Annotated in this window: 47 protein-coding genes and 2 pseudogenes (1 of these 49 running past the window's edge); 27 read left to right on the forward strand and 22 right to left on the reverse strand. The window is 60.7% G+C overall.

All coding sequences use genetic code 11. The features are described 5' to 3' along the window. Positions 1-128 precede the first annotated feature (128 nt). From P0D80_RS29745 to P0D80_RS29755, 3 genes are all read right to left on the reverse strand, one after another. Complete coding sequence (locus P0D80_RS29745) at positions 129-1388, reverse strand: MFS transporter (RefSeq protein ID WP_408179661.1); 1260 nt, start codon at positions 1386-1388, stop codon at positions 129-131. Positions 1389-1501: 113 nt separating this feature from the next. Continuing rightward, complete coding sequence (locus tag P0D80_RS29750; RefSeq protein ID WP_408289092.1) at positions 1502-2656, reverse strand: acyl-CoA dehydrogenase family protein; 1155 nt, start codon at positions 2654-2656, stop codon at positions 1502-1504. A gap of 51 nt (positions 2657-2707) precedes the next feature. Beyond that, on the reverse strand, positions 2708-3550 hold the full coding sequence (locus P0D80_RS29755) for an IclR family transcriptional regulator (RefSeq protein ID WP_408289095.1): 843 nt from the start codon (positions 3548-3550) through the stop codon (positions 2708-2710). Between the two features lie 339 nt (positions 3551-3889). Here P0D80_RS29755 and P0D80_RS29760 point away from each other — a divergent pair, with 339 nt between their 5' ends. Next, complete coding sequence (locus P0D80_RS29760; RefSeq protein WP_408179659.1) at positions 3890-5113, forward strand: CaiB/BaiF CoA transferase family protein; 1224 nt, start codon at positions 3890-3892, stop codon at positions 5111-5113. A 128-nt stretch (positions 5114-5241) separates the two neighbouring features. Here P0D80_RS29760 and P0D80_RS29765 read toward each other — a convergent pair whose 3' ends face one another. After that, positions 5242-6594, reverse strand: a complete 1353-nt coding sequence (locus P0D80_RS29765; RefSeq protein ID WP_408289292.1) for an MFS transporter — start codon at positions 6592-6594, stop codon at positions 5242-5244. A 355-nt stretch (positions 6595-6949) separates the two neighbouring features. Between P0D80_RS29765 and P0D80_RS29770 the strand changes: the two genes are divergently transcribed. Beyond that, positions 6950-7843: a LysR family transcriptional regulator gene (locus tag P0D80_RS29770; RefSeq protein ID WP_408289099.1), complete on the forward strand. Its 894-nt coding sequence runs from the start codon at positions 6950-6952 to the stop codon at positions 7841-7843. A 195-nt stretch (positions 7844-8038) separates the two neighbouring features. Here the strand turns inward: P0D80_RS29770 and P0D80_RS29775 are convergent, their stop codons facing one another. Continuing rightward, positions 8039-9196, reverse strand: a complete 1158-nt coding sequence (locus P0D80_RS29775) for a methionine aminotransferase (RefSeq protein WP_408289295.1) — start codon at positions 9194-9196, stop codon at positions 8039-8041. A gap of 156 nt (positions 9197-9352) precedes the next feature. Beyond that, positions 9353-9631 carry a DUF2934 domain-containing protein gene (locus P0D80_RS29780; RefSeq protein ID WP_408179657.1) on the reverse strand — a complete coding sequence of 93 codons (279 nt, stop codon included), beginning with the start codon at positions 9629-9631 and terminating at the stop codon, positions 9353-9355. Between the two features lie 683 nt (positions 9632-10314). On the opposite strand from P0D80_RS29780, the gene P0D80_RS29785 reads away from it, so the two are divergent. From P0D80_RS29785 to P0D80_RS29815, 7 genes and pseudogenes are all read left to right on the forward strand, one after another. Beyond that, a complete protein-coding gene (locus tag P0D80_RS29785) occupies positions 10315-10815 on the forward strand; it encodes a (2Fe-2S)-binding protein (RefSeq protein ID WP_408179656.1) in 501 nt (166 codons plus the stop codon). After that, a complete protein-coding gene (locus tag P0D80_RS29790; protein WP_408179654.1) occupies positions 10812-11870 on the forward strand; it encodes an FAD binding domain-containing protein in 1059 nt (352 codons plus the stop codon). Before P0D80_RS29785 ends, P0D80_RS29790 begins: the two co-directional genes overlap by 4 nt. Continuing rightward, positions 11863-14109 (forward strand): xanthine dehydrogenase family protein molybdopterin-binding subunit, encoded by a 2247-nt coding sequence (locus P0D80_RS29795; protein ID WP_408289105.1) that lies wholly within the window; start codon positions 11863-11865, stop codon positions 14107-14109. Before P0D80_RS29790 ends, P0D80_RS29795 begins: the two co-directional genes overlap by 8 nt. Before the next feature lie 97 nt (positions 14110-14206). Next, a complete protein-coding gene (locus P0D80_RS29800; RefSeq protein ID WP_408289108.1) occupies positions 14207-15412 on the forward strand; it encodes a phthiocerol/phthiodiolone dimycocerosyl transferase family protein in 1206 nt (401 codons plus the stop codon). 407 nt (positions 15413-15819) lie between these two features. Continuing rightward, positions 15820-16104 (forward strand): annotated as a pseudogene (locus P0D80_RS29805) (SDR family oxidoreductase); the annotation flags it as partial. A 207-nt stretch (positions 16105-16311) separates the two neighbouring features. Next, positions 16312-17127 carry an alpha/beta fold hydrolase gene (locus P0D80_RS29810; protein ID WP_408289111.1) on the forward strand — a complete coding sequence of 272 codons (816 nt, stop codon included), beginning with the start codon at positions 16312-16314 and terminating at the stop codon, positions 17125-17127. A 278-nt stretch (positions 17128-17405) separates the two neighbouring features. Then, positions 17406-17531: a hypothetical protein gene (locus P0D80_RS29815; protein ID WP_408289114.1), complete on the forward strand. Its 126-nt coding sequence runs from the start codon at positions 17406-17408 to the stop codon at positions 17529-17531. A gap of 150 nt (positions 17532-17681) precedes the next feature. Here P0D80_RS29815 and P0D80_RS29820 read toward each other — a convergent pair whose 3' ends face one another. The 3 genes and pseudogenes from P0D80_RS29820 to P0D80_RS51905 form a co-directional block, all read right to left on the reverse strand. Then, the gene (locus P0D80_RS29820; RefSeq protein ID WP_408179649.1) at positions 17682-19004 is read right to left on the reverse strand and encodes a TIGR00366 family protein; all 1323 of its coding nucleotides are present in this window, start codon (positions 19002-19004) and stop codon (positions 17682-17684) included. An 835-nt stretch (positions 19005-19839) separates the two neighbouring features. After that, positions 19840-20160 (reverse strand): alginate export family protein, encoded by a 321-nt coding sequence (locus tag P0D80_RS51900; protein WP_459252765.1) that lies wholly within the window; start codon positions 20158-20160, stop codon positions 19840-19842. Continuing rightward, positions 20090-20485, reverse strand: a pseudogene (locus P0D80_RS51905) (alginate export family protein); the annotation flags it as partial. The gene P0D80_RS51900 and the pseudogene P0D80_RS51905, both read right to left, overlap by 71 nt. 186 nt (positions 20486-20671) lie before the next feature. Here P0D80_RS51905 and P0D80_RS29830 point away from each other — a divergent pair. The 3 genes from P0D80_RS29830 (at position 20672) to P0D80_RS29840 (ending at position 23893) form a co-directional block, all read left to right on the forward strand. Next, positions 20672-21388 carry a transposase gene (locus P0D80_RS29830; protein ID WP_408179648.1) on the forward strand — a complete coding sequence of 239 codons (717 nt, stop codon included), beginning with the start codon at positions 20672-20674 and terminating at the stop codon, positions 21386-21388. A 524-nt stretch (positions 21389-21912) separates the two neighbouring features. Then, positions 21913-23481 (forward strand): flavin monoamine oxidase family protein, encoded by a 1569-nt coding sequence (locus tag P0D80_RS29835; protein WP_408289119.1) that lies wholly within the window; start codon positions 21913-21915, stop codon positions 23479-23481. Beyond that, positions 23474-23893: a c-type cytochrome gene (locus P0D80_RS29840; RefSeq protein ID WP_408289122.1), complete on the forward strand. Its 420-nt coding sequence runs from the start codon at positions 23474-23476 to the stop codon at positions 23891-23893. The genes P0D80_RS29835 and P0D80_RS29840 overlap by 8 nt, the downstream gene beginning before the upstream one ends. Before the next feature lie 134 nt (positions 23894-24027). Here the strand turns inward: P0D80_RS29840 and P0D80_RS29845 are convergent, their stop codons facing one another. From P0D80_RS29845 to P0D80_RS29860, 4 genes are all read right to left on the reverse strand, one after another. After that, positions 24028-25233, reverse strand: coding sequence for a hypothetical protein (locus tag P0D80_RS29845; RefSeq protein WP_408289125.1), 1206 nt, complete (start codon positions 25231-25233; stop codon positions 24028-24030). Between the two features lie 23 nt (positions 25234-25256). Beyond that, complete coding sequence (locus P0D80_RS29850; RefSeq protein ID WP_408289128.1) at positions 25257-27386, reverse strand: alpha-galactosidase D; 2130 nt, start codon at positions 27384-27386, stop codon at positions 25257-25259. Positions 27387-27475: 89 nt separating this feature from the next. Beyond that, the gene (locus P0D80_RS29855; protein ID WP_408289132.1) at positions 27476-29896 is read right to left on the reverse strand and encodes a glycoside hydrolase family 95 protein; all 2421 of its coding nucleotides are present in this window, start codon (positions 29894-29896) and stop codon (positions 27476-27478) included. Between the two features lie 936 nt (positions 29897-30832). Continuing rightward, positions 30833-31585, reverse strand: a complete 753-nt coding sequence (locus tag P0D80_RS29860) for a tetratricopeptide repeat protein (RefSeq protein ID WP_408289136.1) — start codon at positions 31583-31585, stop codon at positions 30833-30835. Between the two features lie 145 nt (positions 31586-31730). Here P0D80_RS29860 and P0D80_RS29865 point away from each other — a divergent pair, with 145 nt between their 5' ends. From P0D80_RS29865 to P0D80_RS29880, 4 genes are all read left to right on the forward strand, one after another. Further along, entirely contained in the window at positions 31731-31985 is a 255-nt protein-coding gene (locus P0D80_RS29865; protein WP_408289139.1) for a hypothetical protein, read from the forward strand. A gap of 373 nt (positions 31986-32358) precedes the next feature. Further along, complete coding sequence (locus P0D80_RS29870; protein WP_408289142.1) at positions 32359-33138, forward strand: alpha/beta hydrolase; 780 nt, start codon at positions 32359-32361, stop codon at positions 33136-33138. Between the two features lie 371 nt (positions 33139-33509). Beyond that, positions 33510-34133, forward strand: coding sequence for an FMN-dependent NADH-azoreductase (locus tag P0D80_RS29875; protein WP_408289146.1), 624 nt, complete (start codon positions 33510-33512; stop codon positions 34131-34133). Between the two features lie 409 nt (positions 34134-34542). After that, positions 34543-35583, forward strand: coding sequence for a LysR family transcriptional regulator (locus P0D80_RS29880; RefSeq protein WP_408289150.1), 1041 nt, complete (start codon positions 34543-34545; stop codon positions 35581-35583). Between the two features lie 219 nt (positions 35584-35802). Here P0D80_RS29880 and P0D80_RS29885 read toward each other — a convergent pair whose 3' ends face one another. Further along, positions 35803-36330: a MarR family winged helix-turn-helix transcriptional regulator gene (locus tag P0D80_RS29885; RefSeq protein ID WP_408289153.1), complete on the reverse strand. Its 528-nt coding sequence runs from the start codon at positions 36328-36330 to the stop codon at positions 35803-35805. 342 nt (positions 36331-36672) lie between these two features. Here P0D80_RS29885 and P0D80_RS29890 point away from each other — a divergent pair, with 342 nt between their 5' ends. The 6 genes from P0D80_RS29890 to P0D80_RS29915 are packed head-to-tail and all read left to right on the forward strand — an operon-like array spanning position 36673 to position 43617. Next, positions 36673-37935, forward strand: coding sequence for an amidohydrolase/deacetylase family metallohydrolase (locus P0D80_RS29890; protein WP_408289156.1), 1263 nt, complete (start codon positions 36673-36675; stop codon positions 37933-37935). A 31-nt stretch (positions 37936-37966) separates the two neighbouring features. Continuing rightward, positions 37967-40366, forward strand: a complete 2400-nt coding sequence (locus tag P0D80_RS29895; RefSeq protein WP_408179635.1) for a xanthine dehydrogenase family protein molybdopterin-binding subunit — start codon at positions 37967-37969, stop codon at positions 40364-40366. Further along, on the forward strand, positions 40363-41190 hold the full coding sequence (locus P0D80_RS29900) for an FAD binding domain-containing protein (protein ID WP_408289164.1): 828 nt from the start codon (positions 40363-40365) through the stop codon (positions 41188-41190). The genes P0D80_RS29895 and P0D80_RS29900 overlap by 4 nt, the downstream gene beginning before the upstream one ends. Further along, on the forward strand, positions 41187-41705 hold the full coding sequence (locus P0D80_RS29905; protein WP_408179632.1) for a (2Fe-2S)-binding protein: 519 nt from the start codon (positions 41187-41189) through the stop codon (positions 41703-41705). Before P0D80_RS29900 ends, P0D80_RS29905 begins: the two co-directional genes overlap by 4 nt. A 29-nt stretch (positions 41706-41734) precedes the next feature. Next, entirely contained in the window at positions 41735-42439 is a 705-nt protein-coding gene (locus tag P0D80_RS29910) for an SRPBCC family protein (RefSeq protein ID WP_408289168.1), read from the forward strand. Continuing rightward, the gene (locus tag P0D80_RS29915) at positions 42436-43617 is read left to right on the forward strand and encodes an oxamate carbamoyltransferase subunit AllG family protein (protein ID WP_408289171.1); all 1182 of its coding nucleotides are present in this window, start codon (positions 42436-42438) and stop codon (positions 43615-43617) included. The genes P0D80_RS29910 and P0D80_RS29915 overlap by 4 nt, the downstream gene beginning before the upstream one ends. Positions 43618-43763: 146 nt before the next feature. Here P0D80_RS29915 and P0D80_RS29920 read toward each other — a convergent pair whose 3' ends face one another. Continuing rightward, positions 43764-44309, reverse strand: coding sequence for a MarR family winged helix-turn-helix transcriptional regulator (locus P0D80_RS29920; protein ID WP_408289174.1), 546 nt, complete (start codon positions 44307-44309; stop codon positions 43764-43766). 8 nt (positions 44310-44317) lie between these two features. Further along, positions 44318-44971 carry a DUF1989 domain-containing protein gene (locus tag P0D80_RS29925; RefSeq protein WP_408289177.1) on the reverse strand — a complete coding sequence of 218 codons (654 nt, stop codon included), beginning with the start codon at positions 44969-44971 and terminating at the stop codon, positions 44318-44320. A gap of 442 nt (positions 44972-45413) precedes the next feature. Here P0D80_RS29925 and P0D80_RS29930 point away from each other — a divergent pair, with 442 nt between their 5' ends. From P0D80_RS29930 to P0D80_RS29945, 4 genes are read left to right on the forward strand one after another with little or no spacing between them, the layout of a single operon-like run. Next, positions 45414-46295 (forward strand): transporter substrate-binding domain-containing protein, encoded by an 882-nt coding sequence (locus P0D80_RS29930; protein WP_132379955.1) that lies wholly within the window; start codon positions 45414-45416, stop codon positions 46293-46295. A gap of 21 nt (positions 46296-46316) precedes the next feature. Further along, positions 46317-46961: an amino acid ABC transporter permease gene (locus tag P0D80_RS29935; RefSeq protein WP_408179627.1), complete on the forward strand. Its 645-nt coding sequence runs from the start codon at positions 46317-46319 to the stop codon at positions 46959-46961. Continuing rightward, the gene (locus tag P0D80_RS29940) at positions 46958-47617 is read left to right on the forward strand and encodes an amino acid ABC transporter permease (RefSeq protein WP_132379951.1); all 660 of its coding nucleotides are present in this window, start codon (positions 46958-46960) and stop codon (positions 47615-47617) included. Before P0D80_RS29935 ends, P0D80_RS29940 begins: the two co-directional genes overlap by 4 nt. 20 nt (positions 47618-47637) lie before the next feature. Next, positions 47638-48459 carry an amino acid ABC transporter ATP-binding protein gene (locus P0D80_RS29945; RefSeq protein ID WP_408289298.1) on the forward strand — a complete coding sequence of 274 codons (822 nt, stop codon included), beginning with the start codon at positions 47638-47640 and terminating at the stop codon, positions 48457-48459. Between the two features lie 1624 nt (positions 48460-50083). Here P0D80_RS29945 and P0D80_RS29950 read toward each other — a convergent pair. Beyond that, on the reverse strand, positions 50084-51049 hold the full coding sequence (locus P0D80_RS29950; RefSeq protein ID WP_408289182.1) for a homocysteine S-methyltransferase family protein: 966 nt from the start codon (positions 51047-51049) through the stop codon (positions 50084-50086). Positions 51050-51282: 233 nt separating this feature from the next. Here P0D80_RS29950 and P0D80_RS29955 point away from each other — a divergent pair, with 233 nt between their 5' ends. Next, positions 51283-52323: a GlxA family transcriptional regulator gene (locus P0D80_RS29955; protein ID WP_408179624.1), complete on the forward strand. Its 1041-nt coding sequence runs from the start codon at positions 51283-51285 to the stop codon at positions 52321-52323. A 103-nt stretch (positions 52324-52426) separates the two neighbouring features. Here P0D80_RS29955 and P0D80_RS29960 read toward each other — a convergent pair whose 3' ends face one another. The 5 genes from P0D80_RS29960 to P0D80_RS29980 all read right to left on the reverse strand — a co-directional run. Beyond that, positions 52427-53908 (reverse strand): NAD-dependent succinate-semialdehyde dehydrogenase, encoded by a 1482-nt coding sequence (locus P0D80_RS29960; RefSeq protein WP_408179623.1) that lies wholly within the window; start codon positions 53906-53908, stop codon positions 52427-52429. 90 nt (positions 53909-53998) lie between these two features. Next, on the reverse strand, positions 53999-55051 hold the full coding sequence (locus tag P0D80_RS29965; RefSeq protein ID WP_408179621.1) for an ABC transporter substrate-binding protein: 1053 nt from the start codon (positions 55049-55051) through the stop codon (positions 53999-54001). Beyond that, positions 55048-56130 (reverse strand): amidohydrolase family protein, encoded by a 1083-nt coding sequence (locus P0D80_RS29970; protein WP_408289188.1) that lies wholly within the window; start codon positions 56128-56130, stop codon positions 55048-55050. The genes P0D80_RS29965 and P0D80_RS29970 overlap by 4 nt, the downstream gene beginning before the upstream one ends. A gap of 14 nt (positions 56131-56144) precedes the next feature. Next, the gene (locus P0D80_RS29975) at positions 56145-56918 is read right to left on the reverse strand and encodes an aldolase/citrate lyase family protein (protein WP_408179619.1); all 774 of its coding nucleotides are present in this window, start codon (positions 56916-56918) and stop codon (positions 56145-56147) included. Between the two features lie 20 nt (positions 56919-56938). Continuing rightward, positions 56939-57671, reverse strand: partial view of an ABC transporter substrate-binding protein gene (locus P0D80_RS29980; protein ID WP_408179618.1) — the 3' portion only. Its footprint extends 299 nt past the window's final position; 733 of the gene's 1032 nt are visible here — the last part of the coding sequence; the start codon falls outside the window, past its right edge; it ends in the stop codon at positions 56939-56941.

Consider the following 57671-nt stretch of genomic DNA (forward strand, 5'->3'; position numbering starts at 1 on the left):
GACTCGGACTTTCACGTTGTAGTCGACTACGCGCTTTACTGGCACCAGAATCTTCATAAATACCTCAATCAACAAGTATGCCGCCGCCCCGCAACCTGAGCAGGTACGGCCCCGGTCAGTCGTTACGGTCACGCATTCTGCGGATCGTAGAGTTTCTCTCTGATGAAGAGCGCGGGCACAAGACCGCAAAGAAAGTAGGCTCCGCCCATGACCAGAAAACCAAGCCCGATCGTTCCGTTCGTTGCAAGGAATCCAATCGCGGCAGGCGCAATCGCCGCACCGGCACGTCCCAGGTTGTATGCGCCGCCGACGGCCGAGCCGCGAATGCGGGCCTCGAAACTCTCGGTCATGTAAGTCGCGTTCACGCCATAAGGCATCCCGTAAAGGAGGCCAAAAAAGGTCATCAGATAGACAATGTTCCCGGGCGTGTGCCATAGCACGATCGCCGGCAAGAACACCGCCGCGCCGAATGCACCGAATGCGAACACCGCTCGCCGGCCAAACTTGTCCGCGAGCCAGCCTGCCATGATCTTTCCGAGGATCATGGCGACATAGGTGCCGACCATATAGCTCGTCATCGACGAGAAGTTCAGATGCAGTTCCTTCTCCAGATAGGTCGGCATCCAGTTGCTGACACCGTAGTAGCCGAACTGCAACAGACCTGCCGTCAGCGACCACAGCATGAACATGCGACGGTGAGCCTGATCGCCAAAGACGAGCTTCATCGTACCCGCGCCGCTTTCTTTTCCGACGGCCTCGCCGCGACGACGCGCATCCCGCGATGCAACGTAACTCTCCGGCTCGGGAACAATACGCTGCATGATCAACGCAAGCACGACAGGAACAATCGAGATGAAGAAGAGATAGCGCCAGCCGAACTCGGGCAGAATCCAGGCGGCCAGAACGGTTGCCACGACATAGCCCACCGACCAGCCTGCCTGTAGCGTGCCGAGGATCGTCGAACGAAATCGGGTAGGCGAATATTCGGACATCAACGTATTGCACGCCACGTACTGTGCGCCGAGCCCAAGCGCTGCAATGAAGCGAAAAACCGCGAACTGTGAGAAGGTGTGCGTGAAGCCGAGTGCTGCCGTACCAATCGAAAACACCGCGATAGTCCAGACCACCGTGCGCACGCGGCCGAAGCGATCACAGGCCCATCCGCCGTAGATGCCGCCGATCGCCATGCCCGCGAGCGTGATGCTGCCGAGCGCCCCTGCTTCTACATTCGAGAGCCCGAATTCGCGCTTGAGACTCGACAGGCTATAGGACAGGAACATCAGGTCGGCTCCGTCGACCATCAGACCCAGAAAAGCAAAGACAAATGCCGCGATCCATACACGATCGTGGGCGATCAAGCCTTGCCGGCTAAACGAATTGATTTCCATCTACACTCCTCCATGCGACAAACATGCCGCAAGCGCTCTCTGGTGCTTTTACGGCAAACGATTTGCGGTGATCAGTCACCGCACGCTTCACTTTTTCAACACTGCGGCAGCGATCAGATACTCGCGTTGCGTATCATGTTTCGCGCGATGACAAGTTGCTGAATCTGGCTCGTGCCTTCGTAGATGCGGAACAGGCGCACATCGCGGTAAAAGCGTTCGATCGCATACTCGGAGACATATCCCGCGCCGCCGTGGATCTGCACAGCGCGATCGGCTACACGGCCACACATCTCCGAAGCAAACAGCTTGCAGCACGATGCCTGCGTGGATACGTCCTCCTTGTTGTCCCGCCGACGTGCCGCATCAAGCACCATCGAACGAGCGCCGTAGATCTCCGCCTTGCTATCGGCCAGCATGGCCTGGACAAGCTGAAATTCGCCGATCGGCTTGCCGAACTGCTGCCGCTCCATCGCGTAGTGAAGGGCATCGTCGAGCATGCGTTCAGCCGCGCCAACACAAATCGCAGCAATGTGCAGACGCCCTTTGTCCAGCACCCTCATCGCGGTTTTGAAGCCGATTCCTTCGATACCACCAATGAGGTTTTGCGCAGGCACACGGCAGTTTTCGAAGATGACGTCACATGTATGCGCGCCTTTCTGCCCCATCTTTTTGTCGATTTTCCCTAGCGATACACCGGGAATGCCTCTTTCAACGATGAATGCGGAGATGCCGCCCGCACCTCTGACATCGGGATTGGTGCGAGCCATGACGGTAAAGATGCCGGCTTCGGGTGCGTTCGTGATGAAGCGCTTGGTGCCGTCGATGACATAGTGGTCACCGTCGCGCACGGCCCGCGTATTCAGTGAAGCGGCATCCGAACCGGAACCCGGCTCGGTCAGCGCGAACGAGGCGATGAGTTCGCCCGACGCGAGCCGAGGCAGATAGTGTTGCTTCTGTTCTGCCGTTCCGTCGATGATGATTCCCTGCGACCCGATACCGACATTGGTGCCGAACAACGAGCGAAAGCATGGCGACGTTTTCCCGATTTCAAACGCCACAAGCACTTCCTCTTCCATCGTGAGCCCGAGACCACCGTATTCCTCGGGGATGGAAAGGCCAAAGAGCCCGAGCTCGCGCATCTCGGCAACGATGTCAGCGGGAATCTGGTCTGTTTCCGCTACTTGATCCTCGGCGGGGACGAGCCGCTCGCGCACGAAGCGCGAAACTGCGCCGAGAAGGAGGATTAGCGTTTCATGGTCACGGATCATCTGTATTCCTGATTCCAGCGAGGCGCTTCGTTCAAGCGTCCCACGTGTCGTTCATCGCCGCCCTATGGCGGCACCTAAGCGTTGCACCAGGTCCACGAGGCGTGGACCAATGTCGTTTTCCAGCGTGTCCCGGCTCATCACGAATGCCGGGCCGCCGCAGTTGAAAGCCATGCGCGTGCCATCGGGTGCCGTGAACGGCGCGCCGACGCTCGCAATATCTTTGTCCCATTCACCGACCGAGAGGCAGAAGCCGCGTTCCTCATAGTCCTTCACTGCCTGATCGATACCGCGCTTGATGCGCGGCCAGTCCGATTCATCCTGAAGACGCACTTGCTCGAGCACCTCGTTGCGCTCATCCTCCGGCGCCGCTGCAAGGTACGCCCGTCCAATCGACGTCGTCGCGAGCGGCAAGCGGACGCCGACGGCACGCATTACCGTAATCGGCGCGCTGCTGCGCACCCACTCGATGTAGACGATCGAGAGACGGTCACGAACCCCGACGGCCACCGACGCGCGCGCATACTCGGCAAGCTCCTGCATGAACGGGCGCGCGACATCGCGGATGTCCAGATTCGACAGCATCGAATAGCCAAGCGAGAGAACACCGGTGCCAAGGCTGTATTTCCCGAGCGACTCCGAATAGCGCAGATAGCCAAGCTTCGCGAGCGTGCCCGCCAATCGCGCCACGGTTGCTTTCGGCAGGCTCGTGCGACGAGCCAACTCCGACAACCCCAGATAGCGCTCCCCGGGGCCGAAGCACCGCAGCACCTCGAGTCCCCTCGCTAGCGCGGTCACGAACTGCCGATCCGTGGCCGCCTCTTCGTCGAAACGCGCCATGTCACGTTGCTCGTACGGAGGGACCGATGATCCCGCCGCGCTCTTCGTCTTCGACATGGCTGCACTCTGCTCCTGCTCTCCCGAACCCTTCCTTTTGCCGAATCCTGTCATGGCGAAAATCTCCGTGTCAAACGTTTTCGAATTTCGGTCCGTACAGCGGACCATTTTGGAACGATCGTGCAATTTTGCGTAACAAACCGGATCGCGCGATCCAAATCTCAGCAATATTGCATGCTTGTGGCCAATTCGACTGCTAGCGCATCTACCGCAGTAACGGTGTTTACATTCCGCACCGGGTCCGTTAATGTGCGTATCAGTTCAGATTCTATCTCATTGGTCCGCACAGCGGACCTGACAGAAGCACCCCGGATTACCTTCGACTTCAGGATGACGTTCATGTCCAGCGCACTTTCACACCTTCGCATTCTCGATCTGTCCCGCGTCCTTGCCGGCCCCTGGGCGAGCCAAACGCTGGCGGACCTGGGCGCTGAAGTGATCAAGATCGAACGTCCCGGCACAGGCGACGACACGCGCGGCTGGGGCCCGCCCTACCTGCACGACCATGACGGCAATGCCACTGGCGAGTCCGCCTATTTCCTGTCGGCAAATCGAGGCAAAAAATCGGTGACGCTGGACATTGCGACGCATGAAGGACAAGCCATCATCCGCAAGCTGGCGCAACAGTGCGACGTGTTCATCGAGAACTACAAGGTCGGCGACATGGCACGCTACGGGCTTGCGTACAGCGATCTGCGCGCCATCAATCCACAACTCATTTACTGCTCGATAACGGGCTTCGGGCAAGACGGTCCGCTCTCGAAGATGGCCGGTTACGACTTCATCGTTCAGGCCATGGGCGGATTGATGAGCATCACCGGTGAGCGGGACGAACTGCCGGGTGGTGGTCCGCAAAAGGTCGGCGTAGCGTTTGCCGACCTGATGACGGGCATGTATGCAACCGTCGGCATCCTGGCCGCACTGGCGCATCGTACCGAGACGGGCGAAGGCCAATACATCGACATGGCCTTGCTCGATGTGCAAGTCGCGGCAATGGCGAACATGAACCTCAACTACCTGGTATCGGGCAAGACGCCGAAGCGAGAGGGCAATGCGCACGCGAACATCGTGCCTTACCAGGTGTTCAAGGCCAAAGATGGGCAAATCGTGCTGGCAGTCGGTAACGATGGACAGTTTCGCAAGTTCTGCGAGATTGCGGATTGCGCACACTTGGCAACGGATCCGGGATTTGCGACGAATGCGGCACGCGTGATGAACCGTGAAATGCTCGTTCCAATGATTCAGGAAATCCTGGTCACGCGTACGATCGAGCAGTGGGTGACGCCGCTCGCGGCCGCGGGCATACCTTGCGGACCGATCAACGACATCGCGCAGACGTTCGCACACCCACAGGTCCAATACCGCGGTATGCGGGTGGATTTGCCCCATCCGCTCTCGGGCAGCGCGCCTGGCGTGGCGAATCCGATCCGGATGTCAGCGTCGCCGATCCAATATCGAAGTGCGCCGCCGACGCTCGGGCAACATACCGATGATGTGCTGGTATCGCTGTGTGGGATCGATGCGGATGAACTCGGTGAGCTGCGGAGAAAAGGCATCGTTTGACACGCGCCCGATGCAGGAAGCTCCCCTACTAAAAAAAGTCGTCGACCGGGTCCCTGGTGGGTCCCGCTCCATATGAAACTCCAGACTTTCAAACTACGGATCCGAGAGGGCTAAGTTAACCGATCGCGTCATTCCGTCCTCTGGTCGATCATCCTCCCGTGTTCCGCCGACCGATGCGAGCGCGCAAACAGGCGCAATCCACTTGCAATGCTGGCCGCGGCCGCGAACATCGCGCCGCCTGTCAGCGCGAGCGTCGGGCCGTGATGGCCGGCAATGCTGAAACTCAAGGCTACAAGTGCAGCGCCGGTGGCCTGCCCGAGCAACCGCGAAGTCGCGATGATGCCGCTTGCTCCACCGCTGCGCGCGGGCGGTGCGCTTGCCATGAGTGCCTTCAGATTGGGCGATTGGAAAAAGCCGAACCCTACCCCGCAGATCGCCATCCTCAGGGTAATGACATGGTCGGGCGGATGATCGGGCAACAGCGCAAGCGACACTAAGCCTGCGCTTAAGCAAGCCAGACCGATCGCGCCCAGCAGGCCAGGCGGGTAGCGGTCGGACAGTCGTCCGGCAACCGGCGCGACGAGCGCGACGACAACTGGCCATGGCGTGATCATGAAACCCGTCTCGATCTGGCTGCGATGGAGCACCTCTTGGAAATAGAACGGAAGCGAGACGAATGCGAGGCCCTGCGCGGCGAAAGCGCAGACGGCCGTTATCGCCGACAACGAAAACTCCGGCCGCTTGAGCAAGTCGACGGGCAGCATGGGCGCGGTACGCCCGGCTTCTCGCCGAGCGAGTAGTCCACCGAAGACCAGCGTGATTGCCACGGCGCTGAACACGCGCGTAGCAGGCGCACGTTGTGCCGCTTCGCCAAGCGCATAAATCAGCGACGCGAAAGTGACGACGTTCAGCAATGCGGCCAAGGGATCGAACGGATGCGTGCCCCGGGTCGTCTGCGGTAACGAGGGCAGCGCAAACGCAAGTGCAACGAGGCCTAGCGGCACGTTCACCATGAAGAGCCATGGCCATGCAGCCGCGGAAAGGATCAGCGAGGCGACAGTCGGCCCTACCGCGACCGACACCCCGACGACGAGGGCGTTCGTCCCGACACCGCGTCCAAGCAGATGAGGCGGGTAAAGTGAGCGGACCAGCGCGATGCTGACGCTCGTAATCGCGCTCGCGCCAAGCCCTTGCAGAATGCGGGCGGTGACGAGCGACGGCAGAGTCGAGGCGACCGAGCAGGCAAGCGACGCAACGGTGAACACAACCAGGCCACCGATGTATATGCGCCGGTGCCCGAGGACATCCCCTAGCGCGGCGAATGGCAAAATTGTCGCCACCATGGCGAGTTGATAGGCATTGATGATCCACACGGATGCTGCCGGTGTGGAATGGAGTTCGGCGGCTATCGTGGGAAGCGCCGTGTTCGCGATCGCGGTATCGAGTGTCGCCAGCGCGACCGCTAACATGACCGCTACCATCGCACGGCGGTTCTGTGCGGGTATCGGGGCGTCGACGGCGCGTATGCCAGCGTTCGAAGTGTCGGACAAGATCGGCTCCTTTAGTTCAAAGTACATTCCTGTCTATCGTTCCGCCCTGAATGCAGGCGTCGATTGACGCGAGCAATGAAAAAAGGGTTGATTGCGCTGGCCATTGCGGTTCCTGACTCTCGGTGTTTGCGACGGAAGACGACATCGAGATTGTTGGCCGTAACGCGAGGAAAGCGCGGCACCGTTTGATTCCCGGCGGGAATACCGCGCGGCGTACCGTGGCAGCCGCCCCCGCGGTACGAATTTCCGCTAGAGTTGGGTTACGAAATGGAACAGCAGAGGAAGAATGAGAATCGAGGACCTACGCGTATTCTCGGTGCTGGCGGAGACGCGCAATCTGCATCGGGTCGCACAAAAGACCGGACTGACGCAGTCAGCGGTCTCGAAGATCGTGCAGCGGCTGGAAGCCGAATTCGAAATCCAACTCGTGGACCGCAGGGGGCGAGGCGTTGATCTCACTGGAGCAGGGCGCGTTCTAGTCGAGCGGGCTGCCGACATAAGAGCGTCGGTCGCGCAAACCTATGCCGAAATGGCAGCCGCAAAGTCCGCCTCTACCGGCAAGATCCGCATCGGTGTCGTCCCGGCTCTGCTGGAGTCCGCCCTCCTGCCAATCGTGGCGCGCTATACAATGCGCGAGGACGCGATCTCCTTCCAGCTTTCCGTGCAGGTCTCGGCCTTGCTGTTCGACGAACTGAAGGATGGGCAACTGGATCTGGCACTTTGCTTCATGCCTGATACGGAACCGGACGAACTCCAATCGGACGACATCGGCCGGCAGCGCTACCAGATCGTCGCGCGACGAGGCCATCCGCTGACAGTTGCGCATGGCGACCCGAGCATGCTCCAATCGGCGAAATGGCTGCTGCCACTGCCAGGTCATGGCCTGCGCCAGATCGTCGACCGATACTTTGAGGAGCATGGCCTTGTGTCCCCTCAGGTTGTCGTCGAAACCGACGCGTCGATCACGCTCCTGACGTCCTTGCTGCGCAATAGCGATTTGATCACGATGTTGTCCGATCAAATGCTCCAGTCCTACCCGGGTCGGGATCTTGTTGCCCTTCCCTACGAGACTGTGCTATTCGAAAGCAGGCTCAGACTTTTCCATCGCAGGAAAACATACATGTCGCCCGCAGTGCAAAAATTTCGCGCGACGTTACACGATGCATTGGCTGCCTCATGAAAGCGACGTGGAAACGAGAACAACAACTTATCGCACAAGTGGCGGCTGAGACCGGAAAGCCGTGGCCTCGATTCGGATGAACGCGACGGCAGCCATCCGCTCACCGTATCTGACAGATGACCGCTTGACGGAATGGCAAGTGCTCGGCAACATGACTCGCGCAACGCTGCAGAGCGCCGAATTCGGCGTGGGGTCTTATGGCCGCCAATTCGCTAGCGCCCTCCCGCCTTCGCGCAAAGTATCATTGTCCTTGCAGAAGCTGATACGGATCATGCCAGTATCGGATCCATCGCCGTAGAAGCTGGACAACGGAATAGTGCCGACCCGCATCCTGCGCAGTAAATCGAATACGAAATCCCTATCGCTGGAATTGGAGAAATCGTTGAAGCGGGCCAGCATAAAAAAACCGCTACTGCATGGTTTGATGTCAAGCCGCGATTCAGCCATGCCACTTAGCAGGATATCGCGCTTGCGCTGATAGAACTCTGCCAGGGCAAAGTAACTTTCTGAATTCTCCAGAGCCGCCGCCAGAGCAACCTGCATCGGTGCAGGTGCGGAGAAGACCAGGTATTGGTGAACCTTGCGTATCTGCTCCATGATCCCGGCCGGTGCAACACAGTAGCCAACTCTCCAGCCTGTCACGTGGTAGGTCTTGCCTAGCGAATGAACGACGACGCTGCGCTCTGCCAGCTCCGGGTAACGTGACATGCTATGGTGCGTCATTCCGTCGTAGACCATATGCTCGTACACTTCGTCGGAGAGAACAACGATATTGGTGTTTCGGGTGACGGCAATCAGACGATCGATGTCACACTTTTCTAATATCGCACCGGTCGGGTTGTGGGGCGTATTGATGATCAGCATGAGTGTTCTAGGTGTGATGGCCGCTGCCACCTCGTCCCAGTCAATCTTCAATGTATCGAGAGGAATTTTGATTGGAACGGGCGTCGCGCCTTGCAGTCGAACTATAGGCTCGTAGCACTCGAAGGCTGGTTCGAAAAAGACGACCTCGTCGCCAGGATGCACGAGTGCAGTGATCGATGCGTAGACCGCCTCAACACCGCCGGCGGTGACAGTAACTTCCTGGTCAGGATCGTATCGTGCGCCATAAAGCTTCGCTATCTTTTCTGCCAGTAGCTGACGCAGGGCCGGTATGCCGGCCATGGGCGCATACTGATTAAAGCCCTCTTTCATTGCCCGCGTCGCCGAATCAATCAATGACTGATCTGGCAGAAAATTGGGCGCACCCTGCCAAAGATTGATTGCCTTATGTTCTGCGGCAAGCTGGCCGATAACGGCATAAATGGAAATCCCGCTAGTCAATTTCGATCGGATCGAAAAGGCACTTTGCATCATATGTATCCCAGTTTGAATCAGATTCAACTAAACAATCAACGGCTAAAGCTGATGAGTTTGCTTGACGGACCGAAAGTCCGGACATCTATCGCTCAGACAGTATCGAGCGAAATATCGATGTATTGGAAAGATGAACTTATGTGGCATGGAACATCAACTCTTCTTTCCAGACGCATCGGACCGCATATGTGAATCGCCTGTTTCCGGTGCGGTTCCGTGTTTTAAGCGGGGATCGTGAGGGCGTTTGGTTAATAGGGTGCCCGCTGCAGTCGCTTCGTCCACCGGCGCCCAGATTGTCGCTTCGTCGTCCAGCATTGACTGGGCCTTTTTCCAATATTCACTCAACCGACCTTCGGGACAACCGTCTGCTTCCCATAGGTAGTAAGCGCGAAGACGGAGCTTTACTTCCATAGATGCGTTGTCTGCTGTCATAGCGGTGTCCGTGTAATTTCGTGACTAGTTGTCGGGGCGTGCTCGGTCGTGAGCAATGTGCGTCGAGTAATTGGCCGCAGCATCTCGGATAGAAAGACCCAACACCTGATTTCACTATCAGGGTGCACGAGCACGTTCTCGTTCACTGGTATCCCTTTCGCTTCGTAAGGGGTATTGCTGATAACGCAGGGCGACGCCGATCCGCTGAATGGCCCACACCTACATGCAAGAACACTTCATCCGGGAATTTATTCCAGGCGTGACGCGGTGCCTTTGCTTGCTGGCGAGCAAGGACGAAAGCACCGTCTTGCGCGTGCCGCATTAATATCGAAAGCGAAATGTACGAGAACCTGTGCCGCAAGGGTCCTCGGTCGTTGACCGCATGTTGAGTACGGCGACAATTGCAGGCAAGAAACGAATTGCCCAGCGAGGGGCGAGTTTTTTTGCCTCACATCTTGCGGTATCCCGACACTCTTCTTTCAATTCGTTCCCGGTAAAGATCTGGCGACGAACAGACTTCCCTGTCATCCGACGAATCGCGTGGAATAAAAACGCGCTTTGCCCTGTTCTAGAAAAATCAGCGTAAGCCGCCTGATGCGACATCCTGGCCTCTCGATACGCCGTTTAGCACATCCCCGCAATTGCGCGGCCCCACAGTAGGCAGTTTTTATAGGGCAAATTGAATGAGCTTTCCCATCACTCTGACTGTGAATGGCACGCGCCATGACATCACACTTGAAGACGAGCGCGTCACTCTGCTAGACCTCTTACGTGAGCACCTGGATCTCACAGGAACCAAGAAAGGCTGTGACCGCGGTCAATGCGGCGCCTGCACGGTGCTCGTCGACCAACGCCGGGTGAACTCCTGCCTCGCTCTCGCGATCTCCGTCGACGGAGCAGACATCATGACGATCGAAGGGCTCTCGCGGGGCGAAGAACTTCATCCGGTGCAGGCCGCTTTCATCGAACACGACGGGTTTCAGTGCGGCTTCTGCACGCCAGGACAGATCATGAGTGCGGTGGGGCTGATCAATGAAGGGTGCACCGGGCACGATCCGGAGCGCGTCCGTGAAGGCATGAGCGGCAACCTGTGCCGCTGCGGCGCGTATGCTGGCATCACAGAGGCGGTGCTCGACTCGTTGGGCCGGATGCGCGAAAAGACCCGCAACGGGGAAGCGGCATGAACCGGTTCGAATATGTCCGCCCTAACACCATCCCCGAAGCGGTCGCGGCAGCGAGCGCACCTGGAGCCGTTTTTCTCGCAGGAGGAACCAATCTTCTTGACCTGATGAAGGGCGGTGTCACGCGCCCCGCTCGCGTGGTCGACCTGACGCGCATACCGGACCTCGGAAGAATCGAGCCGTTACCAGACGGCGGGACGCGAATCGGCGCGCTCGTTCGAAACAGCGACCTCGCCTATGACGCATTCTTTGCAAAAACCTATCCTGCCGTATCCGAAGCGCTGCTCTCCGGGGCTTCGGCTCAACTGCGCAACGTGGCCACGACCGCCGGCAACCTGTTGCAGCGCACTCGATGCCCCTACTTCTACGATATCGCAAGCGCCTGCAATAAACGCGAGCCCGGCAGCGGATGCGACGCCATGGGCGGGGAAACGCGGACCCATGCGGTGCTCGGCTGGAGCGAACACTGCATAGCGACTCATCCTTCGGATCTCTCTGTCGCACTGGTGGCGCTCGATGCTGTCGTGGAAATCCACGGTCGCTCGGGCCGGCGCGAGGTACCGCTAGAGACCTTCTATCGTGCACCGGGCGACTCTCCGGATCGCGAGACGGTGCTCGAACCCGGCGAACTGGTCGTTGCTGTTCGCCTACCGTCCGCAGCGGCGGGTTTCGCAGACCACTCGCGCTACCTGAAGGTACGTGACCGAACGTCCTATGCGTTCGCGGTGGTCTCGGCGGTCGCGAGCCTTCGCATCGAAGGGAACAGGATTGCTGAAGGACGGCTGGCGTTGGGTGGAGTCGCCTCGAAACCCTGGCGGGCGCGTGCGGCTGAAGAACTGCTGCACAGCCAGGAGCCCGGTGAGGCGCTATTTCAGCGGGTAGCCAACGCCGCGCTCGCCGAAGCGAAGCCAACCGACGGGGCCGCTTTCAAAATCGAACTGGCGCGTCGCGTGATTAAGCGCGTCTTGCGCACCGCGATGGCCGGTACGCCTGGACAGTCGCCGGCGTTGCCCGCGTCTGTGTTTACCGTGGTTCAAGGAAGCCTTTCCCATGCTTAAGACCCTTTCCCAGCATGACGCTCACCGCTCGAGTGCCGGCCAGCCCGTCACTCGCAGGGAAGCGGTACTCAAAGTGACCGGCGAGGCGTGCTTTGCCGCCGATCACCACCCGGAAGGCATGCTTTACGCCGTCATTGCCGCGAGCAGCATCGCAAAAGGACGCGTCACGCATCTGGATGTGGCCGGCGCCTGTGCCCACCCCGGTGTTATCGGCGTGATGACGCCCGCCAATGCGCCGAAGCTCGCCCGGCATCCCGACCTGAAGGACACCCCGTTCACCTTCAGACTCGATCTCCTGCAGGACGATAATGTCAGGTATGCGAATCAACCTGTTGCGGTAGTGATAGCAGAAACGCTCGAGGCGGCGACCGAGGGCGCGCACCTGCTTTCGCCCAGGTATGAATCCGGGGCCGCCTGCGTGCAACTCGATGCCGCCGAGCCGTTCTCGCCACAGGTGGTCGGCGCGGGGGACGCCGCGAACGAGTCCGAGGGCGACGTCGAGGCGGCGCTGCTGTCGGCGACCGTGCGCATCGACGCCACCTATGAAACGCCCGCGCAGTATCACAACGCGATGGAACCGCATGCCATCGTTGCGCAGTGGAATGGCGACGAGCTCACGATCGACACCCCCAACCAGGCCATGGGCCTGGCGCGGACGCGCCTCGCCGGGCTCTTCGGCATCGACATGAAGTCCGTACTGATCCGCAGCCCCTACCTCGGCGGCGGCTTTGGCGCCAAGGCGTTGATCTCCGGACCGCAGGTATTGGGAATCATGGCGGCGCGCTTCGTCGGCCGACCCGTCAAACTCGTGCTGCGTCGCGAACAGCTATTCGGCCCGGTTGGGCATCGCGCGCCAACACGTCAGACGCTGCGCCTTGGTGCGCATGCAGACGGCGCGCTCACGGCGCTCGCGCACCATACGCGAACCGCATCAAGCACTTTCGACGACTTCCTTGAATCGAGCGGCACCGTGTCCCGCACGCTCTACTCGAGCGAAGCCATCTCATCGACCCACGATGCAGTTCGCCTCGATATCGGCACTCCCTTGTTCATGCGGGCACCGGGTGAGGCCTCAGGCAGCTTCGCGCTGGAGTGTGCGATCGACGAAATGGCGCATGCGTGCGGCATGGATCCACTCGCGTTCCGCCTCAAGAACTACGCCGAGGTCGAGCCGATTTCCGGCAAGCCATTCACGTCGAAAGCACTGCGGGAATGCTATGCGCAAGGTGCGACGCGATTCGGGTGGACCAGCCGGCCGCGGGCGCCACGGCAGATGACCGATTCATCCGGGCTGTTGATTGGCTGGGGTATGGGCACCGCGACGTTTCCGGCCAAGATGTTCCCGGCCGAGGCCCACGTGCAACTCCGCAAGGACGGCAATGCCATGGTAGCGTGCGGCGCGCACGACATGGGGCAAGGTGCCTGGACCGCGCTGGCCCAGATCGCCGCCGACAGTCTCGGCCTCGATCTCTCGCAGATCCAGCTCCGGATCGGCACGTCCGACCTGCCGGATGGCGGAATTGCCGGTGGATCGGCGGGGACGGCCACTGCGGGCACGGCCGTTCACAATGCAGGGCAAGCCATCGTCGCGCAACTGATCGAGATGGCGACGAACGACGACCGGTCGCCGCTATTCGGGGCGGGCGACACGGGCGTGATCGCGCGCAACGGACGTCTTTCGTGCTGCGACGATCAAAGCCGGGGGGAAACCTACACGGCCATCCTCGCTCGAGCCGGGCGTGCATCCATCGAGGGCAAGGGCAACGCCGCGCCCGACGCTCTCGCGCAAGGCGACTATGCAGCACACGCTCACGGCGCTGTGTTCGCGGAAGTGAAGGTCGATCCCGAGCTCGGGCAGATCCGCGTCACGCGACTCGTTGGCGCGTTCGCGGCGGGGCGCATCATCAACCCGCGACTGGCGCGCAGCCAGTACTTCGGCGGAATGATCTGGGGCGTGTCCTTCGCGCTTCAGGAGCATGCGGTGATGGACACTCGCTCGGGGCGGCCCATGAACTCTAATCTGGCCGAGTACCACGTGCCCGTCAACGCAGACATACCTTCGATCGAGGCAATCCTGGTCGACGAAGTCGATCCACGTGTCAATACACTCGGCATCAAGGGCGTGGGCGAGATCGGTATTACCGGAACAGCGGGCGCCATAGCGAATGCCATCTGGCATGCGACCGGGGTTCGTGTGCGCGAAGCGCCGATCACGTTGGACAAGCTGCTCGTGCGGTAGGCATCAGGAACACTTTGATCGCCGACGTCAAAGCATCTACCAGGCTTCTACTACTGCTACGACTATGGAATCTTCGATGCTAAGACCGCTAGGTTCAATGGAACATATCTTTTGGTTACTGAATCGAAGTGCCGGTAATCAAATTGTCCTGGCTGCTGAAATCGAGGGCGAGACGACGTTGCGCGCGTGGCGCCAAGCACTTGACGCATTGCAACGCCGACATCCGCTGTTATCTACTGCGATTACGCTGAGTTCGAATGGTTTGCCCTATTTCGAGGTTCCCAGCGTTCAGGAAATCCCACTGCGTTTTGCCGCCGACGCGATGTGGGGGGAAAGAGCAATCGCAACAGAGTGGTTGGATAGCCAAATGGCAGACGAGTTGGCTGAGCCGTTCGACACTGAGTCAGCTCCGCTGATACGTGCGGTTCTTGCCCACTGCGAGCAGCGCTCTGTCGTACTGCTTGTCGGCAATCACGCAATATGCGATGGTCTTTCCCTGTCTCTGTGCTTCCGCGATCTGCTAAGAAGCCTCAACGGTGAACACCTTGAGCCGTTGCCGATTCCCAAATCGCTCGATCGGCTTTGTGGCATCTCGACCGAAACATCGCAGCCGGTACCACCTGGCGAGGGAATTCAATATCCTCGGGACACTCCACGCGTACATCGTGTGAAGCTCTCGGCCGACCTTACCGAGCGGATCCTACTGCGGGCCCGAGCTGAACATACGACCATGCACGGCGCACTGTGTAGTGCGATGGTACATGCTGGGTGGAACGCCTCAGCAGAGTGGCGGGAGAAGAGTTTGCGTATTTTCTCACCGGTGGACGTTCGCTCCGTTTTTGGCATTGGCGATGATCAATGCGGCCTCTTTCTCGCCAGTAGTTCAGTTGTGATCGAGCGAAACGCTTCCGAATCTTTCTGGGCAGTCGCCCGCCAAGCAACGCAGGGCTTGAACGTACCGGGTGCACGGGGTTCCATCTGCGCGCAAACTCAAGGCCAGCGCAAGTTGCTGAACAGCGGACTCGACGCCGTTGGAGCGGTAAAGATTCGACAAAATGCGCTTGCACGCGACATCATGCTGACCAACATGGGGCGCCTCCGTTTTCAAACGCAGATTGGCCGGTTCAAATTAACATCGATGTGGGGCCCCTTGGCGCTTTCCGGTTATCCCGGCGATCATACGGTGGGAGTGGCTACGGTGGAGGGCAGTGCTCACCTCACCCTCGCTAGCAGGAGCCCTTTGCCGTCAATGCTTGAGTTGGCCGAAGTTATATTGATTGCAGCTTCCAAAGATGCTGGCTAACGATCGTCGATCATTAGAGTGTGTGTAGCCGGCAAGATGGGCTTCGCCGATACTATCCGGTTGGCTGTCGTTTCCATCAGCGCGGCCGTCGCCGCTTTGAAAGGCCGCTACAGATCGAGGCTCCCCGATGATTGTCCACGATCCGGGCGGCAGCGGCGAACGTTTGGAAATGGCCCGGTTATTGCCTCTCGATACGTCGGGCGTAATTTCCCCGAGTGGGGAGTATCTACCTGTACTACTTGACGCACGTTCCCCGCGCGTTGCTTTGCATAGAGCTGGTTCCGAGCAACCCACTATCTGCTCAGCCAGCTCGGCCGGCTAGCCCTGCTCGCGATTCCTGGGAAGATCGATCCTGAGCAAACGGTCGGCCATAAACGCTCCGACATACAGCGTGTCGCCGGTCTGAACGCTACTCCGCGACGAAAGGTGCGGTAACTGGCATGACGCGTGCACTGGCAACGGATCTTGGCAGCCGGGAATTTACGATCAGTAACGTCCGGCCCGGACGAATCGATACCGTGATGAACCCGGCCAACGGTCCGATGGCCGACCAGATCCGGGGCTCAATTGCACTGGGCCGTTACGGATCAGGCGATGATATTGCGGGACTTGTCGCCTGGCTGGCAATCCCCGATGCGGCGTTCATAACGGGCACAAGTCTGAAGGTCGATGGGGCACAAGTGCTTGACTGATGGCTTCGGGCCGACTTGCAGCGGGGCCTATACGCGGAACTTTCCTCCCGTGCCTGCGGTCCAGTAGGACCGTGCCTCAGCAAGGTTGCGCCCCAGGAACATAACGAACCGATGGAATGCTTTGATCGGTTCAAGCGTTATTACGCTGCACTCGTTGCGACGGAGCGAGTCTGCCGCACGGAACTCGAAACCTCTACCTGATCAAACATGCCATTCATCGAAATTGAAGGAAAGCCGCTGCACTATCAGACTCACGGCACGGGATTCCCGGTGCTGCTGGGGCACAGCTACTTGTGGGATTCGTCAATGTGGGCGCCGCAAATCGACGCGTTGTCTCGCCACTATCAGGTCATTGTTCCGGACCTTTGGGGCCACGGGCAATCCGGGCGGCTCCCGGAGAATACGCGTTCGCTTGGCGATTTGGCCACACATGCGGGCCGCCTTCTGGATGCCCTGGGTATCGGACAATGCGCGATAGTCGGCTTGTCGGTGGGCGGGATGTGGGGGTCCGAACTCGCGTTGCGAGAACCGGGCCGTGTCAAGTGCCTCGTCCTGATGGATACCGACAGGAGCGCCGAACCCGATGCGACGCTCAAGCAATATTCCCAGATGTTCAACGCGATCGAATCGCTCGGCAGCATTCCCGCTCCAATGATCGAGGTCATCGTGCCTTTGTTTTTCCGCCGGGGCGCGACGCTAGACGGTGAAGTGCACGCAAAGTTTCGAAAAGCACTGGCGGGGTTCTCTGCGGACCAGTTGCGACAGTCGGTTGTACCGCTGGGCCGGTTAATTTTCGGGCGGTCCGACGCGCTTGCCAGTCTTGCCGGTCTTGATGCCGCCAGTACGCTGCTCATGTGCGGCGAACTCGACATTCCGCGGCCGCCAACCGAAATGGCACGAATGGCTGCGGTGATTGGCTGCCGGCAATTGCTAATACCCGAGGCAGGCCACATCTCGAACCTTGAAAATCAGTCCTTCGTCACTGACACATTGCTTGCGTGGCTTGGCCAGCATGTGGCGTAGCGGGCAGAGCGGCTGCCGATAAGAACGACGATATTCGGCCCGACAACGAACGTGGCGCTGTCGACCACATTGCACTGCTTGCCCAAGATTTCACACAGTTCCGCGCAAACTTCGAAAAGCTCGGCATGAGTGCGCGATAACAGAACCAGAACGGCAGTTCGAACTGGCAGACGCTCGTCCACGACCAGAATGGCAGCCTGGTCAGTATACATTCGGCCAGGGCTGCCGAGCCGGAATTACCAGTGCCAATCGAAGCAAAACGCCGTTACAGGACAAGCATGCAGTTCTTCAATCCAGCGGAATATTTGGCGTTGCAGGCGAGGGTTGCGCAACTGACCCGCAGCCCCGAACAGATCACAACAGATGGTGTTACGAAGCAAAAATCGCTGCGTAGGAAAATTTGACCCAATCGTTACGAAATCAATTCGGTCAAGGAATCTAGTGCCCAGCCGGCGAGCAGCAACGGCCCGATGTAGTTCATACGGAAGGACACGAAGCTTCGCAACATGCCTTCCTGGGCGCCCCACCTCGCTTGAGGCGGAGCGCCGACCTTCTCAGAACAGGTACATACCAGCCACAAAAATCACGCCTGAAAACAGAAGTGCCGTCACGCAGTAGCCCATGATGTCTCGAACGCCCAAACCGGCGATCGCAAGTGCAGGCAGTGCCCAGAACGGCTGCGCCATATTCGTCCACGCTTCGCCGTAGGCAATTGCCATCGCTGACTTGCCGAGGTCGGCGCCAAGTGCTTGCGCTGCCGGCATAACAAAGGGACCTTGCACCACCCAATGACCGCCGCCAGACGGCACCGCGAAATTGATAAGCGCCGAACTCAGGAACGCCAGAAGCGGGAATGTGTGAACGTTCGCGATGTCGACGAACCACTTCGTAATTACACCAGCCAGACCCGAATGGTCCATAAGGGCCTGAATGCCCGCGTAGAACGGGAACTGAATCATGATGGCGGACGCACCCCTGGCTGCACCGGCTACAGCGCGCGCATATGCCATCGGCGTCTTGTGAAGCACGATACCTGCTGCGAGGAACACGAGGTTCACGGTATCGATGTCAAGAACGAAGCCGTTCTTGACGAATCGGATTACCAGAAACACGGCGCACAGTGCCGCCACCAGGAGCGCCAGGATACGGCTTTCCTCCATCCTCTCCGCGAACGTCGCGTTAGGAGGAAGTTTGCGCTCGACACTCGGCGGGTCCTGCAAAAGCGCCGGGTCCACTGTGACGACGTCCTCCGGCTTCGGCATCATGAGTCTCGCCAGAATTGGCAAAAGAATAATGAGGCCGACGGTGATAAACGCGTTGTAGCCGGTGAATATGGTGTGCGATACCGGAATCAGACCTACTGTCTTCTCCATCGGATTGCCTTTGGTCGCGGCCACTAGCGGCACAGAGCCAGACAGGCCACCATGCCACGTCAGGAAACCCATGTAGGCGCTTGCAACGAGGAGACGGTAGTCCGTTCCGGGGACACGTCTCGCGACCTCGCGCGCAAGCATCGCACCAAGGACCAGACCGAAGCCCCAGTTAATGGCGCAGGCCACTCCGCCCACAAACGCCACCAGCATCACGCCTTGGCCGGGTGTACGCGCGGAGCTTGCGAGGGCGACCAACATCCGTTTGACCGGGCCTGAGCTCGCCAATGCGTGGCCGGTCACAAGAATCATCGCCATCTGCATCGAGAATGCGAGCAGATTCCAGAAGCCAGAACCCCATAGCATCACGAGGTCCGCGGGTGCTTTCGGCGTCAAACCAAGCGCGAGCGCGAAGGTCACGATGGTTAGGAGGATGGCAAAAATCAGGGGGTCCGGCAAAAACCTGTGCACCACCTGAGTAAAGAAGGCGGAAATTCGCTGAATCAAGTGTCTACTCCTCGTCACCAATATGAAGTCGGCCTACTGTCGTTGTTATGGCCGGTAAGCCGCGCGCGGCGATTCTTGCACACAACGAAAAATCCTGCAGCGACGAATGCCACGACTGTTACAGTGGGTAAAGACGGCATTGATTGATAGAGCCGTCCTCGGCAAACTTCGCGCCTTGGACAGACAGACGGGCTATCGTGAACCGTAGAAGCAGCGACGAAGACAAGCCGAGTTCGCACACGCGAGTACGCCACGAGAACGCGACGGCGCCGTCCCAATCGCCACTATCAGCGGCGATTCAGACCAAACTCATTGACTCACTACTGACAAGAGTGCTGTGGATTGCAGGCTTTTGGTTCGTCGAAGGTCGGGCGCATCGGGATGACGTCGTACACGAGCACGGACGTGAATTTCCGTTCTCGGCTATCGACATCCAAAGCAACTGTATGAGCGCTGGCCACTCTCGCCGGATCACGTCAGTGATACCGGCATCTTCGTAGTCGCGCGCGATGCGGATGTGATGGCGTCCCGCACAGTCTGCAACAGACTGTCTTTTGAAACCCGGAGACTATTGTCGACTTTGTATTCAAGTCAGCCACATTGATGCCGACACCTGGTGCCCCCGTCAGCAATCAGGCTGACATCATGGCGAACAGCTCGTTGTGGGGGCAATGCTCGAAGCTGAGCATCACGAGTGCATGAAAATCGCTTATTGAAACTGAGCCGCCGCGATGGCGAGTAGCCACCTTACGCTGTACCGAGGTCTGCGGCCGTCACGAGAATGCGAGCACTCCGCAATGCCCGACTTTTTCTGTCGGCCACCTCCAGTATTCGCCTAAGTCCGGGTTCGCACCGCTTCCAGCGCGAGCGCAACGTTCGAACTGACAAGCCAGTCGGCGCGAACCTGCCCATACATCCCGGTCCAGCGCGTTCGCTCCCCTTCCGTGCCGGGCACCACAGCCATGCCCTGACTGTAGATTGCATCGGCTGCGATCGCATGCCACTGGAAACCGCGCGCGGTAATTAACGTGACCTTCGGCGACACCTTGAACGTAATCGACGGCTTCACGTGCATCAGGTTGTAGCCGGCCGAAGGGCCGCGCATCCTGGAGTTGAAAGAGCGCCTGCACATGCTGACCGATGCGCGCGTCGGCATGCACTTCGGCGCGCTTGATCACGTAGCTGTCGGGCCTCGCGCTGCCGAGCCCGAAGAGCGGCGTATTGTTCAGTTCGAAGGCCTCGCGCAGGTTCGCGCCGAGCGACAGATACGTCGACGGATCGCTGCCGAGCGGGATGTACTTGGGCGCATCGGATGGCTTGCGCGGCACGCACGGATTCGCCAGCGCCGACCAGTCTTCCTGCCAGCGGTTCAACGACAGCGCCGACGGCTGCTCCGCAATGCATTGAGGCGCGGCGGCCGCGCCCGCATCCGCCGTGTTATTGGCGGCGAACGCGTTCGCGCCCTCCGTCAATCCGCCCACGGCGAACGCAGCGCACACATAAAAAAGACGCTGGCTACGATGGGCAAATCAACGAAAAGAGGCCAGAAAAAAGGCCTGTTCGTGATGTAAACGCACGCACGTGACCGATAGAATTTCGTTACGCACCGTCCCGCGTCCGATACCTGTCGGATCGCTTTCTCACATCGGATTTCCGGTTACTTCAGCATGACACGGCTTGCACGGCACTACGTCCCAGAACAACCTCAGCACGTTATCCTGCAGGGGCTCACGGGGCCCGCATTCCTGGACGAAGGAGACTACCTGTACTTCCTCGCCTGCCTGGCAGACGCAGCGCGCGTCGCCGATCTGGCAGTTCACGCGTGGGTCCTTATGCCTGACGCGGTACAGTTGCTCGTCACGCCTTCATACGAATCGAGCGTGGCCATGGCGATGCAGGCGGTCGGCCGTCGCTATGTCGAGACCTTCAACCGCCGCCATGGACGCCGCGGTACGGTGTGGCGTGGCGCGTATTGGGCAACAGTGATTGAGCCCGACCGGTATTTCCTGCTCGCGAGCCAGATCATCGATCAAGCGCCGGTGCGCAACCGCCTTGTGGCAGAGCCTGGGAACTACCAGTGGTCGAGCTACACACATCACATCGGAATGCGTGTCGATAGCTTCATCAAGGACCATCCACTCTACCGGGCGCTCGGCAATACGCCGTCCGAGCGCCATCAGACTTACCGCGATTTGGGCGCACGGCCCCTTGACGAACACGAGGTCGATAACCTGATGCAGTCGACGCTTAAGGGCTGGGTGCTCGGCAGCGCCGCGTATTGCGAGTGGGCGGCGCAGACCGCTAACCGGCGTTTGATGCCCCTGCTGCTGCGAGACCGGCCGTCCAAGGTTCGCACGACACGCGCCCTCGCAGACGTGGACTAATCAGAAGAAAAACAAGCAAGGAAACCTTGCTTGTTTGAGAGGTGCTACGTCAGGTCGGAGCGTTTCAATCCGCTTGGCTGGTGTCGCGAAACCACCCACCCCATCTCGTTCATCCTTGAACGCTGCCGTCTCGCGCGTCCTAGCGAGCCCGACCCACAAGGCGCAGTCGGCCGTCCTGATAACGGACAGTCGCGCGTGGTGACGAGAAACGGTTCATAGTTTTAATTCGCCTCGAGCCCTATTTCAGTGGAAATAGGCGGCCTCCTGACGTTCGCGCCAAAACGGGGGCGCGACGACCAACATCGCGCGCTCACCACCGGTGTTTCTGGTGTTCGATTCACGACGCTCGACGGGTGATCGCATAGAATGAACTAGTCCGTTGCAGTACGCCCCAACGCAATCCGCAAACATACGGATCCAGATGACTCGAGCCTTACGATCTGGGATGCCATTGGATTTCGTTTGCCATCGTCTCTCTCCAGTCGGGGCACCACGTCCTTATGTCGAGAATGACCACAAATGCGATGAGCCGCCGGCACCTGCTGACGCTGATCGGCAAGAACCTCGGCGCAGCCGCCATGATGCAAGGCATGGGCACGCTTGGGTTCGCCGCTACCTCGACCTATGCCGGCCCGATCAGACTCGACGGCGCACCCAAAGGAACGCGAATTCTCGTGCTCGGCGCGGGCATGGCTGGCCTCGTCGCGGCCTTTGAGCTGAGGAACGCGGGCTACCACGTGCAGGTGCTCGAGTACAACGACCGCGCGGGTGGCCGGGCCTGGACTGTCAGGGGCGGTGATCGTTATACAGAACTCGGCGGTGCCACCCAGGACTGCGATTTCGCTGACGGGCTTTATCTGAACCCGGGGCCGTGGCGCATTCCGTATCACCACCAAGGCGTACTCGACTACGCAAGACGCCTGAAGGTGTCGCTCGAACCGTTCATCCAGGTCAATTACAACGCATACCTGCATTCGACTGAGGCTTTCGGTGGCAAGCCGCAACGATTCCGGGCGGTACAGACCGACTATCAAGGCTATATCGCCGAGCTGCTTTCCAAAGCAATTCGCAAGGATGCACTCGACGATGCGGTGTCAGGCGAAGATGCGCATCTGCTACTCGAATCCCTGCGCGAATGGGGTGCGCTCGGTCGGGATGGCAGCTATCAGGCAGGCCGGCGAAGCAGTGAACGCCGCGGATTCGCGACCGCGCATGGCGGTGGGCTGATGCCCGAGGCCGTCCCGTCGGATCTGCTCCCGCGCGACCCCTTGCTTGCATCGCGTTTGTGGCAATGGCTCTCGTCTGGAAACGAGCAGGACTTCCAGAGCACCATTTTCCAGCCTGTCGGCGGCATGGACAGGATTGCCCATGCGCTTCATTCGCAGATCGCGAGCGCCGTAGTGTTCAACGCTAAAGTCACGGCTATCTTGCAGGACGAGCAAGGCGTCACAGTGCGCTATACCGATACGACCACCCGGACCGAACGGAACGCGCACGCGGATTGGCTGGTGTGCACCATTCCGCTCTCGATTCTGAGTCAGATCGACATTGCGGTCGGTCCGGCCATGCGCGCCGCGATCGATGCGGTGCCCTACGAGACATCGGTGAAAATCGGGTTGCAATTCGGCCGGCGATTCTGGGAAGAAGACGAGCAGATCTACGGCGGCATCACGCAAACTGATCTGCCGATCTCGACGATCGGCTATCCGGCAACAGGTTACGGATCGACCGGTCCTGCGGTGCTGCTTGGCGCCTACATGTGGGGGCCCGCCAGCTATGAGATGGGTGCGCTGCCCCCTGCCGAACGGATCGCGGTGGCATTGAGCCAGGGCAGCCAGATTCATCCGCAGTACGCGCGCGAGTACCAGACCGGCTTCGCGATGAGCTGGAGCCGATCACCGTTCACGAATGGCTGCTTCGCCGCATGGACGGATGCGTTGAGAAAAGCCCATTACGCAAATCTCTGTCAGATCGACGGACGGATCGTCCTTGCCGGAGAGCACGCGTCCCATATCCCCGCATGGCAGGAAGGCGCCGTGCTGTCGTCGCTGGATGCGATCAACCGGTTGCATCGGAGAATCGTCAATGGATAGGCCGACGCTGATCCTCGGCGCGATGCTGATGGCCTTGCTGATGGGAGCCGCGACAGTGTCGGTTCAGGCCGTGGCACAGGAAGCACCACGCACTTTCACGATTTCGCCGGGCTATCGCTTCACCGAAAAAAGCGGCGAAGCGCTTTACAACGCTACCTGCGCGGGATGCCATATGCCGGACGGAAAAGGCGCACAGGGCGCGGGTCACTACCCGGCGCTCGCTGATAACCCGGCAGTCGAAGCGGCAACCTACGTCATCGTCAACGTCCTGCACGGCCGGAAGGCGATGCCATCATTTGGCGACGCGATGAATGACGATCAGGTCGCTGCTGTCGTCAACTACACGAGAACCCATTTCGGCAATCGATTTGCCGCAACTGTCACGCCGAGCGAGGTTAGAGGTTTGCGCTGAGTTCACGTGGCATGGCTATCGCCAGGCCGCTTTCCCGCACCCTTCTCCACTCGCTTCACGAGACTTATGGCACGATGTACCCGGGTCCGTTTCAGCGCGGCGATGGTGCCGAGTGGTACGGAGTGATCCGTTCGTCAATTCGGCAGGCGCCGCGGAAGATCCGTGACGCGCGGCCCACAGAATCGGGAGTGTCCGAGGCACGATGCGAGCGCCTGCTCGCCGAACCATTTCTGCGTGTCCAGGTTGTAGTGCACGCTGCCGTCCCCACCGCCTAACGCGCCGCCCTGGAAAATACCGAAGCCGGGCGGCTGTCCATTCCAGTCCGGCGACTGCGACGCATCGACGAAACTGAAGACGCGAGGATTCGCGTCGATGAAGCCGCCGAACACTTTCTGCATCGACGCAAGCGCGGCGGGATTATAAGGCGAGACCGCGTTGGTGACGTTGTCGTAAGCGGTCGACAACGGCTTCACGATCAGCACCGGAAAGGTCGAACCCACCGCAGCAAAAAAACTGCTGAAGAGGTAGGCGTAATTCTGGGGCGCGCGATGAATCGTCGTTGCGTTGCCGGCCGAATTCAGCGGTGCAGCTTCTGCCTCCCACTGGTTCCACTCCAGGCCGAGGATGCGCGGTTTCTTGCCGGTCGCCAGAATCTGCTTCAGGCCCAGATACATCATGCGGCGCGCGAACGGTGCAAGCGCATACGTCGGCGTCTTGCTTGCATCGAGCATGGGTTGCCAGAGATTAACCCCATGCACCGTCCAGCCGCAGCAGCCGCTGAACGCGTCGTCTGCGACGTCCACGCCCTGGCTGCCCCAGCCGATATGAATGATGTACAGATCGGGCAGCGGCTCGCCTGCATTGATCGCCGACTGCCACGCATACGCGGCGAAATTGGCGGCATTTCCGCTGCCGCCGTAGTAGCCGAGATTCATGTCGGACGACGTGCTGTCCGACCAGTTCACCCAGGACACGTGATCGATCGTGGATATCGGCTGGGTAAATGGCGCACCCGTCCCGTCGGCGTTACCGGTGATGTTCCCCCAGCCGTCGTTGCGGATGCCCCATACATTGGGCGCCGGCATCCCGCCGGTGCCCGCGCCTGCACCCGAGGCTCCCGTCAACGTCAGATCCGCGGGCAGGCCGTTAAGACCGGCACTGTTGCTCTGCCCCATCACGAACAGGACCGCCACTTCGTCGTGACGGAATCGCGATCCTTTCTCCCACGATTGCGCCGCGGCGGCATTCGGTTGGGCCGTCGCGTCGGCGGCAACGGACACCTGCGCCCCACTCGCTGCCAATACGAACGGCAGCGCAATCCGCATCAAGAAGTTCTTCATGCCTGTCTCCATGGATCGTCGGTTCACTGTTTGGCCGGCTGGCTGACGGCCTGGCCCAGGCCGTCGATATCGGGACCGTAGTTGCCGGAAATCACCGAGAACTTGATGGTGTTGGCCGCACCGGCTTTTAGCGGGACCGTGACCTGAGCACTCGACAGGATCGGAAAGTCCCAGGTGCCTTCACCGGGAAACTGCACGGGAACCGGTGGGCCATTGTTGACGCTCACGCTCATTGCACGAGGCGAACCGCCACCGTCGTCCGCGCTGATATACACCACGGGGACCGCATACTCGCCATCGGCAGGCGCCACGATTCCGTTGAACTGGAGGCTCGAATCCGAGTTCACAAAATTGCCGACCTTTTCGTGGCCGTTGCATATGTTGCATGCCTGGACTGCCGCATCCTGAATGATGTTGGTGGAGCTTTCCGCTTCATAGGCGATGGGCGGCAATGCGGGTCGCGGAGCGGCGATCAGCGTCACCTTGCCGATCGACGGAGCGCGGCGGCCCTTGTCCGGAAGAACGAAAGTCAGCTTGTTGCTTCCAGGCACGAACGGCATGTACAGCGTGACGGTGCCCTGGGCCTGTCCGGTGGTAACGGGCAGCTGGATCGTCGTGAGTACGCTGTCGTTGAGAATCAGCGGCACCTTCAGCGAAGACTTTCCTTCGTTCCGGTACGTCACGTCGATGTACCCGCCCGCGGTTGCATTCACCGTGTAGCGTGCTACGCCGTCTTCATGTGTGACCGGTTTGGCCGGGTGGATTTTCGATGCATCGTCCACGCCGGCGATGGTCAGCATGACGGAGCCGCCGGCCGGAACAGCGGACACCGTATACCCCGATGTGTGCGAACCAAGATCCTGGTGCGCCCAGATATCCCGCACGCTGGCCGAAGCAGCGGCGTCCAGTCCGAGATCCTTCCAGTTCACCGTGATCGAAGCGGCAGACCCGGTCGTGTTGAGCAGAACTACCGCACGGCGACCTTGACCGGCGAGCAACTTGGCCCACACGCCCAGACCGTTCTGCGGCACCGCGACCCGGATCGCCTGAAGGCCACGCGGGTCCTGATCGACGGCGAGCACCTCCGGATTGGTCAGCGTCGCCATCGTTGCCGGGCTGACCGGCGTCGTGAAATCGAGACCCAGGATAAGCGGCGCACCGGAAACGGCCCACAGGCTCATGTGCGTCTGATCCTGCGCGGCGCTCAGACCGAACCCGGCAAGCATCATGTCCGCATCGTTATAGACACCCGTATGTTGCGCTTCCGGAAACAGATTGCCGTAGAAATTCTGGTTCACGATTCTGGAAAAATCCGGCGTGCTTTGATGACCCGGTGTACCGGTGTCATAGGTGATGTCCTCGGTCGTTCTCCACAGATCCGCGACTTGCCCCCAGTCATACGATCTGCCCGTCTTGTCGGTGTGAAAACTGTTCGGATTGATGCTGTAGACGATCCGCCGATTCACCGCGGCACCCGCACTGTCCAGCGCATCGCGCATCTTTCGGAAACCGGCCACCTGATCGTCGACGGTGCCATCCGGCGAGCACCAGTCGTACTTCACGTAGTCGACGCCCCACGCCGCGAATGTATTGGCATCCTGAACTTCGTGCCCAAGACTGCCCATCGGGTTGGTGTGCCCAGGGTACAGATTGTTACGCTGAGCACAGGTTTCGGCTGCGGGCACTTCATACATGCCGAACTTCAGACCTCTGGCGTGAATGTAGTCGGCCAGCGCTTTGATGCCGCTCGGAAACTTCACGGGGTCGGCAACTAGATTGCCTTGCGCATCGCGGGATGGCGCGAACCAGCAGTCGTCGACGTTGATATAGCTGTAGCCCGCTTTCATCAACGGACCGTCTTTCTTCAGGCCGTCGGAGATAACGTCCGCGGCCGTTTTCACCAGATCCTCGGTGATATTGCAGCCGTACGCATTCCACGACGCCCAACCCATAGGCGGCAGTGCAATCGACCTTTGGGCCTGAGTTTGCGATGGCCCGCCTTGTGCGGAAACGTTCGCGGAGTTGGCCGCGGCCTGCATGACGCTCGCGCCGTCGGAGGAACCTTGCTGGTCGCCGCCGCAGCCGGACAAACCGAAAACCATCATGATGCTCGCGAAAAACAGATACACCTGTGTGCGACCCAGGATCTTCATGATTTTCCTTTGTTGAAAAATGAAACTGGGACTTCCGGGTAAACTGCTGTGCGGCGTCTGTTTCGGGCTGCCCGGCCGCTTTGGGGAGCTCAGGAAACCGGCTGCAGGTTGCCGTCGAATCGTGCCGTTCCGTTTTCCCTTACCGACGCGGCTCGCACCACGTTGCCGTATTGCAGTGTGGTTCGCGTGCCGCCGACGCTGACGAGCTTCACGGACGACAACACGCCGCGGTTCCATTTGACGTCCACCGCAAATCCGCCCTTCGCCCGCACGCCCGTGACATGCCCCGTGCTCCATTGCGACGGCAGCGCGGGGAGCAGCGTGATGCGATCCATCCTGCTTTGCAGCAGCATTTCCAGTATTGCCGCCGGACCGCCGAAGTTCGCATCGATCTGGAACGCCGATGAGTTGCTCGACAACGCATACGCGTCGAACATGTTGGCGAACGTGCCGCTCACGCCGTCATTGCCCACCGAATAGCGCAGCAGCTTTGGGATCATCGAATAGCAGTTGGCGGCGTCGTGGAAATGCGCCCAGCAGGCGATGCGCCATGCGAGCCCCCAACCGAACGAGTCGAAGCCGCGTGCAAGCAGCAGCGCCTTCACGCCGGCCACGAGCTTCGGATCGCTGTCGAGCGTGATGCGCTCGCCTTCGAACCAGCCGATCAGCGGCGACAGATGCCGATGCCCCGTCTCGCCGACGATGCTGTCGCTCATCCATTCCTGAAGCTGCCCTGTCGTGGGACTCACCTTTGGCAGATAGAGCTGCGCCTTCATGCTCCCGATCGAGCGAGCAAAATCCGCGTCCTTGCCGAGCAGCTGGCTCGCGGTCAGATAGTTCGTGAACAGATCCCACACGAGTTCCTGCGCGTAGGTGATCCCGAGCTGCTGATGCGGTCCCTGCTCCGGTGACCAGTCCTTGTCGTCAATGAGCAGACCCGTCACGGGGTCTCTGATCAAACGCGCCTGCCAGAACTCGCACGCGGACTTCATTACCGGATAGATGCGGGCGAGATACGCCTTGTCCAGCGTGTACTGGTAGTGATTCCACAGCGTGCGGCAATACCAGGCGCTCGCGGGCGGACTCCAGTCCCAGCCTATAGAGCCGTAGATGCCCGTCGAAATGGCGACCGTCCAGCCCGCGACGTTGCCGTTCGAATTGCTGTAGTTCACGTTGGCGGCATCGTTGAAGTGATTCTTCGTCGACTGAACCCACGACGGCAACTGCCCGGTGACGTAATCGGCGAACGGTTGCTGGCACTCCGGCAAACCGGCTCGATCGGCGAGCCAGTAGTTCATCTGGATGTTGATGTCGGTGTGGTAGTCGGCCATCCACGGCGGGTTGTTCGTGGTGCTCCACAAACCCTGCAGATTCGCCGGCATCGAACCGCGTGACGACGAGATCGTGAGATAGCGTCCAAACTGCACGTACATTGCTTCGAGCTCCGGGTCGGCCGCGTTGGGATTCACCTGACGCGCCAGCAACCGCTCCGGGATCGTCAGTGCCCGTTGCGCATCGCTCGACCTGCCGAGATCGAGGTCCATGCGCCCGAAAAGCGAACGATAGTCGCGCACGTGACGCTCGAGCAGTTCGCGGTAACGCAGGGACGAGGCGCCCTTCACGTCAGCGATCACTGCACCGCGCGGATTGACGCCCGTCAGATAGTTTTCGACGTAGCGCCCGTTGTAGTCGGTGCGCGCCGCGATGATGATCGTGAGCGCCGGACAACCCTGAAGAGTGATCTGTGCGTTGGCCGAGTCGAGCGAAGCGACGCCCGCATCTGGAACGACCAGCATGTAGGTCGTGTACAGCTCGCCACTGCCGCTGACCGCGCCCGAGAACGACAGCGCGTGGTTCGATTCACCGATGGTTTGCGTCCCCTGCCCGTCGACCAGCGACACCGCGCCGTTATAGGTGCCGCCGTCGGACGTGAGTCGTACGACGATCACGTTGTCGGGGAAGCTGCTGAAGATCTCGCGCCGATAGGTTTTGCCGCCAACGCGGTATTGCGTGCGTACGATCGAATTGCTGATGTCCAGCGAACGCTGGTAGTTCGTGGCGCCGGCGTGACCGGGCAGATCGATGTAGAGCTTGCCGAGCGACAGGTAGGTGCCCATCCCCGTCGTCGTGTAGGCCGGATCGACAACGTTCTTGCTGCCCGACCACAACGTGATTTCGTTCAGGTAGAGCACCTCACGTTCGCTCGCGCCGCCGGCCATTGCACCGAGTCGTCCGTTCCCGACCGGCAGGCCTTGAAACTGGATGCTGGACTCCACAGCAGGCGAGTCGTATCGGAACAGCAGTGCCTGATCGGTGGGAACGCGCGCCGAATCCGCCTGCGTCGAAGCGTTGGCTGAATCGAAAGTATCGGATGGAACTGAAGAGGGATCGCCGGTCGCACCGGGCGAGGAAAGAGTTGCAGCGCCGGCACGTGCTGCAACCGGGAGGATGACAGCAGCACTGCCTAACTTCAGCAGCTCGCGACGCTTTGGACTGGTGGGAATTTTCATCGTGTCTCCTGCTAGTAAATTATGCTGAATCCACCTATGAATATTTAGTTCAAATATGCACGCGTAAGGATTTGTCAGACATTAGGTTTTTCCCCTGGTACCGCGTTGCAAATGGTGGGATGAAGATGCGGGCGATTTGATGTTGCTGTGGGATGTCTGCGGATCGGAATTTGGTGAAATTTAGGAAGCCGTATTTTTTATGGCATACGAGACCGCGTGCGGATAAAGCGGTCATTTCAGTGGGTAACGATACGTTTCTACGCAACCCAGTCCGGCTAGTTCCCGACACAAATCCTTGGTTCTCTTAAGCAAATTAACTGCTGCTCCGCCGACTTACGTTTGGACGGCTGGCAGTCCCCGACCCGTCAGAAATGGGACAGCGTTATCGGTATGACCGGTTGCCGCGCGTGTAGATCACGCATTGATATGCGAGCACGCAAAGTAGCCCCAAGCTCGCGAACAAACGAACGCGGCCGGCCACTTGCCCATGCCGACAATTCCGCTCTGTTCCCGCGAGAGCCGTCCGTCGTGTGGGGGCAGAGGTGGGGCAAAAATCCGCCCCAGACGATAAAGGCCTTATGGACATTTCCGAGCACGGCGTCGGTGAACGCCTCGCTGGTGAACTGGCTGCCCTGACCGGTGCTGACGAATTCAGGCCGCCCGTCGTAGATTGGTGCACCAGGCATCTGACAGAAACCGTCACGGAGGATTAACAGCCAGTCTCGAGCATGAGAACTCTGGAATCAGGGAAACCTCATCGGGCTCCCATACGCGAAGCACTCGCGTCATCCATATCGCTCGCGAACAGCGGCTTACGCGCAGACCGTATGAACCGGTCGTTTCGAATCTGTCAGGTTTAATGGGGCCTTCGGCAGGCTTCGGCCCGGACTGACCCCGCAGCCAAAGGTCTGCCGCTCTCAAGCGGGCGCCCGTGGATTATCGGCTTAGGGCGGCCTGGGCCCGTTGCAGCCACTCGCTGTTATGTTCGCGGGCGTGGCGTGGCCAATGCCTGGCATCCTGCACAATCTCGGCGTAAAGTTCGCGCGCACGCTGGTGGTCAGCCTCGTCTGGCTGCACCGCTAACCAATCGGCGTAGAGGCAACGCGGTGCAGCGTCTCTTGCGCTCGCGAGCGCAATCTCGAACGCGGCGCGTGTGCCTGGCGCGCCAATCGCGTCCAAGGCCCGTGCATACAGCAAGGCAGGCTCCGGCTGCCGACGGGTGAGAGGATGGGCGGCGAACAGTTTTTCCAGTGCGTCCTGCGCGGCCGAAGCATTGCCGTTGGCAAACTGCGCACGCGCCAGCCCTTGGAGTAAAGCCGGATCGGATGAGAACGGCCCGCTGGCCGCCGCCTGGTAATGCTCCAAGGCTTCGGCGGCATTTCCTGCATCGAGCAGCGCTGCGGCCAACCGCATGCGATGCGCGACGGTCGGCGCGCGATCGAAATCAGTGCGCGCCTCGCGCACCGCTCGATTGGGATCGACAAGCTGCGAGATGACCCTCGTTGCCGCCCTAGCCCCACGCGACTGGCGCAGGGAGGGCAAGTAAATGACAAAGAGGTAGACCGCACTGCCAAGGCCAGGGAAAAGAAACAGGATCAGCAGCCAGTACATGTTCTGCTGAGTGCGCACGGCATGCACCGCAAAGAACAGGGCGATGATGACGTAAAGGCTGATTCCGAAGATGCGCATTTACGAGAAGGTCAGTTGTGGGGCGTTGCCGAGGGTACGTCAGCGAAACGGCTGAGCGCTATTGTGACAGAAACACGCTGCCATATCTGGTAGCTCAACGGCACCCTTCCCGCCACCTGGCACTTAGCCCGGCCCGCGGCAGCGGATGCCCCGCATCATCGCTCCCCGCCGTCTTTATTGGGCCGGGAGGCCTGCGATGCGCGTCGTCCAGGCTCTCTATTGGCTCAACGATGCCTTGGAAGACAACAGGGACCGGATTCGAAAGCGTCTAGGACCGGTTTTTTCCAACCCCGTTTACGGCTGTGAAATTAAGCGGGATTTGAAAGATGGCTTTTCCCGTTTGACCATCTGGATGCAAAAGTTCTTGCAGCCCATACCCGACTTTCTCCACGTCGGCTGACGAGACGATGCAGCAGCGCCACACCGGCATATAGCCGTGCAGCCGCAAACTAGCCCGCCCATGGACCCAGCCCGCAATGGCATGCTTCACACGGTCTCGCGTCAAGCGTCTATCCGCAAATCGCAACGGGATCCTTTTTCGGCGTTCTCCGACGGTCTCGCGTCGCGGCACATTTGACGCCATAAAAAAAATTGCAGCGAATGGAATGTTTGCTCCGAGCCTGTGTTTGCACCTTCGTACACCAGAATCCAGCGCCCGCTTGCAGTCGGAAGCATCGACCGGATGATTGACTGGGTATGGTTCGTCTATCGACTCGCCGCAGCGGCTGAGCGAAATCCGCGAATCTCATCCCTCACTATCTCGGAGAAGTCTCATGAAGTTGAATTCGTTTGTCCTCGCCGGTTTCGCCTGCGCCACGCTGCTGAGTGCAACGACATCATTCGCGCAGGACAGCACCGCCGCCCCGTCCGCACCGATCAAGAACGTCGTGCTGGTTCACGGACTGTTTGCAGATGGTTCAAGCTGGGGGAAAGTGATCCCGCTGCTGCAGGCAAAGGGCCTGCACGTTACGGCGGTGCAGAATCCGACGACCTCGCTCGACGCGGACGTGGACGCGGTCAAGCGCGCGCTTGCGCAGCAGCAGGGCCCTACGCTGCTGGTCGCGCACTCGTACGGCGGGATGGTGATCAGCCAAGCTGGCGATGATCCGAAGGTGGCCGGTCTTGTGTACATTGCCGCGCGTGCACCGGATGCCGGCGAGGACTATCCGGCGCTGACGAAAAAATTCCCGGCCGCGCCCGCATCGGCGGGTCTTCAGTGGTCGGACGGCTACGGCGCGCTGTCCGAGCAGGCATTTTTGAAAGACTTTGCCGGCGATCTGCCGACGGCTGAAGCAGAAAAGTATTATGCGGTTCAGCAGCCCATCGGCAAGGCGATCACGATGGCGAAGACGACCGTCGCCGCGTGGCACGATAAGCCGACCTGGTATGCGGTGTCGACTGAAGATCGGACCATCAACACCGATCTGGAGCGCTTCATGGCGAACCGGATGCACGCGCATACGATCGAGCTTAAGTCGAGCCATGTGTCGCTGCTGTCGCATCCGACTGAAGTGGCAAATCTGATCCTCGAAGCGACCGGTGAGCAGAAGTAAGGCGGTGCTCGCATCGGCGTATAGAGCGCGAGCGGTCAATTAGGCGGTGGCATATCGATCGACCGGCCGACCGTCGTCGGGGCGATGTGCGAAGTTCGCCACAAGGCCTTGAACGATCGTTCGCGTGGTGGGTAACGTCTACCCGCCCAGCGTTATTGAACTGGTGTCGTGCACTCCGTAGACTGACTTCATGTCTTCGCAAGAGCAATTGTGTCCAATCAAACGCCGTCCCATTCGCGGGGGGCGTTATTCCAGACGCAGGCCGACCGCTATGGCCCGGCATGCGTGGACCACTCGGTGCAAGACATAAAGAAACAAGGCATTCTGCACTCACCCCTATTGTTCACACTTTCGCATCAGGGTCACGCATCATGCGTCTATTAAACATCGTGTCTTCTCCTCGTGGCGCCAAGTCAGTCTCAATCTCTGTCGCTAACGCGTTTCTCGATGCGTATGGTAAGGCTACTCCTTCGATTGAGATCGACACCTTGAACGTCTGGGACGAAAACTTGCCTGACTTTGACAGTCAGGCGATTGGTGCAAAGTACAAAGGAGTATCAGAAGAGCCGATGGATAGCGCCGAATTGTCGATCTGGATTCGGATACAGTCTCTTGTGAAGCGTTTTCAACAAGCCGATCGGATAGTCGTCGGTGTCCCGATGTGGAATTTTGGATATCCCTATAAGCTGAAACAACTGATTGATCTTGTCAGTCAGAGGAACATGCTGTTCACCTTCGATGGCGAAAGATACGGCCCAATGCTGAAGATCCCGAGGGCCCTCGTCATCTATGTTCGCGGACAGAGCCACGATAGAGGTGCGGGTATCAGTAGCCCAGGGTTTAAACATCAAGCCGATTACATCGATTTCTGGCTGAAGTTCATCGGTGTGGATGAAGTTAAAAGCCTGATGGTGGAACACACTTGGGATGCTAAGGGACCGGAAACTATCGAGCAGGGGAAAGCTCGAGCGATTGCGATGGCCGCAGATTTCTAATCGTGCTAACACAGCGTACCCGCAAGCGCCTGTTTGTTTAGCGACTACAGCACCTTGAAAATGTTCTGGCGAGACGGTCGACGCTATCTACCGGATCGTCCTGTTCGCCGCCCTATTCTTCGTGTTGCTTGTGTTGCGCTTTTGGCGTCTGGCCGCCTAATCACCGGTCTCGGTCGCTTGGTAAAGCTACGCTTTTCCTGACACGGCGGTGGTCCGCTATCGACACCACCTGTCTGGTCTTGGGCCGACAGTGCTCGCCTCGGTATGGCATCGATCGTGGTCGCGACAGTTTGCCAACGAGACATTTATAGTCGGGGAGGCCGGTCGAGTTTCCGGACAAATCCGCGACCGCGGCAAGCGCAGCAGCAACGAGTAGTGTGTTGACCGTCCACTTAAATCTGAGGGTTTTATGGACACATTGCAAAAAATGCGCGCGTTCACGCGAATCGCGGTGACCGGCAGCTTCACTTCTGCTGCCAGGTCGCTCGATACGACGACCGGAGTCATGTCTCGAGCGGTATCAGAACTCGAAGCCCATCTGCGAACCCGCCTGCTGAACCGTTCGACGCGACGTCTTGCCCTCACACCGGCTGGCGAGCGATATCTGCAAAACTGTCAACAGATCCTAGCTGACCTCGACATTGCAGAAGAGGAGGCTCGCAGTGCGCACGAACGCCCTGCCGGCACTTTACGGATGTTCAGCCTGGCGAGCATTGGACAACACTATGTGCTGCCGGCGATCTCGAAATATCGTGCCCAGTACCCGGAAGTTTCGGTCGAACTGACCTTGTCGCAGAGTACGCCGGATCTGTTCGGCGGCGGCAGCGATGTTGCCGTCGTTGTAGCGCCATCTCTTTCTGACTCGGAGATGGTGTCGCACCTGCTCGGCTCGACGTGTAGCATCCTGTGCGCATCGCCGGACTATTTGCGCTCGCGCGGCACTCCGCGGCAACCGGGCGATCTGGCGCAGCATGAATGCCTGACGCTGAACACGCCTGGCTTTCCGGAGCGCGAGTGGTTACTCGAAGGACCTGACGACAGCGAATTGCTACAAGTCAGGGGCCCGCTGCAAGTGAATATCGCCGAATCGCTTGTTGTCGCAATCCGCGAAGGCATGGGCATCGGGATGCTGCCGTTGTATGCCGCAGTCGACGGTCTGCGCAACGGCACGCTAGTTCGCGTGCTACCCGATCGCACGCTGCAGAAGATGAACATTTACGCACTTTACGCTTCACGCAAGTTCACCGATGCGAAGGTACGCACGTGGGTCGATCTCCTGCGCGCCCACTTGCCAGGGGTCATCGCGCGCGACAAAGCGATGCTTGCCAGCTCGAGGGCGATGAAAGACCGAGATGGACACCAAAGCTCTTTATGCTTGCCGCAAGCGCCCACTTCGCGCGGCTACCTGCGATCAGAACAGCAACGTGAGGTCCAGCAGCTTCCACCTTAGATCGCATGAAGACAGTCTGAACGAACGGAACCACCTCTAAGGGAGTCGACGGGCACTACGCTGTGTATACATTTCGAGCTGGAATCTTCCAGGTCATGCTGCCCGTAGTGGTTCTATAACGTGCGCTCATCGCCCTTCCTCAAAACTGCGGATCCATTGACAAAGGAATCTGACCTCGACAAAGACAAGTGGCAACCGAATTTCTCACGTTGTCCACCACTAACCCTCCGGCAACCTCAACGGCACGACGGTCCGCTCATTATTGGCCTCCACGAGCCGGATCATTTGCAACATGAAGAAATCGCGCTCTACAGATGACAGATGCTCGATCGTTCTGTCGTGCGCGCGTTGCACGGCCGGCGCCATTTTTGCCACGAGACGCTTGCCCTGGGCAGAAAGCCGTACGAGCCTAAGGCGTTTGTCGTGCGCAGCCTGCTTTCGGTTGACGAGGCCGCGCGCATGCAACCTCGGAATCACTTCGGCGACGCTCGAACGTTCAAGGCTGATCTCGATAGACAGCGTGTTCTGGTCAATTTCGCCTAGCGCTTCAAGCGTGGTCAGCAAGCTGTATTGCACGGGCGTGATATTGAACTCGCTAGTCTCTTCGGCGAACAACGACCCGTGAATCTGATGCAGGCGCCTGATCAGAAAACCAGGCCGCCCAAACAATGGGGATCTTGCCTGCAGCCGCTCAAGCTCAGCACGGGTTGTTTCGAGGTCCATTTCCGGAATGATCAAGGTCGACATGGTGCGGTCTCTGGCGTGACTGGTGAACTGACGTAGACGCGCGAACCGCGCGCTCAATGGCAGCATTCTATGCGAACGACGTGCCCCATTTCAAATGCGCGGCACACCACACAATTCACCAAAAAATAGCACTGGGCAAGAATCCGGTGCACATCCGCCTCAGAGTCTTCATTTTGGTGCGAAGTCGCTCGGGAAAATCCGTGGTATGGCACACATCTGTTGGCCATATCGACGGTTTCTCATTGATGCAAAAGGCTTTTCCGAATCATTGAAGCAACGGATTCAAACCGGCACAGTATTTGCGGTACACCACGCATCTCGTCCCGGAAACGCACACAAAACATGTCCCAGCTTCTACTTCAAGGTGGCCGCGTGATCGATCCGGCCGCCGGCATCGACGCCACGCTCGACGTTCTCGTCGACGGCAAGTCGATCGCCGCGATCGGTGCCGGGCTCGTCGCCCGGGCGCCGTCAGCCGAAATCATCGATTGCCGCGGCCGGCTGGTGCTGCCCGGCCTGATCGACACACACGGCCACGTTTATCAATACGTGACCGGCCGCTTTGGCCTGAATGCCGATCAATGCGGCGTGCACTCCGGCGTGACAACCATAGTCGATCAAGGCGGAGCGAGTTGCATCACGATTCCGGGCTTTCGCAACTTCGTCGCCGAGCGCGCCGCAACCCGCGTGTTCGCCTTTATTTCGGCCTATCTCGTCGGCGGCCTCGAAGGTCATTACTATCCCGACCTGTACCGTCCCGACTGTCTCGATGCGGCAGCAACCGTCAAGTCAGCGCTCGCCAACGCTGATCTGGTCAAGGGTATCAAGGCGCATGCCGAGATCGGCGGCTTCGCGCGCTGGGGACTCGACGTGATGAAGATCGCATCGAAAATTGGCCGCGACGCTGCCTTGCCAGTCTACATTCACTTCGGACAGCTCTGGCCCAAGCCGGAACTCGGCGGCATGCCGGTCAATCCCGACTCGATTTTCAATCAGGTCGTCGAGACCCTGAAGCCCGGCGATATTCTCGCGCATCCGTTCAGCCGGCATCCGGGCGGGTTTGTCGAGGAGAACGGCCAGTTGCATCCGCTCGTTCATGAAGCGGTCGCACGCGGCCTCAAGATCGACGTCGGTCACGGCTCGCACTTCAGCTTCAAGACCGCTCGCGTCGTGCTCGACAGCGGCGTGATCCCCGACACGCTGGGCGCGGACATGCATGGATACAACACGCATGTGCCCTCGCCTGCGGGCACGCCTGACAGCCATCCCGACGAAGAGCACTCATTCCTCGGCCGCACGCAGTTCAGTCTCGTCAGTGCGATGACCAGCATGCTGGCGCTCGGTCTTCCTCTCGATCACGTCGTTGCGATGACGACCAACCATGCCGCGAAGATGATCGGCATGGACGGTGAATTGGGCACGCTCAAGGTGGGCGGCGCCGCTGACATCAGCGTGCTGGACGACCGCCGTGGCCGTTGGGTGCTCGAAGACAACGAAGGCACCCAGGTGATCACCGATCGCATGCTTGCACCGCTCTTCTGTGTACGCGATGGCGTCCGCTATGACGCCAATGCGTCCCAGTTGCCGCTCGCGCGAGCGGCGTAAATCCGACCCGGCTCTCTTCGCGAGGCAAACGATGAAACGTGCAGTCACAGTCAAGTCGCCGGACCGGCCGCAGGGCATCGGCGTATCGCTGCCGCGCAAGGAAGATGACCGTTTCCTGCATGGCCGCGGCGAATATGTCAGCAATATCCGCATGGTCGGAATGGTGGACGTCGCGTTCGTGCGCAGCCCGATCGCACATGGCCATATCGTTGGAATAGAGAAGCCGGCCGGTCTGGAAAAATCGGTCTACACGCTGATTGATCTCGACAATGTGAAACCGATCGTAGCGAATTCGGCGTTGCCGGGTTTCAAACCGTCCGAACAGCCCGTACTCGCCAGCGGCAAGGTGCGCCAGGTGGGCGAAACCATTGCGATGTGCGTCGCGGCGACGCGCGCTGCCGCGGAAGACATCGCGGCGCAGGTGTTCGTGGACTTCGAGGAATTACCCGCTGTCGTCGACATGCTCGACGCTCGCCGCGAAGGCTCCGCACTCGTGCACGAGCATTGGGGGGACAACGTCTTCCTCGAAGCCTTTGTCGATGCGAAGCCCGACGTCGACCTCGAAGCGATCCGCCGCGATGCGCCGATCAAGGTCCGCCGCAAGCTACGCACCTCGCGCCAAAGCATGGCGCCGATGGAAGGTCGCGGCGTCGTCGCACACTGGGATAGACGCCTCTCTCAGCTGATCATCCACACGTCGGCGCAGATGCCGCACATCACTCGTACGGGCCTCGCGCATTGCCTCGGTCTCGATGAGGGCCAGGTCCGCGTGATCGCGCCCGACGTCGGCGGGGGGTTCGGCTACAAGGGCATCCTGTTGCCGGAAGAAGTCTGCTGTGGCTGGCTTGCGATGCATCTGGAGAAGCCGGTCCGCTGGATCGAGGATCGCCGCGAACAGTTGACGGCCAATGCCAACTGCCGCGAGCACGACTACGACATCACCGCGTATGCCGAACTCGACGGCCGGCTTATCGCCGTCGAGTGCGAGGCTAGCGTCGACTCAGGCGCTTACTCGTCGTATCCGTTCTCCGCCTGCCTTGAGGCCGCGCAAGTGGGCAGCATTCTGCCCGGCCCATACAAGATGGATCGCTATCGCTGCCGCACCTGGTCGGTCGCGACGAACAAGCCGCCCATCCTGCCGTACCGTGGCGTGGCTCGTACCGGCGTGTGCTACGCGATCGAATCGGTCATGGATGCAATCGCCGTGGAAGCCGGCATCGAACCCTACGAAGTGCGCCTGCGCAATCTCGTCGAACCGCACGAAATGCCGTACGACAACATCACCAACAAGCACTTCGACAGCGGCGACTATCCAGAGGCCGTACGGCGGGCCATCGCCGCCATCGATCTTCCCGCGATACGCGCGCGTCAGCGGCGCGGCGAACCCGATGGTCGCCGGATCGGTTTCGGTCTCGCGATCTTCTGCGAGCAAGGTGCACACGGCACCTCCGTCTATCACGGCTGGGGTATTCCGATGGTGCCCGGCCGCGAGCCGGCCGTCATTCGCCTCACGCCCGACGGAATTCTCGAAGTGCGGGCCGGCGTGCATTCACACGGTCAGAGCATGGAGACGACGCTTGCGCAGATCGCGCACGAGGTGCTCGGCATCGATACGGAACGCGTACGCATCGTACTTGGCGACACCGGTGTGACGCCGTATTCGACTGGCACATGGGGCTCGCGCTCGATCGTGATGGCTGGCGGCGCACTTGGGCAGGCCTCGAAGGAACTCAGACAGCGGATGATGAAAATCGGCGCATGGCTGCTGAAGGAGCCGCTCGACGCCGTGCGTTGGGAGCACGGCGCAGTTGTCGGTGCGGAAAGCCGCTGCACCATCGCCGACATTGCGCGAACGTGGTATCTCGCGCCACAACTGCTGCCGCCCGACGTCGATCCGCGCGGCCTGGAAGTGTCGACGTCGTATCAGGCGAAACGCGATACCGGCACGTTCAGCTACGCGTGCCATGCGGTCGTCGTAGCCGTCGACACACAACTCGGCAAAACCGAGATTCTCGATTACGTGATCGTCGAGGACGGCGGCGTGCTGATCAATCCGATGGTCGTCGATGGGCAGGTATTCGGCGGTGCAGCGCAGGGAATCGGCACGGCCCTTTACGAAGTCATGCCGTACAGCGAGGACGGCCAGCCGCTTGCATCTACCCTCGCCGATTACCTGCTGCCCGGCGCCACGGAAGTCCCTGCTATCCGTATCGAACACATGGAAACGCCCGCTCCGTACACCGAATTCGGGCAAAAAGGCATCGGCGAAAGTGGTGCGATCGGCTCCCCTGCCGCGATCGCGAATGCCGTCAACGATGCACTGCGGCCGCTCGGCGTTCAGGTCGACCAGTTGCCGATCTCGCCGCGTGTCATTGTCGAAGCCATGCGATCGGCAACGCCGGCTCGCGCCGCCAAGGGGATGCCAGCATGAAAGCCGCGATCTACGACTATGCAAAGCCCGTCACCGAAGATAGCGCGATCGCGCTGGTTGGCGCCAGCGACGGAATGGCGAAGTTCGTGTCCGGTGGCCAGTCGCTTGGCCCAATGATGAATCTGCGGCTCACGCAACCCGAGACGCTGGTCGATCTGCGCGGTATCGCGGCGTTGCGTGAATGCGGCAACGAAGATAACAGGACGCTGATCGGCGCATGCGTGACGCACGCGGAGATCGAAGATCGCAAGATCGACGACGGTACACAGGGATTGATGCCCTACGTGGCGCGCGGCATCGCGTATCGCGCGGTGCGCAATCGCGGCACACTCGGCGGCAGTCTCGCTCATGCCGATCCGGCTGCCGACTGGATTAACACGATGTATGCCCTCGACGCGGAATTTCTCGTCGCGGGCCCGCGTGGGACCCGCTCGTTGACGGCGGCCGGCTGGATGAGCGGCGCGTTCACGACCGCGCTGGAGGCCGACGAGATTCTCACCGGCGTGCGCTTTCGGCGCCTGTCGCCTGCCGCGCGCTGGAGCTACTACAAGTTCAATCGCAAGCCCGGCGAGTTCGCGGAAGCGATTGCAGTCTTCATCGACGATGCGCCGGCCGGCATTTGCCGCGCCGTGATCGGTGCAATCGACGGGCCGCCGCATTTGATCGAAAACGCGCGCGCGTTGCTCGACAACCCCAATGCGGCGCTGCTCGATCCGCATCTCGACGCAGCGGGTCTCGAAACCGGGAGCTACGAATACCAGGTGCATCGCGTGGCGCTCGAACGGGCTGCGGCAATCGTCCGCGAAAACAGGAAGCAGCAATGACCGATATCCTCACTCAACGGATCGAACTCCGGATCAATTGCGAGCAGGTGTCGGCGGCTGTCGAACCGCGCACGAGTCTCGCGGATTTCCTGCGCGAGCATCAGATGCTGTGCGGCACGAACCTCGGTTGCGAACAGGGCGTGTGTGGCGCGTGCACGTTGATGGTCGACGGCATGCCGACCCGCTCGTGCATCACATCGGCGGTCTCGTGCTCGGGTTCCGACGTGCAGAGCATAGAAGGCTTCGACGGCGACGACGTGATGAACGAACTGCGCACCGCCTTCACGGCAGAGCACGCGTTGCAATGCGGCTACTGCACGCCGGGAATGCTGGTGACGGCGCGCGATATCGTCACCCGCCTGCCCGACGCAGACGACGACCGCGTGCGCCTCGAACTGTCGGGCAACCTGTGCCGGTGCACCGGCTATGTCGGTATCGTGCGAGCGATCCGGCGCGTACTGGATGCGCACCGGGCGAGTCAGCGTGCACCGCTCGCCGCGACTGCCGCAACCTGATCCCCTAGTCTCAAGAGACCTGACCACGAATGGAAATTGAGCAAAACTTTACAGTGCCCTACCCGCGCGATGTCGTATGGGCCTGTTTTCGCGACACACCTGGGATCGTAGCGTGTCTGCCCGGCGCGTCGCTGACCGCGCCACCAGACGACGGCCGGCTGAAGCTCGCGATGACCGTCAAACTCGGGCCAATCGTGGCAAGCTTTGCCGGCGACGGCGAAATGAAGCTGGACGATACAGCCTGGCGTGGCAGCGTTATTGGCGGCGGCGTGGACCGCAAGAGCGCGTCGCGCGTGAAGGGGGAAGCGTCGTTCTCACTCGACGACCCGACGCCTCGCGAGACGCGCGTCGACGTGAAGGTGGACTACGCGATCGCCGGCAGCCTTGCCCAGTTCTCGCGTGGCGGCATCGTAAAGGAACTCGCCACACGGATGACCGAAGCCTTCGCTGCGAACCTCAAGGCCCGGCTGGATCTCTCGGCTTCGCAAGTCGCAGCTACGACCACCGCGCCTGTTGCCGAGCCGGAACTGGCAACCGTTTCAGCCCCCGACCCGGTGACGACGCCAGCCGCAACAGTTCCACCCGTTTTGCAGCCTACGGATGTCATACCAGCCCATACGGCTAACCCGGCTACGCAGCCGTCCGCTAATGCCCCGCTCAACCTCGGCAACATGTTCTGGAAAATCCTGTGGTCGCGTGTTTGCGGTCTGTTCGGCTTCGGAGCCCGCAGATGACATCCCCGGTCCAGGATGCCGCGCTTCAGCGCCTGCAAGCGGTTCGTCCTCAATGGCGCGCTGTGCGCTTCGCACGCAATGCCGTTGGGCTGCCCGAGTTCACGCTGCTGCATGCAGGCCCTCCGTATGAAGACCCATGCAGGCCACCCCCGCCGGTGCTGTCGTCGGCGGTGTTGTGCTGTCTGTATGAAGGCTGGGCGGCAAGCGAGCAGGATGCCGAACGCCTGATCGCCACCGGCCGCGTGAACCTTGTCAGCGCCCAATCCTATGGCGTGGTTACGCCGCTCGCAGCCGTGATTTCGGGCAGCACGGCGCTTGTCGAAGCCGGCGATCCGACTGGCGCCGCCTGGTCGCTGCTGGGCAGCGGCGCGGGGCCGCAACTGCGCTTCGGCTCACGCGACCCCGCGATTCTCGACCGCATGAAATGGCGCGACTCGGTTCTCGCGCCGGCACTCGACACAGCGCTGCGCGGCGAACCCGTCGATCTCCTCGCGCTCGCCCGGCACGGCCTCGACAACGGCGACGATCTGCACGCCCGCACGACCGCCGCAAGCGCAGCGCTCTACGACGTGTTGTCCGCACGACTCACCGATTCGTCGATCCATACGATGTTGCAGCAGACGCCGCTGTTCTTCCTCACGCTGTGGATGGCCGCGTGTCGCCTGATGACGTCGGCTGCCGCGCGAAATGCGGATCCGGCATCGACGCTCGTCGTATCGCTCGCGGGAAACGGCGTCGACGTCGGCATTCAACTGGCGGGCCGCCCGTCGCTCTGGCACACCGCCGCTGCTGCTGCGCCGGCAGGGCCGGCCATCAATCCCGCGCTCAAGGTCGCTACCGCTCCTTTGACCGGAGACAGCGGCGTAATTGACGTAGCCGGTTTCGGAGCGCAGGCGCTCGCACTCGCGCCTGAACCGGCGGGTGCCTTCGCCGCGTGGCTGCCGCCCGAATGGCAACGCGAGCAAGCCCAACTGTACGCGGGTTCCCACCCCTGCTTTACTGATCTCCACTGCGGACTCGATGCCGCGCGAGTCGCCTTACACCGCATCGCGCCGCTCGCTGCGATCGCAATGATCGGCGCCGATGGCCGTGCCGGTCTGCTAGGCCGCGGTCTCTTCGCTGTTCCGCAGAGTCTGTTTGCGTCGGCCGTTCAATCTCTCGAAACGCGATGCTCGTGAGCTGTTCCGTGACCGCCTTTGGCAACGACTTCGCGACCAGAATCGCCTCTGGGCTGTCAGTTGCAGAGCCGAGGCCCGGATCGATGGCGCCTGGCAAATCCTCACTGTCGCACGCACGATCCACGCTTCGCCAAAAGGCAGAAATGTCAGTCGTCGTCGCTTTTCTTCGCGGCGCCACCGACCGGTGTTCGGCTCAGATCGTTATTGGTCTCGACGAGCAACGTCAGAAAGGTCATGAAGCGCTTGCGATCCTCGGGCGGCAGCGCGGCGAGCGTCCGCTCGTGAGCCCGCGCGACGCCCGTCTCGAGTCGCGCCAGCAGCGCCCGTCCAATCTCCGTCAGCTCCGCCACCTTCTTGCGTTTATCCGTCTTCGACACACGCCGCTGAATGAAACGCCGCTCGACCAGCCGCCCAATCACGTCGGCGGTATTGGCGCGATCGAGACCGACGGCGCGCGATAAAGCAATCTGTTCGGACGGCCCTATCTGCTCCAGCGCAGTGAGAATGCTGTATTGCACTGGCGTAATACCCTCTGGCGCGCACTCTTCGACGAATAACGCGACATGGATCTGATGCAGCCGGCGGATCAGGAAGCCTGGGCGTGCATCCAGCGCGGTATGACGCCAGTCCCTGGACGCGCTGTCGCTCGCGCCTGCCCTGTCGGGTTTTACTTTATTCGGACTCGCCACCATGACCTGCCTTATTTTTCCTGCGGAGGGTTATCTGACGTGGCGCGCGACACCGTGACCTCGACAGGCGTGGGTCGGAAGCCCGACGAGGGATTGTTCTGTTGTGGGCAGTTCGACAACACAGCAATAACGGGCATCTCCGCGCGCAGCACCACGTAGTCGCCTGCTTTCGACGGGCTTGGCGCAATCTCGACCTCGCCCTGCTGGCCGAACGTCACACGCATGAAGAAGTTGATGTTCGAGACGATTTCCGACGGCCCCAGAGACCACTTCGCCAGTTCCTGCGCGAAGTTGCTGCGGCAACTCAGCTTGTTATGCACGCCGTAGCGGAGGAAGTCCATCTCGTGGCTGCAACATCCCGCGAGCGTGTCGTGAAAACCGCAGGTGTCGTCGAGCACCGAAAACATCTTGCGCGCGCGATCGGAATAGATCGTGGTGCCCTTGGTCACATACAACGAGCGATTGAGTTTTACCGTGTTCGGAACGTTGAGCCGGTCGAGCGGCAATTCGCCGGAGTAGCAGAGAAAGTCGACCGCCTGCTGCCCCTCCAGATCGACGATACGCAACTGATCGCCCGTCTCCAGTCGCATCGACCAGCGGCCGCCCGGTTCGATGATTTCACGATAAGCCGGTTCTTGTAACGTAAGATCGCCGCCGTCTTTCATTTGGTCCAGCCTCCATGCTTCTTGTCAAATTGGTCAACGGTGAGTTGATTCGTCAGTATGCATCGTATCAGTACAAAAACAGAAATTCTCTTCTTTCTCTTCTCTGTCCGTCACGCACGTTTTTTGTGCGCCGTCTCCTTTGTCGCGCAACGGCGCCAAGCCTTTGCATTGACTCAAATGAGTGCATTTCGTCCATTCTGTGGGGGCTTAAGTCTTTTGTTGGTGCGCAGATTGCCCTCTATCGACGCATGCATACGCTCGCCTCGACGCTCACATCGGCACGGCGCGGTGTTCGTCGAACTGGCATGTGAATTGCATCGGAGACGCGCAACTTGTCAGTGTGCATACGAATTTTCGAATGCACACGAACGAGACGGCCTTTCGGCCACCAAAGCGCACGCTTCGCGCGCCATCCGAGTCATTACAGCCAAGAGGGGTATTCATGTCGTCTCTCACCATCCAAAGTGCCGCAACGGACAAGACTTTCCGCACCGGCTTCAGGCGGCTCGCGCTGTCGTCTCTGCGTTCGCTGTTCGCTATTGCCGCCTTTGCGGGCGCTGCGCACATCGCATCGGCTGCCAGCGTCGACGAGATCAAATCGCGTGGCTATATCTCGGTCGCGACCGAAGACGATTTCAAGCCATTCGAATTCGTCGATAACGGTGCCCCCACCGGCTATGACAACGAGATGCTCGCGCTAGTGAAGAAGAAGCTTCCGGTCCAGGTGAAGCAGCAGATCATGCCGTGGTCGGGCATCCTGCCGGGCGTAACGACAGGCAAGTACGACATGGCTGTCACTGCGGTTCTAGTCACGCCGGAGCGCAAAGGCACCTTTGATTTCACCGCGCCGCTGGCGGAATCGACGACGTTTTTTGCGACCAAGAAGGGATCGCCCATTAAGTCCGCCGACGACCTGATCGGCAAGGTGATCGGCGTGCAGACCGGCAGCGCAATGCTGGCCGACGTGAAAGCATTTGACGAGCAACTGAAGAAAACCCACGGCGGCAACGGCCTCAAGCAGATTGTCGAATATCAGTCGTATCCGGAGACCTATCAGGATCTCGCGCTCGGACGGCTCGACGCCGTCGCCAATACGCAGATCAATCTCAACTCACTAATCAGGACGCGGCCGGACACATTCGTAATCGGTCAAAAGATCGGCAGCCCAGTGTATATCGCATGGGCGGTCAAGAAGGGCGACACGGCTGCGCTGCAGATGGTCAACAGCGTGCTCCTCGACCTGCGCAAAAGTGGTGAGATGTACCAGGTTCAGAAGAAGTGGTTCGGCGCCAGCTTTGAATCGATGCCGCAGTCCATCAACTGACCTCGCAGGCGAGCCCGCTTAATGACCGCTTACGATTACTGGAGCATCACGCAAGGTGCACTCGCGACCATTTCGCTGTCGCTCATCAGCATCGTGCTCGGCGTTCCGCTCGGGCTCGCACTGGCGCTGATTCGCTGGGCGAAAGTGCCGGTGCTCGACCGCTTCGTGTACTCCTACGTCAGCGTCATCCGGTCGTGTCCGACCGTGACGTTGACCTTGCTGGTGTTCTTCGCGTTGCCCCAGCTCGGACTATCGCTCGATCCGCTGCCCGCCGCGATTGTCGCGTTGACTATCAGCACGTCGGCCTTCAACTGCGAGATATGGCGCAGCGCGCTCGTCGAATTTCCGCGAGATCAATACGATGCAGCGCTGTCGTTCGCGATGCCGCGTTTCACCCGCATACGGCGCATCGTGATGCCACAGGTTTGCCGCGCGAGTCTGCCCGGTCTCGTGAACGAAATGACGCTGCAGATCAAGTCGACGCCCGCGGTGGCAGTGATCGGCATTGTCGAGATTACGCGCGCTGCGTTGCGTGTCGGCTCGAACACGTATGAGCCGCTGCCTCCGTTCATCTTCGCGCTCGCGCTCTACGGCCTGATCGTGTTCGCGCTCATCAAGCTGCAACGCGCGGTCGAGAAACGTCTTCGCTCCGGAGGCATGATTTGATCAACAACTTCCTGATCATCTGGCAGCAGCGCGACATCGTGCTGGCTGGCCTGCTCAACACGGTGATCCTTCTAGTCATATCCGGCGTGGCGTCGCTCGTACTGGGCGCGCTACTTACGCCGTTGCTCATGTCGGAGAACAAGGCGGTCAGCCGCGCGGCCGCCGCCTACGTCGATGCCATGCGTTGCGCGCCATTTCTGCTGTTTGTCTACCTGATCTACTTCGGCTTGCCGACGCTCGGCATCAGAATGTCGAACTGGTCGGCTGGCGCAGTCGCGCTGATTCTCTACAACACGGCTTACATGGGCGAGTTGCTTCGCGGCGCCTGGCTCGAACTTCCGGCATCGTTGATCGAGTCGGGCAAGGCGTTCGGATTTCGCGGTCTCACCCTGTTACGACGGATCATTCTGCCGCCGGTCATGCTGCGCGCGATGCCCCTGGTCGGCAACCAGTTGATCCAGATCGTCAAGGACAGTGCGTTTCTGACCGTCATCGCCGTCGGCGAACTGACCCATGAAATGACGGGCATTCAGGCCACCTACTTCATTCCGTTCGCTGCGTTCGTCGCGGCGGTCCTCCTTTACTGGTGTCTCTGCCTTGCAATCGAAGCCGGCACCGGGATGCTGAACAAATTCGCCGAGGAGCGTCGAGCGTGACCCCGACCTTGCCTTTGACAATGCCTGCAACAGAAACGGAAAATTTGCCCCCCGTCGATACATCGCCGAACGTCCTTAGGCTCGTCGGCATCTCCAAGTCGTTTGGCGATAACCACGTTCTGCGAGACGTGTCTTTGCAGGTCGCGCAGGGCGAGACCGTTTGCCTGCTAGGACCGTCCGGATGCGGCAAGTCGACGCTGCTGCGCTGTATCAACTGGCTCGAAGTGCCCGACGCAGGCAGCGTGCATGTATCCGGCCAACGGATGGGCGTGCGCGACAATACCCGTATCAGGATGAGCGATGCGGATCTGGCGAAAATGCGTGCCAAAATCGGCATGGTCTTTCAGCATTTTGCTTTGTGGCCGCACCTGAGCGTCATCGAAAACGTGATGGAGGCACCGCTGCACGTGCTCAAACGCGACCGCGCGACCGTGCGCGAGGAAGCGATCGAACTGCTTACCCGCGTCGGCCTTGCCGACAAGCACGACCAGTTTCCCTCACGCCTTTCCGGGGGGCAGAAGCAACGGGTCGGCATTGCCCGCGCTCTTGCGATGAAACCGGACGTACTGCTGTTCGACGAACCGACCAGCGCGCTCGATCCGATGCTGGTTGGGGAAGTGCTGAGCGTGATGAGGTCGCTTGCCAACGAAGGGGCGACGATGGTGATCGTCACGCACGAAATGGAATTCGCGCGACAGGTAGCCGATCGTATCGTGTTCATGGACGGCGGCCAGGTTGTCGAAACGGCGACGCCAGCCAAATTTTTCGGCTCACCGGAATCGCTGCGCGCAAGGCAGTTTCTCGCTCGATTTCATGGGCATGGCGGCAACACTTCGGTTTGAGGTCGAGACGGACTTTTAATCCCGAGCTTGCGCGCGACGGGAAATGGCGTGCGCCGGTTATACCAGGTAGGAAGAGTTGGGGCACGATGAGCCACGGTCACGATCGAACCAAGGCATGGGCACCGCGACATGCAGCGGATTCGAGGGATCGGCTACAGAGCGGCTAAGACGCGGCGGTCCCGCATGTGCGGTAGTGCCCCGCTCGATCAATCTCATGCCGGACATTACTTTAGGCTTACCTGGACTCGCTTTGAAGGCGCCTTTTGAGCGGTAAAACCGCGACTAAAGGTTCCGGCAGAATCGACTGTTAGTTGCATTTTTGTCATGTCCAAACAATCATCCAACCCGGACTGTTCCCGATTGCGAATGCCATCGATAAGCTCGTAGGGCCAATTGTTAGCGACGTGCGACAGACCTGTCGCTCCGATAGCCCACGAGACTCGTGTCGCAATCTCCGACTGGCGCTCGTGGGCGCCCTCCTCTCACACTGCACACTCGTCAACGACGACGAGCTTGTGCGCGGCCTTGATGAGGCGAGCGGATTTCCCCTGAACCAGGAGCTCCAGCGGCGTGTCGTGCGTACTGCGAGCGTCAATCACGCACGCCAGCGGATTGAGTCATCAGAATTGCTACTCGCGCTGACCAGTTGCCTCAGGTAGTTGGCTACCTGTCGGATTGTCCTGCGGGCACCGCATGAGGAAAGGGGGCGAATCAGCATGACCACACGCACGGAGTTGGTCGCAGCATTGCAACTGCGGTATGGCAGCGCGACGATTGGTGACACGATCTGGAGCCTCGTTCGTGGCTTTGAGCCGCTCACCGTAAACATGCCATCCGGCCGTTGCGGCAAGCGCCCGGCGCGACGAAGGAAGCGCGCGAACGCAACCGCTGTACGACAAGGTGGTTTCGCCATCACGGCACGTATTCGCGCCGGACATGGCTCTATGAGGAAGTTCGAGACGTCCCGACCCCATGCAGCGATGACAGCCTGAGCACGTGAAGCGTTACGCGTCTCCTCATCGGGTGGTGCCGATGAAGCAAACTGACGGTGTTTGAGAATAGTTCGCCTTCAATGTCATGGCAGGGGCTTCACGGTATGCTGATTCGGTCGCCCGGTCCACGACATCCGTACCGATCGGCTGCAATGTGCCTATGGCTTCGGACTCAACGTCCAGATTTGCACGCGCCCTGCTCCAATGTACGTGTAGCCTCCCGTGGCATCACGCCCGAAGGCGCGGAAGTAGCTGTCCAGAACCCGCCTCCGGTCGTTTCCAGACAGATCACGACTCTCAACTAACTGCGCCTTCGATCCAGTCCATGGCAGGTCCTGACGAGCGTAATAGCCGGTCGCGACAAAACGCTATGGCCGCTTTCGCCGGCACAACGGCCCGTCCTCATATCGACGACTGACATTGAAGACTCAAACTCCGTAAAAATGTCAGTCGCCGAGCAATCGCCTGTTAAATAACCCGAGTGTCGGTGATGTCGCTATGCTCATCCAACGAATATGCGCTGGCTCCGGATTGACATCTCGCTAGCTCGGCCGTAACCCGGTAACGGCTACACCACGGCGCTTAATATCCGACGCAGACCTTGTGCCTTATACCGCTGCGCAATGACACCATCACGCGCTCGCATACTGTCCTCTCACGCCCTTCATTGCGCTACAAATCGCGCTGACATGGCGGTGATCCGTGCCACAGCATCCGCCCACCACGTTCATGCGCGGCAACAACGCGTTCAGCGCCCGATACTGTGCGCCGAGCTCCTCCGGGTTGCCGTCGTCGAGGTCGGCGGATTCGTCGAGTTCGGCGTGACTGCGCCGTGACGCGTTCGCCCGGATGCCGTGAATGCGATCGAGCCACGCGCCTCCATCGCCCAGCACGCTTTCGAAATGCGATGGGTGCGCGCAATTGATCATGTAATACGCGGCATAGGCGCCGGTTTCCGCGTCGGCGCGCTCGATAACATCGCGCAGCGCATCGCCCGACGGCAAGCGTCCGTCCATTTCGAGCGTGAACGAAATCGCCACGGGCATGCGGGCTTGCCTAGCGGCATCGATCACGCCGATGCCTTCTTCCGGATAGGTGATCGTGAAGGCCGCGACCATGTCCGCCTCGGTCGCCGCCAGCGTGTCGATCTGCGGCTGGTGATAGGCTCGCGCCTCGTCGCGGGTCATGCGTGTATCGATCCGGTAAGCATCGCCGCGCGGGCCTAGACAACCGCTGATGACAATCGGCGTGTCCGGCGTTTCGAACTCGGCGCGCACGTGCACGAGCAGTTCGATCGCCTTGCGGTTTGCCTGCGCGAGCGCGGCCTCGGAATAGCCCAGCTTGCGGCCCCAATCCGCATTCGCGCGCCAGGTCGGCGCTTCGAGCACGAGACCGATACCCTCCCTGCTCGCAAGACTCGCATAGCGCCGGAAATAAGCGTCGAGGCGCGCGGTGCCCGCGGCGTCCTTCAGCAGATCGAACGCGGCGAAGCAAGGCAACTCCATGCCATCGTGAAAGATCAGTGTCGTCTCGATGCCGCCGTCGGTCATGAAAAGCGCGTCATCGAGTTGCGGAAGGTGAGTGCGGTACTGGCTCATGGTCATGCTCCGTCAATGAAGTCCACGTCAGGGAAGTCGTCGGCAAGGCATCGGCGGGGCATCCGCCGAGTGAAAGAAGGAGATAAAACATGAGCGTCCGGGCCCCCGCTCCTGCGGGGAGTGCTGGCGCCAGCGCCTTCCTTACACTTTAATAACATTGCGACGGAGCCACGATACGGCGAGCGTGCGCCCGACGCCAAAGCCATTTCGGCAACTTACCGGACAAAACGGCCATGAACGACCGCTCACCCGTGCGCATCTGCATCCTCGCGCTGCCCGAGACGTCGGCATCCGTCGTATACGGCATGTACGACATGTTCATGTCGGCGGGGCGCGACTGGGGTCTCATCGTCGAGGGCACGCCGGGGCGCGCGCCCATCGCGCCCTGCGTCGTGTCGCGCCACGGAGCCTCGTTCGTCGCCGCCAATAACGTGCGCATCACGGCGGACGCGCCGCTCGATGCCTGCGCGGATGCCGATGTCATCTGCGTGCCCGAGCTGCTGGTCCCGCCCGGCGAGCCGCTCGCGGGCCGCTTCGACCACGAAATCGCCTGCCTCAAAGGCTGTTACGCGCAGGGCAAGATTCTCGCAACGGCCTGCTCGGGCGCGATCCTGCTCGCAGAAGCCGGCCTGCTCGACGGCCTCGACGCGACGACGCACTGGGCGTACTGCGATTTCATGGCACGGCGCTATCCGTCGATCAAGGTACGCGCGCATCGGGCGCTAGTCGCATCGGGCGATGGCGAGCGGCTCATCATGGCCGGCGGCGGCACGTCGTGGCTGGATCTGGCGTTGTATCTGATCGCGCGGCTGGCGGGCATCGAAACCGCAATGCAGACGGCGCGCATCAATCTCGTCGACTGGCACGATGTCGGCCAGCAGCCTTTCGCGCGGCTCGCGCGCACGCGGCAGGCGGAAGATGCCGTCATCGCGCGCTGTCAGTCGTGGATCTCCGATCACTACGCCCAGCCCTCGCCCGTCAGCAAGATGATGCAAATGAGCGGCTTGCCCGAGCGCTCGTTCAAGCGCCGCTTTCAGCAGGCGACCGGCATGTCGCCGCTCGCTTACGTGCATACGCTGCGGCTGGAAGAAGCCAAGCAGATGCTCGAAACCGACACTCAGCCGATTGAAGCCATTGCCAATGAAGTCGGCTACGAAGACGCGGGATTCTTCAGCCGCCTGTTCAGACGCAAGGTGAGCCTCACTCCGGCGCAATATCGCCGACGTTTCGGCGCCCTGCGTGACGCAATCACCTACGTCAAGGAGAATCGATGACGATCGCGACGAGCCGGCGGTGGTCTTGCGATTCTCCGTTTATGGCTTCTCATCGGCGTTGACCTGACGCACCTCGCGGCCGCCTCGCGTCCTGCCGACGTGCTTACGCCAGTCCGCCCTGGCAGACATATTTCAGCGTGGTGTAGTCGTCGAGACCGTAGCGCGAGCCCTCGCGCCCGTAGCCCGATTCCTTGACCCCGCCGAATGGCGCCGCTTCGCTCGAAATGGCGCCCTCATTCACGCCGACAATGCCCGCCTCCAGCAATCGCGAAACGCGATCGATACGCCGTACGTCCTGGCTATAAAAATACGCGGCGAGGCCGAATGGCGTCTCGTTGGCAGCCTTGAGCGCGTCGGCTTCGGTGTCGAAGCGGAACAACGGCACGACCGGCCCGAACGTTTCCTCGCGAAACAGCAGCATGTCCGCGGTCGCATCGGCGAGCACGGTCGGCGCGAAATAGTTGGGCCCCACGTCGGTCAGGCGCTTGCCGCCGGTCAACGCGCGCGCGCCCTGAGCAAGCGCATCCTCGACATGGCGCACGATCTTGTCGATCGCGCGGGCGTTGATCATCGGGCCGATCTGCGCGGCCTCGTCCGTGGCTGGCGCGACCTTGAGGGCGGCCACGCGCGTGCTCAACACGTCGGCGAAACGATCATAGATGGCCGACTGCACGTAGACCCGATTCGGACACACGCAGGTCTGTCCGCCGTTACGGAATTTCGATGCCATCAGGCCCGCCACCGCGGCCTCGATATCCGCATCGTCGAACACGATGAAGGGCGCATTGCCGCCCAGTTCCATGGAAAGCTTCTTGAGCGTGCCCGCCGATTCGCGAGCGAGGTATTTGCCCACCGCCGTCGAGCCGGTGAACGATATCTTGCGCACCCGTTCGTCGGCGAGCCAGTCGCCCACCGCCGGGGCTGCATGCTCGCGCGATGCGGTGACGATGTTGATCACGCCGGCCGGCACGCCCGCCTCCTGCGCCAGCTTCAGCAGCGCCAGCGCGGTGAGCGGCGTATCCTCCGCCGGCTTCGCGACGACGGTGCAGCCCGCCGCCAGCGCCGGCGCAATCTTGCGGGCGATCATTGCGAGCGGAAAATTCCACGGCGTGATGGCGGCGACCACCCCTACCGGCTCCTTCAGCGCAGTCATCCGTTTGCCGCGCTGCTGCTGCGGAATGATGTCGCCGTAAATGCGCGACGCTTCCTCGGCGAACCACGCGACGTAAGACGCGCCATACGCCACCTCGCCGCGCCCTTCGGCCAGCGGCTTGCCCTGCTCGAGCGAAATCAGCCGCGCCAGGTCCTCACCGTTCGCAACGATCGCGTCGTACCACTTGCGCAGGATCGCGGCGCGCTCCTTGGGCAGCTTTTCGCGCCAGCCGGGAAATGCGCGACTCGCGGCATCGGTGGCCGCGCGGGCATCCACGGGTTGGCTGTCGGGCACATTGGCGATCACCTCGCCCGTTGCCGGGTTGTGAACCGCGAATGTTTCGCCGGACAGCGCGCTTTGCCATTCGCCGTCGATGAAATTGAGCGGGCTGAGCAGCGCCGGACGATCGAGGCTTGACTGTAGATCCTTCATGGCGGATTCCTGGAGTGGATGAGGGAGATGCATTGCTGCGACCGGCAACTGAAGCGCGCCAGATGTTTCGCTGCGCGGCGGCAGGCATGATCAGTGACGCACGGCGTCGACGAAACGGTTCGTGTAGGTGGACGGTATGTCGATCCGCCCTTTCGCATCGGCTAGTTCCTTGTCGAACTTCGACAGGATATTGAACACCGCTACCGGGCCGGCTGGATCGAAATGGCCGTCGGCGGAGAAGATCGGTTGCGAGTTTTTGTAGGCCGCGACGAAGGTCTGGCGATTGCCGAGTTGATAGGCAGTGGGCAGCGCGTCAGTCACTTCGTCGGGTGTCGCCGTTTGCAGAAATTTCTCGGCGCGCACGATCGCGTTGACGACAGCCTGCACGGTATGCGGATTCTTTGCGATGAAATCCGCCGTGGTCAGGATCGCGGCTTCCGGATATTGCGCGCTGCCGAGCGCGGCCTGCACGCCACTGGCGGTGCGCATGTCGGCGACGACGTTGAGGTCGTGGCTGTCGGTCAGCATCGTAATGACCGGATCGACGCTGATCAGCCCATCGATCTGGCCTTGCCGAACCGCGGCCGCGGCGCCGGCCTCGGCACCCACGCCGATTACCGAAAAACTCTTCAGATCGACGCCGGCCTTCGATGCCAGATAATCGAGCACCAGATTATTGCTGGAGCCGGGCGAGGTCACGCCGAGCTTCATGCCGCTCAGGTCCTTCATCGACTTGAACTTCGCCGCGCTTTTGCTCGAGATGCCGAACACGTAGCCCGGATAGCGCGCCATCAGTGCAACCGCGACGACCTTCTGGTTTTTCGCGGCCATGGTCAAGGTGTTCGAATACGCGCTGGAGCCGAAATCGGCCGTGCCGCCGAGCATCGACTGCAGCACTTTCGGGCCGCCCGGAAACATGCTGCGCTCGACGTCGAGCCCCTCGTCCTTGAAGTAGCCTTTGCTGATCGCGATGTCGACCGGCAGATAACCCATCACCGCGCCCACCGTGGCGATGTCGATATGCGTCTTCTCCAGGGGCGGCGCGGCTTCGCCGGCGGCCGATGCCAATAGCGCGGTCAGCAGCAGCGTCATCCGCGCGGCCGACACTGCGGCCGCCGGAATGGCAAAGCGGCCCCGGCTCATGATGCGCTCTCCTGCCCGGCCAGATCGAGCTTATAGGTCGCGGCCGCCGTCTCGCTGAAGAGTGCGCGTTTTTCGTCCTCGGACGCACTGCTGGCGATTCGCTTGAACGCATTCCACAGCACGTGGTAGCTGAACATCCCTTTGTCGACGGGGAAATTGCTCTCGAACATACAGCGTGTCACGCCGAACAGTTCGATACAGGTTTCCACGTAGGGCCGCAACGTATCCGCGAGCAGCGCGGAGGTGGGCGGCAGGTCATCCTGATCCAGGTGAAAGCCCAGCACCGGCATGCCGCCGCCACCAAGCTTCACGCGGGTATTCGGCAGCGCGGCGAGCCGCCGCATCGACTCACGCCACTCGCTCAGCATGGCATTGCGCGCCTGCGGGCTCGACGCGTGGCGCCCCACGCCCACCGGTCCGCCGAAATGATCGATGACCACGATCACATCGGGAATCGCGCGCGCCAGCGCGTAGCATTCGTCCAGTTGCGTGTGATAGATCCACATGTCCAGCGCGAGCCCGTAATCGCCCAGCCGCGCGGCGCCCTGCTGAAACTTCGGATCGAGCATCATGTGGGCGGTCGTCCGCGCGGTGGTCGAGGTCACTGCGGGATCGTCGTGCCAGACTAGCGAATTGCGGATCCCCCGCAGCCGTCCGCCGGAGACCGCAAGCATCGCTTCGAGCACCGGCACCACGCTATCGCCGAGCGCGAGGCTGGCCGCGCCCACGATTCCCGCACACAGTTGCGTGCTGCCGTAGGTGCCCGACGCTCCCATCGCCGCCACGCCGTTCGCGAACTCGACTTCGCCGAGCGTGGCGAAGGCCGGGTCGCCCTGCGCACGCAGCATCGAGCGGCTCTGGACAAAAACCGTCGCGGCGATCCGGTGGCCACTCGTCACATCGTCGAGCAGATCGTGCGCCAGGTAGCGCGCGCCTGGCCGGTCCCACAAATGATGATGCGGGTCCACGATCAACCGCTCCGGCTCGATGATCGTTTCGTTGCGCAGCGCGAGCCACGCAGGGCGAACCGGCGCGTGCGGATCCGTGGGTAAGCGGGAAGAAGGTTTGCTGGCATTCATGACGGGGACCCCGCTCATTGCAATGGCTTCTTGAAGCGGTTTATCAGCGCGCGGGTTCCATCGGCCAGAATCGCCGCGTCGGCGCCCACCGCGACGAACATCGTGTCCAGATCGATGAACCGCTGCGTGTCGTCGGCGTTGAAAGAGACGATGCCCGCCGGCTTGCCGGCCGCGGCGATTCTGCGCAACGCGTCTTCGACCGCGGCGCGTACCTCGGGGTGGGCGGGATTGCCGGGATGGCCCATCGACGCCGCCAGATCGGATGGTCCGACGAAAATGCCATCGACACCCTCCACTGCGGCAATCGCTTCGATCTGCCCGAGCGCGGCGGCTGTTTCGATCTGCACCAGCAGGCACATCTCGTCTTTGGCCTTCGCGATGTAGTCGCTGCGCGCGCCGAATCGGGAAGCGCGCGCCATGCGTGCGCCGACGCCGCGAATGCCATGCGGCGGATAGCGCGTCATTGAAACCAGTTCGCGCGCCTGCTCCGCCGTGTCGACCATCGGCACGAGCAACGAGCGTGCGCCCGCATCGAGCAACTGCTTGATGATCCACGCCTCGCCAACCGGCGGACGCACCACCGGCTCGACCGGAAACGCCGCGAGCGTCTGCAACTGCGCGAGGATCGTGCGCAGGTCGTTCGGTGCGTGCTCGCCGTCGATCAGGAACCAGTCGAAGCCGGCGGTCGCGCAGATTTCAGCGGCCACGCTGTCGGCCATGCTGAGCCATAAGCCGATCTGGCGCTGGCGTGCCGCAATGGCGGTCTTGAATGCGTTCGGATGCTGCATGTCGAATGGTCTCCAATGAGTTACGGTTTCTTGACGGTGGCGGCTTCCACAAAACTGTTCGTATAGGTCGACGGCAAATCGATCCGGCTACGCGCCCCCGCGATCAGCGGGTCCGATCCGGCCAGCACGTCGAGTACCGCCGCGGCGCCCTTCGGGTCGTAGCGGCCGTCCGTGGAATAGACGGAGCGGGTATGCTCGATGGCCTTCAGATACATGGCGCGGTCGCCCACCTGATACGACTTGGGCAACGCATCGGCAATCTGCGCGGGGGTCGCGGTCTGCAGGAATCTCTCCGCACGCAGCATGGCGTTGACCACCGCCTGAACGGTATGCGGATTCTTCTTGATGAAATCGGTGGTGGATATCACCGAGCCTTCCGGATAGGTGCTGCTGCCGATCGAGGCCATCACGCCCTCGCCGGTGCGCAGATCGGCGACCACCTTCAGTTCATTGCTCTCGGTCAACATCGTGATGGTCGGATCGATACCCACCAGCGCGTCGAGCTGTCCTTGCTTCACCGCCGCCGCCGCGCTGGCTTGCGCGCCGACGCCGATCACCGCATACGATTTGCGGTCGACGCCGTTACGGGCCGCAATGGCATCGAGAATCATGTTCGTGCTCGAACCCGGCGAGGTCACGCCGATCTTCATGTTGGCGAGACTTTTCAGCGACGTATATTTCGCCTGCCCCTGCCTGGTGATGCCCAGCACGAACGCGGGATATTTGATCATCAGCACGAACGCCTGCAGGTGC

It is taken from the genome of Paraburkholderia sp. RL17-373-BIF-A, from assembly GCF_046030175.1.
In the GTDB taxonomy this organism is placed as follows: Bacteria; Pseudomonadota; Gammaproteobacteria; order Burkholderiales; family Burkholderiaceae; genus Paraburkholderia.

Bases quoted from the DNA above. Each gene is read 5' to 3' on its own strand.
- P0D80_RS29745 (WP_408179661.1), bottom strand. From the start codon at position 1,388: ATGGAAATCAATTCGTTTAGCCGGCAAGGCTTGATCGCCCACGATCGT.
- P0D80_RS29750 (WP_408289092.1), bottom strand. From the start codon at position 2,656: ATGATCCGTGACCATGAAACGCTAATCCTCCTTCTCGGCGCAGTTTCG.
- P0D80_RS29755 (WP_408289095.1), bottom strand. From the start codon at position 3,550: ATGTCGAAGACGAAGAGCGCGGCGGGATCATCGGTCCCTCCGTACGAG.
- P0D80_RS29760 (WP_408179659.1), top strand. From the start codon at position 3,890: ATGTCCAGCGCACTTTCACACCTTCGCATTCTCGATCTGTCCCGCGTC.
- P0D80_RS29765 (WP_408289292.1), bottom strand. From the start codon at position 6,594: ATGGTAGCGGTCATGTTAGCGGTCGCGCTGGCGACACTCGATACCGCG.
- P0D80_RS29770 (WP_408289099.1), top strand. From the start codon at position 6,950: ATGAGAATCGAGGACCTACGCGTATTCTCGGTGCTGGCGGAGACGCGC.
- P0D80_RS29775 (WP_408289295.1), bottom strand. From the start codon at position 9,196: ATGCAAAGTGCCTTTTCGATCCGATCGAAATTGACTAGCGGGATTTCC.
- P0D80_RS29780 (WP_408179657.1), bottom strand. From the start codon at position 9,631: ATGACAGCAGACAACGCATCTATGGAAGTAAAGCTCCGTCTTCGCGCT.
- P0D80_RS29785 (WP_408179656.1), top strand. From the start codon at position 10,315: ATGAGCTTTCCCATCACTCTGACTGTGAATGGCACGCGCCATGACATC.
- P0D80_RS29790 (WP_408179654.1), top strand. From the start codon at position 10,812: ATGAACCGGTTCGAATATGTCCGCCCTAACACCATCCCCGAAGCGGTC.
- P0D80_RS29795 (WP_408289105.1), top strand. From the start codon at position 11,863: ATGCTTAAGACCCTTTCCCAGCATGACGCTCACCGCTCGAGTGCCGGC.
- P0D80_RS29800 (WP_408289108.1), top strand. From the start codon at position 14,207: ATGGAACATATCTTTTGGTTACTGAATCGAAGTGCCGGTAATCAAATT.
- P0D80_RS29810 (WP_408289111.1), top strand. From the start codon at position 16,312: ATGCCATTCATCGAAATTGAAGGAAAGCCGCTGCACTATCAGACTCAC.
- P0D80_RS29815 (WP_408289114.1), top strand. From the start codon at position 17,406: ATGCAGTTCTTCAATCCAGCGGAATATTTGGCGTTGCAGGCGAGGGTT.
- P0D80_RS51900 (WP_459252765.1), bottom strand. From the start codon at position 20,160: ATGCCGACGCGCGCATCGGTCAGCATGTGCAGGCGCTCTTTCAACTCC.
- P0D80_RS29830 (WP_408179648.1), top strand. From the start codon at position 20,672: ATGACACGGCTTGCACGGCACTACGTCCCAGAACAACCTCAGCACGTT.
- P0D80_RS29835 (WP_408289119.1), top strand. From the start codon at position 21,913: ATGAGCCGCCGGCACCTGCTGACGCTGATCGGCAAGAACCTCGGCGCA.
- P0D80_RS29840 (WP_408289122.1), top strand. From the start codon at position 23,474: ATGGATAGGCCGACGCTGATCCTCGGCGCGATGCTGATGGCCTTGCTG.
- P0D80_RS29845 (WP_408289125.1), bottom strand. From the start codon at position 25,233: ATGAAGAACTTCTTGATGCGGATTGCGCTGCCGTTCGTATTGGCAGCG.
- P0D80_RS29850 (WP_408289128.1), bottom strand. From the start codon at position 27,386: ATGAAGATCCTGGGTCGCACACAGGTGTATCTGTTTTTCGCGAGCATC.
- P0D80_RS29855 (WP_408289132.1), bottom strand. From the start codon at position 29,896: ATGAAAATTCCCACCAGTCCAAAGCGTCGCGAGCTGCTGAAGTTAGGC.
- P0D80_RS29860 (WP_408289136.1), bottom strand. From the start codon at position 31,585: ATGCGCATCTTCGGAATCAGCCTTTACGTCATCATCGCCCTGTTCTTT.
- P0D80_RS29865 (WP_408289139.1), top strand. From the start codon at position 31,731: ATGCCCCGCATCATCGCTCCCCGCCGTCTTTATTGGGCCGGGAGGCCT.
- P0D80_RS29870 (WP_408289142.1), top strand. From the start codon at position 32,359: ATGAAGTTGAATTCGTTTGTCCTCGCCGGTTTCGCCTGCGCCACGCTG.
- P0D80_RS29875 (WP_408289146.1), top strand. From the start codon at position 33,510: ATGCGTCTATTAAACATCGTGTCTTCTCCTCGTGGCGCCAAGTCAGTC.
- P0D80_RS29880 (WP_408289150.1), top strand. From the start codon at position 34,543: ATGGACACATTGCAAAAAATGCGCGCGTTCACGCGAATCGCGGTGACC.
- P0D80_RS29885 (WP_408289153.1), bottom strand. From the start codon at position 36,330: ATGTCGACCTTGATCATTCCGGAAATGGACCTCGAAACAACCCGTGCT.
- P0D80_RS29890 (WP_408289156.1), top strand. From the start codon at position 36,673: ATGTCCCAGCTTCTACTTCAAGGTGGCCGCGTGATCGATCCGGCCGCC.
- P0D80_RS29895 (WP_408179635.1), top strand. From the start codon at position 37,967: ATGAAACGTGCAGTCACAGTCAAGTCGCCGGACCGGCCGCAGGGCATC.
- P0D80_RS29900 (WP_408289164.1), top strand. From the start codon at position 40,363: ATGAAAGCCGCGATCTACGACTATGCAAAGCCCGTCACCGAAGATAGC.
- P0D80_RS29905 (WP_408179632.1), top strand. From the start codon at position 41,187: ATGACCGATATCCTCACTCAACGGATCGAACTCCGGATCAATTGCGAG.
- P0D80_RS29910 (WP_408289168.1), top strand. From the start codon at position 41,735: ATGGAAATTGAGCAAAACTTTACAGTGCCCTACCCGCGCGATGTCGTA.
- P0D80_RS29915 (WP_408289171.1), top strand. From the start codon at position 42,436: ATGACATCCCCGGTCCAGGATGCCGCGCTTCAGCGCCTGCAAGCGGTT.
- P0D80_RS29920 (WP_408289174.1), bottom strand. From the start codon at position 44,309: ATGGTGGCGAGTCCGAATAAAGTAAAACCCGACAGGGCAGGCGCGAGC.
- P0D80_RS29925 (WP_408289177.1), bottom strand. From the start codon at position 44,971: ATGAAAGACGGCGGCGATCTTACGTTACAAGAACCGGCTTATCGTGAA.
- P0D80_RS29930 (WP_132379955.1), top strand. From the start codon at position 45,414: ATGTCGTCTCTCACCATCCAAAGTGCCGCAACGGACAAGACTTTCCGC.
- P0D80_RS29935 (WP_408179627.1), top strand. From the start codon at position 46,317: ATGACCGCTTACGATTACTGGAGCATCACGCAAGGTGCACTCGCGACC.
- P0D80_RS29945 (WP_408289298.1), top strand. From the start codon at position 47,638: ATGCCTGCAACAGAAACGGAAAATTTGCCCCCCGTCGATACATCGCCG.
- P0D80_RS29950 (WP_408289182.1), bottom strand. From the start codon at position 51,049: ATGAGCCAGTACCGCACTCACCTTCCGCAACTCGATGACGCGCTTTTC.
- P0D80_RS29955 (WP_408179624.1), top strand. From the start codon at position 51,283: ATGAACGACCGCTCACCCGTGCGCATCTGCATCCTCGCGCTGCCCGAG.
- P0D80_RS29960 (WP_408179623.1), bottom strand. From the start codon at position 53,908: ATGAAGGATCTACAGTCAAGCCTCGATCGTCCGGCGCTGCTCAGCCCG.
- P0D80_RS29965 (WP_408179621.1), bottom strand. From the start codon at position 55,051: ATGAGCCGGGGCCGCTTTGCCATTCCGGCGGCCGCAGTGTCGGCCGCG.
- P0D80_RS29970 (WP_408289188.1), bottom strand. From the start codon at position 56,130: ATGAATGCCAGCAAACCTTCTTCCCGCTTACCCACGGATCCGCACGCG.
- P0D80_RS29975 (WP_408179619.1), bottom strand. From the start codon at position 56,918: ATGCAGCATCCGAACGCATTCAAGACCGCCATTGCGGCACGCCAGCGC.